The sequence below is a fragment of the Pseudomonas graminis genome (assembly GCF_900111735.1).
GTDB classification, from domain to species: domain Bacteria; phylum Pseudomonadota; class Gammaproteobacteria; order Pseudomonadales; family Pseudomonadaceae; genus Aquipseudomonas; species Aquipseudomonas graminis.
In genome coordinates, this window is sequence record NZ_FOHW01000032.1 from 1 (window position 1) to 57,671 (window position 57,671).

Below are 57,671 nucleotides of genomic sequence, written 5' to 3' on the forward strand. Positions count from 1 at the left end.
TGAGGGTGTATCCACCGGCCTCTTCCCGGCTGAAGCCGGTCCCACTGACACAGCGCACGCCGCTAGTGAAACTGGCTCACGCCCATTGTGGAACCGGTTTGAGCCGGTCTTGTGATTGGCGTTTATTGCTGCGCCAACGGGCCCACTTCACGCATCGGCTTGCCACGTACTGGCGCGTCGCCGGCGACGTAGTAATCGGCGGTGCTGCGCGGCAGCGGGGCGCGGCCACGGATCTTGTCGGCGATTTTCTCGGCCATCATGATCGTCGGCGCGTTGAGGTTGCCGGTGGTGATCAGCGGCATGATCGACGCATCCACCACGCGCAGCCCTTCCATCCCGTGCACACGGCCCTGGCCGTCGACGACTGCCATCTCATCGGTGCCCATCTTGCACGAGCAGGACGGGTGATACGCGGTCTCGGCGTGCTCACGGATGAAGGTGTCCAGTTGCTCGTCGCTCTGCACGTCGATGCCCGGGCTGATTTCGCGGCCACGGTATTTGTCCAGCGCCGGCTGCTGCATGATCTCGCGGGTCAGGCGAATGCCGTCGCGGAATTCCTGCCAGTCCTGCTCGGAAGCCATGTAGTTGAAAAGAATGCTCGGGTACTCGCGGGGGTTCTTCGACTTCAACTGCACGCGGCCACGGCTTGGCGAACGCATCGAGCCGACGTGCGCCTGGAAACCGTGCTCTTGCACGCCCTTGCTGCCGTTGTAGTTAATCGCGACCGGCAAGAAGTGGTACTGAATGTTCGGCCACTCGAATTCCTTGCGCGAACGAATGAAACCGCCCGCCTCGAACTGGTTGCTGGCGCCGATGCCTTTGCCGAGGAACATCCACTCTGCACCGATGGCCGGCTGGTTCCACCACAGCAGCGAAGGGTACAGCGAGACCGGCTCTGTGCAGGCGTACTGCAAATACATTTCCAGGTGGTCTTGCAGGTTCTCGCCAACGCCCGGCAGGTCGTGAACGACCGGGATGTCGAGCTTCTTCAGCAGCGGCGCAGGGCCGACGCCGGAACGCTGCAGGATCTGCGGCGAGGCAATTGCGCCACCACACAGCAGGACTTCCTTGCGAGCGCGCGCTTCGATGCGGGTGTCGCTGTCGCCGACCATGTAGGCCACGCCGACGGCGCGCTTGTTGTCGAACAGAATACGGTCAGTCAGCGCGTGAGTGACGATGGTCAGGGTCGAGCGCTTCTTCGCTTCGTCCAGATAGCCACGGGCGGTGCTGGCGCGACGGCCGAACGGCGTGACGGTGCGGTCCATTGGGCCGAAACCTTCCTGCTGATAACCGTTGAGGTCGTCGGTGCGCGGATAACCGGCTTGCACGCCTGCTTCAACCATCGCGGCGAACAGCGGGTTATTGCCGGCCTTGGGCGTGGTCACGCTGACCGGGCCTTCGCCACCGTGGTAGTCGTTCGGGCCGATGTCGCGGGTTTCGGCCTTGCGGAAGTACGGCAGGCAATCGAGGTAAGACCAGTCTTCCAGCCCCGGGTTTTTCGCCCAGCCGTCGTAGTCCATGGCGTTGCCGCGGATGTAGCACATGCCGTTGATCAGCGACGACCCACCCAAGCCCTTGCCGCGACCGCATTCCATACGGCGGTTGTTCATGTGCGGCTCTGGCTCGGTCTCGTAGGCCCAGTTGTAGCGACGGCCCTGGAGCGGGAACGCGAGCGCGGCCGGCATCTGTGTGCGGAAGTCGGCGCGATAGTCCGGGCCGCCTGCTTCAAGCAACAGCACGGTGACGCCTGCGTCCTCAGTGAGACGGGCTGCCAGGGTGTTACCGGCCGAGCCGGCGCCGATGATGATGTAGTCGTATTCCAAGATAAATCTCCTTGGGAGTTGCAAGCGTCAAGCCTCAAGCTGCAAGAAAAAGCAGCGAGGCGGCGCCTGCGAGATTGATGGGGTGAGCGGCAAACCAGGACTGCAGTTGCTTTGTCTTGAGGCTTGCCGCTTGCCGCTTAAAGCTGCTTTAGAACACCGACGCGTAATCGCCCAGCTCAACCTGCACAGACTTGATGCGTGTGTACTGCGCCAGCGAACTGATGCCGTTTTCACGGCCCACGCCCGACTGCTTGTAGCCACCGACCGGCATCTTCGCGTCGGACTCGCCCCAGGCGTTGATCCAGCAAATACCGGCTTCCAGTTGATGGATCACACGGTGCGCGCGGTTCAGGTCCCTGGTCACGATGCCGGCAGCCAGACCCATTTCGGTGTCATTGGCGCGACGGATCACTTCTTCTTCGGTGTCGTAGCTGAGGATGCTCATGACCGGGCCGAAGATTTCCTCTTTGACGATGGTCATCTCATCGGTGCAGTCGGTGAACACGGTCGGCGCGACGAATGCACCGTCACCCAGCTCACCTTCGGTCAGACGGTCGCCGCCGATCAGCAGGCGGGCGCCTTCTTCCTTGCCCTTGGTGATGTAGCCGAGCACGTTTTCCATGTGCGCGAAGCTCACCAGCGGGCCGAAATTGATGTTGTCGTCTTGCGGATTACCAACGCGGATGCGTTTGACGCGCTCAAGGATTTTCGCTTCGAACGCTGCCTTCAGGGCGCTCGGCACGAACACGCGAGTGCCATTGGTGCAGACCTGACCCGAGCTGTAGAAGTTCGCCATCATCGCGATGTCAGCGGCGCGATCCAGATCGGCGTCGTCGAAAATGATCAGCGGGGACTTGCCGCCCAGCTCCATGGTCACTTCCTTGAGCGACGAGCTCGACGCACTGGCCATGACTTTCTTGCCGGTCTGCACGCCGCCGGTGAACGAGATCTTCTCGATACGCGGGTGCTCGGTCAGCCAGCTGCCCACGTCGCTGCCGGCACCGGTCAGCACGTTGAACACGCCGTCCGGCACGCCGGCTTCGGTGTAGATCTCTGCCAGCTTCAGCGTGGTCAGCGAGGTGACTTCGCTTGGCTTAAAGATCATCGCATTGCCAGCTGCCAACGCAGGGGCGGACTTCCAAAGGGCGATCTGGATCGGGTAGTTCCACGCGCCGATGCCGACGGTGACACCCAGCGGCTCGCGGCGGGTGTAGACGAACGAAGTGTCACGCAGCGGAATCTGCTCGCCTTCGATCGCGGGCACCAGGCCGGCGTAGTACTCCAGCACGTCAGCGCCGGTGACGATGTCGACGTATTTGGTTTCGGAGATCGCCTTGCCGGTGTCCAGGGTTTCCAGTTCGGCCAGCTCATCGTTGCGTTCACGCAGGATGTCGACGGCACGACGCAGGATGCGCGAGCGCTCCATGGCGGTCATGGCGGCCCAGACTTTCTGGCCCTTTTCAGCGCTGACAACGGCGCGTTCGACGTCTTCCTTGGTGGCGCGCTGCACCTGGGCCAGGACTTTGCCATTGGCCGGGTTGATGGCTTCGAAGGTCGCGTTGCTGCTGGCGTCCACGTAGCCGCCGTCGATGTAGAGTTTTTGCAGTTCGAAACGGGCCATAAAATCCTCGCAGTAGTCTGGTTTGGGTGACGACCGAGTGCGCCGTGCGCTGCCTTGGTCGTGATGCCGGCTGCCTCAGCTCGGCGCTTTTGCCAGTTGAAAGTCCATGTACTCGTAGGCGATCCGTTGCGCTTGTTCGGTGTCGAAGGCGTCGCCCGAAAGCGCGCCGCGCAGCCACAAGCCGTCGATCAATGCCGCCAGCCCCCGGGCTGCGCTGCGTGCTTCGTCCAACGGCAATGCGCGACGGAACTGGCAGCACAGGTTGGAATACAAACGGTGATCGTTGATCCGCTGCAGCCTGTGCAGCGAGGGCGAATGCATGCTGGTTGCCCAAAAGGCGAGCCAGGTTTTCATCGCCGGACCGTTGACCTGACTGGAATCGAAGTTGCCCTCGATGATCACTTTCAGGTGAGCCCGCGGGCTATCGTCGTTCAATGCCCGGCGCCGCTCGGCGACGCTGGCGATCAGCGCATTCATCAGGTGGCGCATCGTCGCTGCGATCAGGCCGTTCTTGTCCTGAAAGTAGTGACTGATGATGCCGTTGGAGACCCCCGCCAGTCTGGCGATCAGCGCAATGCTGGCATCGCCCATCCCGACCTGATCGACCGCCGTCAGGGTGGCCTGGATCAACTGCTGACGCCGAATGGGTTGCATACCGACCTTGGGCATCTGTGGGACTCCTTGATGTGCCGGGTGATCGTGAGTGGCTGGAAACGACGTCCACTGTAAAGCTTTTTAATTGAACGTTCAATCAACAAAAAAGCGGGGGCGCAGAAAAGCAGCCACAAGCTTTGAGCTCGAAGCCGCAAGAGTCGAGGCGTGGCGGCCTTTTTCTTGCGGCTTGAAACTTGAAGCTTGCAGCTGCTATCAGCCGTGATTCTTGCCTAGCAATGCGTGGTACAACTCGCTGTCGCCGAGGATGCCGACCAGTTGGTTGTTCTCCTGCAGCACCAGCTTGTTGCCGGTGTGATAGCGGATCTGCAGGGCGTCGCGCATGCCGATGTCGGAGTGGACGACGGTCGGCTTGCGGCCAAGGGTTTCCACCGACTGGCCCGGCTCCCAGCTTTGCAGATCAAGGGTCGCGCCATGCTGGTGGGCGCCGGTGATGGCGTTGCCTTCGGACAGATCAATCCATGTGTCGTCGCTCGGGTCCAGGCAGACCTGAGAACCGTTGATGCGCGTGCACTGGGTGATCGGGCGCATCAGGCTGCGACCGCACAGCACGTTTAGCGGATTGGTGTGGGCAACGAATGTCCGCACGTATTCATCGGCGGGGTTGAGCACGATCTCTTCCGGCACGCTGTACTGAATGATCCGGCCGTCCTTCATGATCGCGATGCGGGTGCCCAGCTTGAGCGCTTCGTCCAGGTCGTGACTCACGAAGACGATGGTCTTGTTCAGCTTCTTCTGCAGCACCAGCAGTTCATCCTGCAGGCCCTGACGGATCAGCGGATCGAGGGCCGAAAACGGCTCGTCCATCAGCAGAATGTCGGCGTCCATCGCCAGCGCACGGGCCAGGCCGACACGCTGCTGCATGCCGCCCGACAGCTCGTCCGGCTTCTTGTTGCGCCACTGGGTCAGGCCTACCAGCTCCAGCTTTTCGTCCACCAGCGCGCGCCGCTCTTTCTCGGGGCGGCCCTGCATTTCCAGACCGAAACTGATGTTCTCACGCACCGTCAGCCACGGCATCAGGGCGAACTTCTGGAACACCATGGCGATGCGCTTGGTGCGCATCATCTTCAGCTCGGCGGGGGTGCAGGCAGCGATATTGATCTGCTGGCCTTCGTGCTCGACGAACAGCGAACCGCGGCTGACCGTGTTCAGGCCGTTGATGCACCGCAGCAAGCTGGATTTGCCGGAGCCCGACAGCCCCATCAGTACGCAGATCTCGCCTTTGTTGATCTCCAGCGTGGCTTTTTCGACGCCGACGATCTGACCGGTTTTCTTGAGGATTTCTGCCCGCGTAAGGCCCTGGTCCAAGAGCTTGAGTGCCTCACGCGGGTCTTTGGAGAAGACGACGTCAACCTGATCGAATTTGATGATGCTCATGCGTCGGCCCTCACTTTGGCGTCCGGTTGTTTGCAGATCCGGTCGAGCATGATCGCCAGCAATACGATCGCCAGGCCCGCTTCGAAGCCCAGAGCGATATCAGCAGTGTTCAGTGCGTTGACCACAGGTTTGCCCAAACCATCCGCGCCCACCAGCGCGGCAATCACCACCATCGACAGCGACAGCATGATGCATTGGGTGATGCCGGCCGCGATGCTCGGCATTGCATGGGGCAGTTCGATACGGGACAGCAACTGACGACGCGAGCAGCCGAAGGCTTTGCCGGCGTCGAGGAGTTCTTGCGGGACATCACAGATGCCCAGATACGTCAGGCGAATTGGTGCAGCGATCGCGAACACCACCGTCGAAATCAGGCCCGGCACCACGCCGAGGCCGAACAGGGTCAGGGTCGGGATCAGGTAAACGAAAGTAGGGACGGTCTGCATCAGGTCGAGCACCGGACGCATGCAGGTGTAGAACATCGGCTTGTGCGCGGCAATGATGCCCAGCGGCACGCCGATCACCACACAGACCGCCGTGGCGAACAGCACCTGCGCCAGGGTCTCCATGGTTTCCTGCCAGTACCCCAGGTTGAGGATCAGCAGGAAGGAAATGATCACAAATGCGGTCAGGCCCCATTTGCGCTGAATGAAGTGAGCGAGCAGGGCAACCAAGCCGATCAGCACGAAGGGGTTGAACCAGGTCAGCCCGCCGGTCAGGCCGTGAATCATGGTTTCCAGTGAGGAAGCGATGGCGTCGAAGGTGCTGGCGCCGTGTTGCGTCAGCCATTCGACAAAGCCGGCGATGTACTCGCCCAGGGGGATTTTATGATCAGTCAGCATGGTATGGGTTGTCCGCGTGCGGGATGAAAAGAGGACAACAGGCGGGCGTACCCGCCTGCCTGTCGCGTTACTTCGTCAGCTCGGCTTTTGCGGCTTCCAGGCCAGGTTTTCCGTCCACGGTGGTGACACCCGCCAGCCAGGTGTCGAGTACTTGAGGGTTGGCTTTCAGCCACGCTTTGGCGGCTACTTCAGGTTTTTTCTTGTCGTCGAGGATGTTGCCCATCAACGCGCTTTCCATCGGCAGCGTGAACGACAGGTTCTTCAACAATTGACCGACGTTGCTGCACTCGGTGGTGTAGCCCTTGCGCACGTTGGTGTAGACGGTGGCTTTGCCGAAGTCGGGGCCGAAGAAGTCATCGCCGCCGGTGAGGTATTTGATTTTGAAGCGGGTGTTCATCGGGTGCGGTTCCCAGCCCAGGAACACGACGTCGGTGTTGCGTCGCGAAGCGCGGTCGACCTGGGACAGCATGCCCGCTTCGCTCGACTCGACGACTTTGAAGCCTGCGTCTTTCAGGCCGAAGGCGTTCTTGTCGATCATGCTCTGGATCAGGCGGTTGCCGTCGTTGCCCGGCTCGATGCCGTAGATTTTGCCATCGAGCTCTTTCTTGAATTTGACGATGTCGGCGAAGTCGTGAAGCCCCTTGTCGTACAGGGCCTGGGGAACGGCGAGGGTGTACTTGGCGTTTTCAAGGTTGGCACGCACCGTCTCTACGGTGCCGGCATCGCGGTAGGCCTTGATGTCGTTTTCCATGGTCGGCATCCAGTTGCCGAGGAAGATGTCCATGTTTTTGCCATCGGCCAGCGACTTGTAGGTCACTGGCACGGAAATCATCGTGGTTTTGGTTTTGTAGCCTAGCGACTGCAGCACGACGCTGGTGACGGCGGTGGTCGCTGTGATGTCGGTCCAGCCCACATCGGAAAAATTGACCATCTGGCAAGCGGCAGGCTCTGCGGCCTGGGCCAGGATCGGGAGACTCAGCGCAACGCCCAGTAACAGCCTTTGTGAACCTTTCATGTTGGACTCCTTTGGTGTTTTTTTCTCGGCATCAACCGCAGTTGATGCGTTTTATGGTGTCGGCGAGTCAAGTTGGGAAAACAGCTCCATCACTGCGTCTGGCGATTGAGTCGACAACGATCATGTAACAGGGAAAAACAAACGCCTACAGGGGGCGTCGTATCCAGTACACAGGGCGTCGTATCCAGTATCAGTGACGTCGCTTACAGGTTTTTTCCCTGCTCGCCGAATGATTCCCGGGACAAAAGCAGAGTGACGATACGGCAAAAAGTGCCCGAATCGGCAGCCGATCGTGCTCAGGCACCGGTTCAAGCAGACGCGACGTTGGTGGGCATGGGTGAGTCGGTGTGAGACGCCGCCCTGCAAAACAAAAGGCTGATGATGCCGCCATCTCGATGGATCGCTGCTTGAGCGTAGCAGCTCCGTCGCCGGCCGCGCGGCGCGCCGGGAGCCCTGTTTACGGAGGTTTGCGGTTAATGGCTATCAGCGTGTTCGACCTGTTCAAGATCGGTATCGGCCCCTCCAGCTCACACACCGTCGGCCCCATGCGCGCGGCAGCATTGTTCGTTCAGGGGCTGCGCGAACGCGATCAAGTGGCGCAGGTGCAACGCCTGGAAGTACGGCTCTACGGCTCGCTGTCGGCAACCGGCGTCGGCCATGGCAGCGACAGCGCGGTGATCATGGGCCTGATGGGCGAGTGGCCCGATGCGATCGATCCTGCGCTGATCGGCCAGCGCATTGCCGAACTGCGTGAAACCGACACCCTAAAGCTCAATGGCGATTGCCCGATCCCTTTCATCTGGCAGCGCGACATGCTGCTCATCGACGAAAACCTGCCGTTCCATCCCAACGCCATGACGCTGGTCGCGTTCAATGAGCAGGGCGAGTTTCATCGCGACACTTATTACTCGGTGGGCGGCGGTTTTGTCGTCGATGAAGCCCAGGCCGCCAGTGGCGTGCTGGATCGCGACGAAACCGTGCTGCCTTATGATTTCTCCAGTGCCGATGAACTGCTGATGCTCTGCGAAACCCACGGTCTGCGAGTGTCGCAGCTGATGATGGAAAACGAGAAGGTCTGGCGCAGCGAAGACGAAATCCGCGCCGGGCTCATGCACCTGTGGCGTGCCATGCAGGCATGTGTCGAGCTGGGCTTGAAGCACGAGGGCATCCTGCCGGGCGGCCTGAACGTGCGTCGTCGTGCGGCGCGTTTGCATCGCAGCCTTCTTGAGCTGAACAAGCCGAACGTGATCGGCTCGACGCTGAGCGCGATGGAGTGGGTCAACCTGTTCGCGCTGGCCGTCAACGAAGAAAACGCCGCAGGAGGGCGCATGGTCACGGCGCCCACCAACGGCGCGGCGGGGATCATTCCGGCGGTACTGCATTACTTCGTCAAATTCAGCGACGAGGTCAGCGAAGCCAACGTGGTCGATTACCTCTTGGGCGCCGCAGCCATCGGCATTCTGTGCAAAAAGAACGCGTCGATCTCAGGCGCAGAAGTCGGCTGTCAGGGCGAGGTCGGTTCGGCGTGCGCCATGGCGGCGGCCGGTCTGGCGGACATCCTGGGTGCCACCCCGGCGCAGCTGTGCAACGCGGCTGAAATCGGTCTGGAACACAACCTCGGCCTGACCTGCGATCCGGTGGGCGGACTGGTTCAGGTGCCATGCATCGAGCGCAACGCCATCGCTGCGGTGAAAGCCATCAATGCCGCGCAAATGGCGCTGCGTGGCGACGGCCAGCACTTCATCTCGCTGGACCGGGTCATCCGCACCATGCGCGACACCGGCGCCGACATGCACGACAAATACAAAGAGACTTCGCGCGGCGGGCTGGCGGTCAGCGCCGTCGAGTGTTGAGTGGGTAACGCCTGTTCATGGGAACTCTCTGGGATAAAAGCAGGGGCGCATTTAGCCGCCTGCTCGCTTTTCGCCCACCGCTCGATGAGGCCGCTACGTTTTGGCGCGTGGTCTCCCTTGAGCTGGCGCGTTGCCATCTGAATCTGCGGCCTGACGCTGGCCACCGATCACCCCGTGCGTCGGGTGACACTCCCCGACCGCCTGCCTATCCGATGGTTCACACATGTGATACGGAATTGCTCATCCCTCCCGCAGCGCCTATGGCTCAGCCGCCACGACGTCGCGATTTGAATCGTGGTGTCGCTCCCGAATAGACGCTTCGCGACGTCGCAATCGGGAGTAGTTGAATGCTCATTCAACTTTAGGCATGGCATTTGCGTTGCAATGACCAAGCTCTCCGCAGATGAGGGCGATACAACGAGAGCCTCTGCTGAGGCCTTCAACCGTTTTACGCGTGAGGAGAAAGTGTGATGACTACGTTCAACTCCGGGGCTCAACCCCAGAACCGTGCGCCCCAATCCATCGGCTTCCTGCTGCTGGACAACTTCACACTGATCTCCCTCGCGTCAGCGGTCGAGCCCCTGCGTATGGCAAACCAGCTGTCAGGCCGCGAGCTGTATCGCTGGACCACACTGACGGCGGATGGCGGCCAGGTCTGGGCCAGCGACGGTCTGCAGATCACCCCGGACGCGGCCATGCACAAAGCGCCGGTACTCGACACCGTGATCGTCTGCGGTGGCGTCGGCATTCAGCGCACCGTGACCCGCGAACACGTCAGCTGGCTGCAGAGTCAGGCGCGCCAGTCCCGTCGTCTGGGCGCCGTGTGCACCGGCAGCTGGGCTCTGGCCTGCGCGGGTTTGCTGGACGGGTTCGACTGCAGCGTGCACTGGGAATGTCTGGCCGCGATGCAGGAAGCTTTCCCGCGCGTTGCCATGAGCACGCGTCTGTTCACCCTCGACCGCAACCGTTTCACCAGCTCCGGCGGCACCGCGCCGCTGGACATGATGCTGCACTTGATCAGCCGTGATCATGGCCGCGAACTGTCCGCCGCGATCTCGGAAATGTTCGTCTATGAGCGGATTCGTAACGAGCAGGATCACCAGCGCGTTCCGCTCAAGCACATGCTCGGCACCAACCAGCCAAAGCTGCAGGAAATCGTTGCGCTGATGGAAGCCAACCTGGAGGAGCCGATCGATCTGGACGAACTCGCGGTGTATGTCGCCGTGTCCCGCCGTCAGCTGGAAAGGCTGTTTCAGAAATACCTGCACTGCTCGCCATCGCGCTATTACCTCAAGCTGCGCCTGATACGCGCCCGCCAGCTGCTCAAGCAAACGCCGATGTCGATCATCGAAGTGGCGTCGGTCTGCGGCTTTGTGTCCACGCCGCACTTCTCCAAGTGCTACCGCGAATATTTCGGCATCCCGCCACGGGACGAGCGCGTCGGTTCCAACACCGCCCAACAGGTGGCAATGCTGCCGATCCCGCCGTCGCTTGTTCTCGCGCCGTTGTCCGGGCCGCTGTCAGCGCTGAGTCAGGCGCGTAATGAATCGACGTTTGCGAGTGTGCGGTTGTAAGGCGACGTTCCCTTGCGTATTACCGCGTAAGGTTAGCTCAGGCCTGCGCTTGGCCCTGTTTGTAAGTGGCCAGCGCAGGCAATAATTGCTGATCAATGGCTTGGCGCACAGCCGGCAGAATGGTTGCACTGCCGGTCAGCAGTTTCTCAACCAGTTGCCGCAATGCCCGCGCGCGATCGTTGTTGAGACCGCACACCGCTTGGCTACACGCCTGTTCTGCACTGATGCCGGAGGGCACGTCTAGACCAATCGCCCTGAGTTGGCTGATCAAGTCGTCCTGGTCGATGAGGTCTGCATGCATCATGACGTGCGCTCCTTTTATTGAGATTGATCCGATTCTGGAGCTGTGCGTGTCGGCTCGGCAAGTGCCGGCTCGGTGGATGTCTGGCATGCGTATAACCGTGTCGTTTACGGCTATGTAACCGTTTAGTTCATTTGGCATAATCGCCCCACTTACATCGCGCAGACTACGGTTTGGTCACCCTCTGGTCCGCGCAAGCGCCTCACCCCGGTTTTGTAACGGCTTAACCGGGGATTTTTTTGCCTGTCGTTTGGGCTCCCTCCGTCGGCAGGGCATGAGCGGTCTGCGCAACTTCGGCTGTTTTGATAAACTCCGCAGCCTTCCAGGAGCCGCCATGAATTACCGTCACGCCTTTCACGCCGGCAACCACGCCGACGTCTTCAAACACATCGTTCTGACTCGCTTGATCGCGCTCATGTCGCGCAAGGAGCAGCCACTCGCTTACCTCGATACCCACGCGGGCATCGGCCTGTATGACTTGCAGGGCGATCAGGCCACGCGCACCGGCGAATGGATCGAAGGCATCGGCCGCCTCTGGGATGCCGACGATGTGCCTGAAATGGCGGCTGGTTACATCGACGCGATCCGCCACATGAACCGCAAGACCGGGGAACTACGTTACTACCCGGGCTCGCCCGAACTGGCCCGCCGCATCACCCGCGAACAGGACCGCGTACTGCTCAACGAAAAGCACCCCGAAGATGGCGCGCTGCTCAAAGACAACATGAAATACGACCGGCGTGTCGCCGTGCACCTGGGCGAAGGCTGGCATGTGCCCCGCGCCTTGTTGCCCGTGCATGAAAAGCGCGCGGTGATGCTGATTGATCCGCCGTTCGAGCAACTGGACGAGATGAAGCGCTGCTCCGTCGCTCTCAAGGAAACCATCGCGCGAATGCGCCAGACCGTCGCCGCCATCTGGTACCCGATCAAGGACCAGCGCGCGCTCAAGCGTTTCTATCAGGACCTGGCCGAAACCGGTGCGCCGAAGCTGCTGCGGGTCGAGTTGTTCGTGCATCCGCTGGACACGCCGAACAGCCTCAACGGCTCCGGCCTGGCAATCGCCAATCCGCCATGGGGACTGGAAGAAGAGTTGCGCGAGTTGATGCCATGGTTGGCCAAGAAGCTCGGCCAGACCCAAGGCGACTGGAAGATGGATTGGTTGATTGCGGAGGCTTGATTCGCGTAGTGATTCGCGAAGGCCAAAGCCTGCCTCGAACCCTTTGATGGTTTGAGGCGGGCTGATGCAGTTGCTAAATGGACACGTCGGCTAGATTTGTGAGTCACCTAGCACTCTTTCCAGTGTGCTGCCCCCAGCGCTTCGTACAGTCCCGAACAAATACTTGCTCCCCTGCAGTGCTCCTGCGTCACACCATTGCGCACCCTCAACCCTCGCCAAGCCGTTTTCATCGCCGAATCCCGCATCAGGCTCACCTGTCTGCGCATCAAAGCGCCCGATCAGGCCATCATTGGGCTCTCCAAGTGGGGTCTGGAAACGTCCACAGACGACAATTTTGCCGTTGGAGTCCAGAAAAGCGTCAGAGATCGGCAGGTTAGGTCCTGTTAAGGGATAGATGATTTTTATTTTTCCCCCATTGAAACTTTTGGGGATTTGCCCTTCCTGGTTCAGGGACGCCAAGAAAATTCCTCCAGCCACGTTACCGACAATAATGAGGTTCTCATCTGCGGGTATCATCCTTTGACAGGGGAAATAGCCGACCTCGGTGCTTATTTTGAAATAGCCATGATCCGCGAACTGGCTGTCAAGGTTACCGCTGCTGTCAATCTTCATGACGAAACTCTCGCTCCCGCGTAATTCAGTGGGCGAGCGTACAGCGCCGCTAACAATAAACGAGTCGCCGCCTGGAGTCAGATAAAGGCCAGTCGGATAAAACTTTTTGCCGGGTTCCAATTGGAGGTAGCCTACGTTGTTGAAGCTCTTATCAAGTTCACCCGATTCTGTAAGTTTTATTAAGTAGCCATGCAGTTTGTAGTTCAAGAAATCTGTACCGGACTGGTAGATTTCGGTTGCTAAAAAACATCCGCCCTCTGGAAGATGAATGAAGCCGCCCCAGTCACTGGTGTTTTGTATGCCGTCATCGTGTGCGGAGCGTTGGCAGTTACCATCCTTAGCACTTTTCAGCTGTTCCGATGTCAGTCCGAGATCGCCCAGCAGCGCGTTTTTAACCTCCGTTTGGGCGTGCGGTTTTTTTTGATTTTTCAATGAGTCAGAGACATCACTCCTCTCTTTTTCTTCCTCAAACGGCAGTACGTAAAATTGCACGCCATCTTTTCCGTAGTCTTGGTCCAGCCTCCCGTCTTCAAATAGACGTGCCGTTGCAGGCATGGTTACTGGATCCATGCTTGTATTTTCATCGGACCTCACCCGGACCAGCAGCCGTATCAACACTTTTCCAGTGCCGGGCAAGCTGTGCAGGCCAGCAGTTAGAAAGGGCGATACCCCACTCGGGAAGGGAAGCGTCAGATAACCATTTGTACCGAAGCTCGTATCAATCTTTCCTTCCGGGTCTGTTTTGCAATAGCGCGTCGGTACTCGGCCACCATCAAGACTCATGATGATGCTTCGGTCTGGCAAGACTAACAACTGAGTAACATAGCCGTCCACGTCAACATCGCTTTCAAAGTCCGGGTCGAGTGCAGCTTGCCGGTTTGAGGAACCACTTTGCTTAGTCATTACATTAATCTCCATGGCAGGTATAAATCAAACATAGCAATGCCATGGACGTAAGGTTAGATTGCTTCGCGATTGGATTGAACGTTCTAATTTCGAATGCGCAGAGGCGTTAAAACTTTCAGTCTGTAGACAGGCGCGATCAATAACATTTGACGCTCTGCCAAGGCAGACTGAAAGTTCGATGCCTTTAGTAGGCTTTCAGCGGTTTAGGGATTTAACGACGCCGGCATGCAGACGCCCGTCCCGCCAATACCGCAGTAGCCTTGGGGATTCTTCGCCAGGTATTGCTGGTGATACGCCTCGGCGAAGTACACGGTGGGCGCCTGGTCGATGTCGGTGGTGATTTCTCCCAGACCGGCCTTGGCCAGTTCGGCTTGATACACCTCGGCGCTGGCCTTGGCCGCCTGCAGTTGCTCAGGTGTCGTCGCGTAGATCACCGAGCGGTATTGCGTGCCGATGTCGTTGCCCTGACGCATGCCCTGTGTCGGGTTGTGCAATTCCCAGAACATCGCCAGCAGTTGCTCATAGCTGACCTTCGCAGGCTCATACACCACGAGTACCACTTCAGCGTGGCCTGTCAGCCCCGAGCAGACTTCTTCGTAGGTCGGGTTCGGCGTGAAACCGCCCGCGTAGCCCACGACGGTGCTGACCACGCCTTCTTGCTGCCAGAAGCGACGTTCTGCCCCCCAGAAGCAACCCAAGCCAAAGATGGCGAACTCGACTTCATCGAAGAATGGTCCGAGCAGGGGGTTGCCATTGACGAAATGGGTTTCAGGCAAGGCCATGGGTGTTTCGCGCCCAGGCAGTGCTTGCTGGGCGGTAGGGAGAGCGTTTTTATTCACAAGAATTTCCGAGCGCAAGACCATGAGGTACATCCTCTCTGGGGCAGGACAACCGACATGCGTTGTCAGTGAAAACGGTATATGGGGTCAGAATCGGCTGATGCAAATGCAGGGCGGCAAGTGTGCCGCACTCAGATGACGCGGGGAAGGGGGTGTCAGGCCAGAGGGCCGCGCGGGTAGCGACGCAACTTCTCGATCAGCTCTTCGCCCGGAATCGGTTTGTCGAACAGATAGCCCTGACCAACGTCGCAGCGGTGGCGACGCAAGAAGGCCAGCTGCGCCGCCGTTTCGATGCCTTCGGCGACCACGGTCAGCTTGAGGTTGTGCGCCATGGCGATGACCGCCGAGGTGATTTCCATGTCGTCCTGATCATCGGGAATGTCCCGAATGAAGCTGCGGTCGATCTTGATCACGTCGATGGGGAATTTCTTCAGGTAACTGAACGACGAATAACCCGTACCGAAGTCATCCATCGCGAGGGTCAAGCCGAGGGTCTTAAGCGACTCGAGTTGCAGGCGCGTGTCTTCGGTCGCTTCCAGCAGCAGGCCCTCAGTCAGCTCCAGTTCCAGCAGCGACGGGTCGAGCTGTTCGTCACGCAGAATACCGGCGAGCGAAGAAACCAGCTCCGGATCGGAAAACTGTTTCGGTGACACGTTGATGGCCACATGCAGCTTGCCGTATCCGGCGGCGGTCAGTTGTTTGCTCATGCGGCAGGACTGGCGCGCGACCCATTTCCCGATCGGGATGATCAGGCCAGTTTCTTCGGCGACGCTGATGAACTGGTCCGGACGGATCATGCCTTTTTCCGGATGATTCCAGCGCAACAGCGCTTCCATGCCCAGCAAACGGCCACTGCGCAGGCACAGCTTGGGCTGGTAGAAGACTTCCAGTTCGTTCTGTGTCAGCGCGCGACGCAGGTTGTTCTCGACGAACAGCTTGTAGCTTGCCTCGGCGTTCAGCGCTTCGGTGAACACCTGCACCTGATGCTTGCCGTTGGCCTTGGCCTTATGCAGCGCCAGGCCTGCGTTTTTCATCAGCGTCTGCGGGTCGCGGCCATGGATCGGCGCGCAGGCCAGCCCCACCGAGCCGGTTACGCTGATCAACTGATTGTCGACGAACATTGGCTTGTCCAGCGTGCTCAGCACCTGGCTGGCGACGCGTTGGCCTTCCTCTGGGGTGGTGTCGTCGAGCAGTACAGCGAATTCGTTACTGGCAAAGCGCGCCAGAATGCCGGTCGGGTTCAGGCTATTGCGCAGGCGACGGGCAAGGCTGATCAGCAGCTTGTCACCGGTCTGGTGGCCAAGGCTGTCGTTGATGCGCTTGAAGTTGTCGATGTCCACCAGCAAAAGACTGATCGGCGTCTCGACGTCCCGGGCAAAGTGCTCGTCCAGGGTTCGGATGAACGCCGGACGGTTGCCCAGACTGGTCAGATTGTCGGTGTACGCCAGGCGCTCGATCCGCTGCTGGGAGAGCTTGGCCTGGGTGATGTCCTCGTAGATGCCGATGTAATGGGTCAGTTCGCGGTTGTCGCCGTAAACCTTGGAAATCGACAGCTGGCCCCAGTACGGTTCCAGATTTTTGCGTCGGCTCTTGAACTCGCCCTGCCAGCTGTTCCCGTTGACCAGGCTGGAATTCGCGTCGAGCAGCAGCGGGCTGAGATTTTCCAGCGCCGGCAGCTCCGAGAGTTGCTGTCCGTGGACCTCATCGGCCGGGTATTGAGTGATCTCGGTGAAGCTTGGGTTGACGTACTCGACCACGCCGTCGCGGTTGACCAGCAGAAACGCATTGGCGCTCTGCTCCACGGCACGCTGAAACAGGTGCAGGGCGCTGGTGGCGGTGCGGCGGTTGTGATTGTTGATGGCGTGGGCAAACTGATCGGCCAGCTCACCGGCAAAAGCAATCTCATCGGACTGCCATTCCCGTGGCGTGCCGGTCTGCTCAAGGCACAGCACGCCCACCACCTGGCCATCAATGCGCACCCCAGCATCGAGAATCGCGGTGATGTCTTGGGTGCGCAGTCGCTGAACCAGCTCGCGCGTACGCGGATCCTGCTCGACATCGTTGACGTCAATGGCGCGGCTGGTGTGCAGCACGTCCAGGTAGCTGGGGAATTCGCTGATGTCGATCGCGCCGGTCTTGGGGAACGTGCTGGTATCCCGGCGGTACTCGGCAATCGGCTCAAGGGTCTTGCCGTTGAGATTCCACAGACTGGCGCAAGAGATGTCGTAAATCTCGCAAGCGCTCTTGGTGATCAGCTCAGCGGCTTCCTGCAGTGAGTTGTTCGAGCTGTAGCGATGGCGCGCCAGACGCAAAATCAGGCTCTGCTGCGCGCGAACTCGCTCAAGGTGCAGCAATTGTTCGTGCTGGGCACGCTGGTTGAGTTCCAGTGCGATCTGCAGGCGGGAGTTCTGCACCTCCAGATCGGGGCCCATGACCAGTTCGCCGGGCTCAGCTTGCTCACCGACCACCATCAGATACCCGCGCAGCAGATGCCGATTGTGCTGCTTGTATCCCTCACCGATCTCCACCAGCCCCAATGGGCCGCGCGTCGTGTGCAGGGTGTAGCGAATGATGTAATGGGCGCTGCCCGCCAGTTGCATCTGCACGGCGTCGTGCAATTGATAGCGCGCTTCGGGCTCCATGAGACTGGCGTAAGGCGTACCCACCAGCGCGCAGAGCTCGACGGCGGGCATGCTGAATTGCTTTTCGCAGTTCGGATCCAGGTAGAGCATGGCCCAGCCGGGTTCGTTCAGCCGCTCGAAACGCAGCATGCCGAGCCGCGAGGGCACCGGTAGTTGCGTCACGACCTCGGCCGCCGGTCTTCCGGCAGCATCGGGTTGGCTTTTCATGGAAAGAACTCGCTTTCAGGGTGCTGTCGCGCACGGGCAAAGAGCCCGTCTTTAAATCGCGTGCCGCAAGGTTGCATCATGGCGCACAGGCTGACAAGTCAGCGCGATGGCTTAGTGCTATAAATCTGTCGGCAGACGGTTGATTTACTGGAGGTAATTGGCCGGATTGTCGGGGTGAGGATCAGGCGGCTGGTGTTTGTGCATCATCAGCTATCGGCAGCTCGGCCGAATACTGTAGGGACTTGTTGTCGTGAATGGATGCCTTTTCAAACGGCAAAAAAAGCCCCGCCAGTGGGCGGGGTTGAGGTACGAGCGTGGCAGCTCGAAAAAGCGAAGGCCCGTTTCGCTTGAAACGGGCCTTGTACGGCTTACAGCAGAATGGTGCGGATGTCCGCGAGCAATTCGCTCAGACGCTTGGTAAAGCGTGCAGCAGCGGCGCCATTGATCACGCGGTGATCGTAGGACAGCGACAACGGCAGCATCAGGCGTGGCTGGAAAGCCTTGCCGTCCCAGACCGGTTGCATGGTGGCCTTGGACACGCCAAGGATCGCCACTTCCGGCGCGTTGACGATCGGCGTGAAGCCGGTGCCGCCAATGTGACCCAGGCTGGAGATAGTGAAGCAGGCGCCTTGCATGTCGTTGGCCGACAGCTTTTTGGAACGCGCTTTTTCAGCCAGCTCGGCTGCTTCGGCCGCCAGTTGCAGCAGGCTCTTCTGATCGACGTTCTTGATGACCGGGACCAGCAGGCCTTCCGGTGTGTCCACCGCGAAACCGATGTTGAAGTATTTCTTGCGAATGATCGCTTTGCCGCTTGGCGCCAGCGAACTGTTGAAGTCCGGCAGTTCCTTGAGCATATGCGCGCTGGCCTTGAGCAGCAGCGGCAGCACGGTCAGCTTCACGCCAGCTTTTTCAGCCACGGCTTTCTGCGCGATACGGAAAGCTTCCAGGTCGGTGATGTCGGCCTGGTCGAATTGCGTGACGTGCGGAATGTTCAGCCAGCTGCGGTGCAGACCGGTTGCGCCCAGCTGCATCAGACGCGTCATCGGCACTTCTTCGGTTTCGCCGAAACGGCTGAAATCGACTTCCGGAATCGGCGGGATGCCCATGCCGCCCGCAGCGCCGCCAGCAGCAGGCGCGTCCTTGGACTTGGTCATGATGGATTTGACGTAGGCCTGTACATCTTCTTTCAGCACGCGACCGTGTGGGCCAGTTGCCGAAACAGCGTTCAGCTCGACGCCAAACTCGCGAGCCAGCTGACGAACAGCCGGGCCAGCGTGAACCTTGGCGCCATTGTTCGCAGGTGCGGCGGCGGGTGCGGCAGCAGGCGCAGTAGAGCTTTCAGCTTTCGCAGCCGGAGCAGCAGCGGCCGCCGGAGCAGCCGCTTCAGCCTTGGCCGGAGCCGGGGCAGCCGCCTGAGCAGGCGCGGCAGCAGGTGCAGCACCCGCCACTTTCAGTTTCAGAATCAGGTCGCCAGTGCCGACTTCGTCTTCGACCTTGACGCTGATGCTTTCGACAACGCCTGCGGCTGGAGACGGGATCTCCATCGAGGCTTTGTCAGATTCCAGGGTGATCAAGGATTGATCAGCTTCGATGCTGTCGCCCACTTTGACCATCAGCTCGATGATACGAGCCTTGCCCGACGAACCGATGTCCGGGACGTGAATGTCCTGGACAGTTTCCGAAGCAGCAGGTGCAGCCGCTGCGGCAGGCGCAGGTTCGGCTTCGGCTGGCTTCTCGGCAGGCTTTTCAGCAGTAGGGGCAGGCGCGGCAGCGGCAGGTGCAGCAGCAGGCTCGGCCGCCGCTTCGCCTTCCACTTCCAGCTCAAACAATTCGTCGCCTTCTTTCAGGCGGTCGCCCAGCTTCACTTTCATCGCCTTGATGACACCGGCTTTAGGCGCAGGGATTTCCATGCTTGCCTTGTCCGACTCCAGCGTCAGCACGCTCTGGTCAGCCTCGATGCGATCACCGACCTTGACCATCAACTCAATGACTTCACCTTCACCGTTGCCGATGTCGGGTACGCGAATTAACTCACTCACAATGTCTCTCCTTAGGAGAACCTGTTCCTCGACTGCGCCGAGTCTTCTGCAACGAAACAGCCTGGATGCTCATTTACCGAGGTAAATTCCGCATCGGCGGCTGTTTCGCGCATGTTTCAGCGCTCTATTCGATCGTTACGCAGACCTTAGCAGTCCAGCGGGTTGCGCTTTTCAGGATCAATGCCGAACTTGGCAATGGCTTCCGCCACGACCTTAGGTTCGATATCGCCGCGATCGGCCAAGGCTTCCAGCGCTGCCAGCACCACGAAGTGACGGTCAACTTCGAAGAAGTTGCGCAGCTTCTTGCGGCTGTCGCTACGGCCGAAACCGTCGGTGCCCAGCACTTTGTATTCCTTGGTCGGAACCCACTGACGGATCTGGTCGGCGAACAGTTTCATGTAGTCGGTCGAAGCGATCACCGGACCTTTACGGCCGTTGAGGCATTCTTCAACGTAGCTCAACTGTGGCTTCTGACCCGGCTTCAGACGGTTGCTGCGCTCTACGGCCAGGCCGTCTCGACGCAATTCGTTGAAGCTGGTGACGCTCCAGACGTCCGCGCCAATGTTGAACTGCTCGCGCAGGATCTTCGCCGCTTCGCGTACTTCACGCAGGATGGTGCCCGAACCCAGCAGCTGCACGTGGTGCGCGGCTTCCTTGGTGTCTTCTTCGAGCAGGTACATGCCCTTGATGATGCCTTCCTCGGAACCGGCCGGCATGGCAGGTTGCGTGTAGGACTCGTTCATCACGGTCAGGTAGTAGAAGACGTCCTGTTGTTCTTCGAACATCTTCTTCATGCCGTCCTGAATGATCACCGCCAGCTCGTAGCCGTAGGTTGGATCGAAGGTGCGGCAGTTCGGGATGGTCGAGGCCAGGATGTGGCTGTGACCGTCTTCGTGCTGCAGACCTTCACCGTTCAGGGTGGTACGGCCGGCAGTGCCGCCGATCAGGAAGCCACGGGTGCGGCTGTCGCCTGCGGCCCATGCCAGGTCGCCGATACGCTGGAAACCGAACATCGAGTAGAAGATGTAGAACGGAATCATCGGCTGGTTGTGGCTGCTGTACGAAGTACCTGCCGCGATGAACGACGACATCGCGCCGGCTTCGTTGATGCCTTCCTCGAGGATCTGACCCTTCTTGTCCTCGCGGTAGAACATCACTTGTTCTTTGTCGACTGGCTCGTACAGCTGGCCTACGGAAGAGTAGATACCCAACTGACGGAACATGCCTTCCATACCGAAAGTACGGGCTTCGTCCGGGATGATCGGGACGATGCGCTGACCCACTTCCTTGTCCTTGACCAGTTGGGTCAGGATGCGCACGAACGCCATAGTGGTGGAAATTTCGCGGTCGCCGGAGCCGTCAAGGATGGCCTTGAGGGTTTCCAGTGGCGGAGTCGGCAGGTTGAAGCTCTGTGCGCGACGCTGTGGTACGAAGCCGCCCAGTGCAGCGCGACGCTCGGCCAGGTAACGCGCCTCGGCGCTGCCTTCTTCCGGCTTGAAGAACGGCAGGGCTTCGAGCTGATCGTCTTTGATCGGGATGTCGAAGCGGTCACGGAAGTGACGCAGGCTGTCGACATCGACCTTCTTGGTGTTGTGCGCGGTGTTTTTCGCTTCACCGGCGCCGGTGCCATAACCCTTAATGGTCTTGGCCAGAACCACGGTCGGCTGACCCTTGTGGTTCACCGCTGCGTGGTACGCCGCGTAGACCTTGTACGGGTCGTGGCCGCCACGGTTCAGCTTCCAGATTTCGTCGTCGGACATATCCGCAACCATCGCCTTGAGTTCTGGCGAGTTGAAGAAGTGTTCGCGCACGAAAGCGCCGTCTTTGGCTTTGTAGTTCTGGTATTCGCCGTCGATGACTTCGTCCATGCGACGTTGCAGGATGCCGTCAACGTCTTTGGCCAGCAGTGGGTCCCAGAAACGGCCCCAGATGACTTTGGTCACGTTCCACTGAGCACCGCGGAACACGCCTTCCAGTTCCTGGATGATCTTGGCGTTGCCGCGAACCGGACCGTCCAGACGCTGCAGGTTGCAGTTCACGACGAAGATCAGGTTGTCGAGCTTCTCGCGACCGGCCAGGGCGATGGCGCCCAGGGATTCCGGCTCGTCGGTCTCGCCGTCGCCCAGGAAGCACCAGACTTTCTGCTTGCCTTCAGGGATGTAACCGCGGTGCTCCAGGTACTTCATGAAGCGCGCCTGGTAGATCGCCTGAATCGGACCCAGACCCATGGAAACGGTCGGGAACTGCCAGAAGTCTTTCATCAGCCACGGGTGCGGATAGGACGACAGACCGTTGCCATCGACTTCCTGACGGAAGTTGTTCATCTGGTCTTCGGTGATGCGGCCTTCCATGAACGCACGGGCGTAGACGCCTGGCGATGCGTGACCCTGGAAGTAGATCAGGTCGCCGCCGTGTTCGTCGGTCGGGGCCTGAAAGAAGTAGTTGAAGCCGATGTCGTACAGGGTTGCGCTGGAGGCGAAGCTGGAGATATGACCGCCCAGATCCGGGTCGCCGATGTTGGTCTTGACCACCATCGCCAAAGCGTTCCAACGTACCAGCGAGCGAATGCGGCGTTCCATGAACAGGTCGCCGGGCATGCGTGCTTCGTGGGTAACGGGGATGGTGTTGCGATACGGCGTGGTGATGGCGTAAGGCAGTTGCGAACCACTTCGTGTGGCCAACTCACCCATACGGGTCATCAGATAATGAGCACGGTCTTCGCCTTCTTTGTCGAGAACCGATTCCAGGGCGTCCAGCCATTCCTGGGTTTCGACGGGATCGAGGTCTTGCATGGCTTGCTCCAGGGCGGAAAGGCTTCCAGAATCGGTTGCCTGAGTTTGTTGCGACTGGCCTTGTGGGCAGACGATATAAAATTCTTGGATGACCGGATGGGTCCCCGGTGTTGTGTAGTTTTACTACAAATCTCGGGCTAATTCAGCTTTTTGACTTGTATATACAGTAGTAAAACTACAGCAGAGCGTGGTTATCGCTCGTAGTGCAGTGTCCGGTAAAGCAGTGTTGTCGGTGCAAAAATCTGACGAGTCGCCTGATTAATAATGCTGGCAGCCAAGAATCGCCAGCCATCAGCAATTTTTAACCTTTGTTCGACAGTCCGTCCGTTGCGTGTACACACCCCGCTGTGGCGGACTGTCATTTGAACGCCGATCAAGGATAGACCATGAGCCTTCCCCTGCTGGCCGAGCTGCCGGCTGTCCTTCTGCCGCTGGTCACTCGCGCCCGTCAATCCTGGCGTACCGCTCTCGATTCCCTGCCAGATGAAGCCGGGCGGTCATTTCAGGCCTGGCCCGAGGCGCGGCTGTTGGCGTTTGATCGTGTCTGCGCGGCCAGTGATTTTGTCGCCGATCAGGTCTCACGCGATCCGCTGATGCTGCTCGACCTCGCTGAATCCGGTGAGCTGGAGCGCAGTTTCGCGCCTGGCGAGATGCTTGAGCACCTTGCCAATGCAGTCATTCAGGCTGCCAGTGACGATGAACTGGGGCGTAATCTACGTCGTCAACGCACGCGCCAGCAAGCGCGAATTATCTGGCGGGACCTCACCCGGCAGGCCGATCTGGTGGAAACCTGCCGCGATCTCTCGGACATGGCAGATGGCTGCATCGATCTGGCTTACAAGTGGCTGTACGAGCGGCATTGCCAGCAATTCGGTACACCGACCGGCCGTCGGACCGGCGAGCCGCAGCAGATGGTCATCCTCGGCATGGGCAAGCTGGGCGCTGTCGAGCTGAACCTGTCCTCCGACATCGATCTCATCTTTGCCTACCCCGAAGGCGGCGAAACCCAGGGCGTCAAGCGCCCGCTGGATAACCAGGAGTTTTTCATCCGCCTGGGTCAGCGATTGATCAAGGCGCTGGACCCGGTCACGGTCGATGGCTTCGTCTTCCGCGTCGACATGCGTCTGCGTCCCTATGGGTCTTCCGGTGCGTTGGTGCTCAGTTTCAATGCGCTGGAGCAGTACTACCAGGATCAGGGCCGCGACTGGGAACGCTACGCCATGATCAAGGCGAGAGTGGTCGGCGGCGATCAGGAGAAGGGCGGCGAGCTGCTCGGCATGCTGCGGCCGTTTGTCTATCGCCGCTATCTGGACTTCTCCGCCATTGAAGCGCTGCGCACCATGAAGCAGCTGATTCAGCAGGAAGTCCGCCGCAAGGGCATGGCCGAGAACATCAAGCTCGGTTCCGGCGGCATCCGCGAAGTGGAGTTCATTGCCCAGGCGTTCCAGCTGATTCACGGCGGTCGCGATTTGAGCCTGCAGCAGCGGCCGTTGCTCAAGGTGTTGAAAACCCTTGAAGGCCAGGGCTATTTGCCCGCAGCGGTCATCGATGAGCTGCGTGAGGGCTATCAGTTTCTGCGCTACACCGAACATGCCATTCAGGCGATTGCCGATCGGCAGACGCAAATGCTCCCCGACGACCCGCAGGATCAGGCGCGCATCGCCTTCATGATGGGCTTTACCGATTGGACGAGCTTTCATGTGCAGCTGATGTACTGGCGTGGGCGCGTCGCGTGGCACTTTCGTCAGGTCATCGCCGACCCGGATGAGGAAGAAGGCCAAGAGGACCACGGCGAAGAAATCGTCGGTGGCGAGTGGCTGCCGCTGTGGGAAGAATCGCAGAACGAAGAAAGTGCGTGCCTCCAGTTGCACGAGGGCGGATTCGCCGATGCGCAAAAGGCGCTGAAAAATCTGAGCAATCTGCGCAACAGTTCGCAACTGCGCTCGATGCAGCGTCTGGGGCGTGAGCGGCTCGATGCCTTTATTCCGCGCCTGCTCGCCCAAGCGGTTGAGCACGACAATCCCGATCTGGTGCTGGAGCGCGTACTGCCGCTGGTGGAAGCCGTGGCCCGTCGCTCGGCGTATCTGGTGTTGCTCACCGAGAATCCCGGTGCACTGCGTCGATTGTTGACCCTGTGCGCGGCCAGCCCGTGGATTGCCGAGCAGATCGCCCGCTTCCCGTTGTTGCTCGATGAGCTGCTTAACGAAGGTCGCCTGTTCAGCCCGCCTCAGGCGCTTGAGCTGGCTGCCGAGCTGCGCGAGCGTCTGACGCGGATTCCCGAGGACGATCTCGAGCAGCAAATGGAAGCGCTGCGGCATTTCAAACTGGCCCACCGTCTGCGTGTGGCTGCGTCGGAAATCACCGGCAGCCTGCCGCTGATGAAAGTCAGTGATTACCTGACCTGGCTGGCCGAGGCGATTCTTGAGCAAGTGCTGGCGCTCGCCTGGCGCCATACCGTCGCCCGCCATGGTGCGCCGCGCCGTCCGGATGGCACGTTGTGTGATCCCGGCTTTGTCATCGTCGGCTATGGCAAGGTCGGCGGGATTGAGCTGGGGCACGGCTCGGATCTTGACCTGGTGTTCATCCACGATGGCGATCCCCAGGCTGAAACCGACGGTGCCAAGCCGATCGATGGCGCGCAGTTTTTCACGCGGCTCGGCCAGCGGATCATCCATTTGATCACCACCCAGACCAACTCGGGCCAGTTGTACGAAGTCGACATGCGCCTGCGCCCCTCTGGTGCGGCGGGTTTGCTGGTGAGTTCGCTCGGGGCGTTTTCCCGCTATCAGGAGAACGAGGCCTGGACGTGGGAGCATCAGGCCCTGGTGCGCGCACGGGTGCTGGTGGGCAGCAACGATGTCGGCCGGCAGTTCGAGGGCGTGCGCGCGTCGGTACTGGGCCGTGAGCGGGATTTGCCGAAGCTGCGCCAGGAGGTCAGCGAGATGCGCGCCAAGATGCGCGACAACCTCGGCACTCGCATAACGGCGGCCGGGAAGGGGGCGAATGCGTTCGAACCGACCGCGCGGTTCGACCTCAAGCAGGACGCCGGAGGTATCGTCGATATTGAATTTATGGTGCAATACGCGGCTCTGGCGTGGTCCAGAGAGCATCCCTCGCTGCTTCGTTACACCGATAACATCCGTATTCTCGAAGGCCTGGAAGAGGCGAGCCTGATGGCCGCCGCCGATGCCGGTCTGCTGCGTGAGGCGTACAAGGCTTACCGCTCGGCCGCTCACCGACAGGCATTGCAGAACGATCCGGGTGTTGTGGCCGGCGACCAGTTCGTCACCGAGCGGCGCGAAGTGATGCGGATCTGGGGGCAGTTGGGGCTGAGTTAATAGATGAAGGATTCTTCATTGAACTCGCTGGCCTCATCGCGGGCAAGCGCGCTCCCACAGTTGAGCGCGGTCTCCTGTAGGAGCGCGCTTGCCCGCGATGGCGTCAGAGGGGGCGCAACCGGATCCGGCGTGTGTTACAGCCATCCGGTTCTATAAAGCTATGACAGGGAGGCGTCAGGCTGCGTGTACAAGCATCACGCAGTTTGATGGGCCTCCCTGCTCGTTTCTGGTCGTTTTTGGATGAGCATGAGAATTCTGATCGTAGGGCCCAGCTGGGTCGGTGACATGGTGATGGCGCAGACGCTGTTCCAGTGCCTGAAGCAGCGTCACCCGCAGTGCGAAATCGATGTGCTGGCGCCCGAATGGAGCCGGCCGATCCTTGAGCGCATGCCGGAAGTGCGCACGGCTTTGAGCTTCCCGCTCGGCCATGGCGCGCTGGAGCTGGCCACGCGCCGGCGCATCGGCAAGTCCCTCAAGGGCCAGTACGATCAGGCGATTCTGCTGCCCAACTCGCTGAAGTCGGCGCTGGTGCCGTTCTTCGCCGGCATTCCCAAGCGCACCGGCTGGCGTGGCGAATTTCGCTATGGCTTGCTCAATGACGTGCGCACCCTCGACAAACAGCGTTACCCGCTGATGATCGAGCGCTTCATGGCGTTGGCCTACGACAAAGGTGCCGAGCTGCCGCGCCCGTATCCCAAACCCAGCCTGCAAATTGAAACGGCCAGTCGTGACGCGGCGTTGACCAAGTTCGGCCTGAGCCTTGATCGGCCTGTGCTCGCGCTGTGCCCGGGCGCCGAGTTCGGTGAATCCAAGCGCTGGCCTTCCGAGCACTACGCCAAAGTCGCCGAAGCGAAGATTCGTGAAGGCTGGCAGGTCTGGCTGTTCGGCTCGAAGAACGACCATGCCGTGGGCGAAAGCATTCGTGAGCGGCTGATTCCCGGCCTGCGCGAAGAATCCATGAACCTCAGCGGCGGCACTTCACTGGCTGAAGCCATTGACCTGCTGTCCTGCGCGGACGCCGTTGTCTCCAACGATTCCGGGCTGATGCACGTTGCCGCCGCACTGAATCGCCCGCTGGTGGCGGTGTACGGCTCCACTTCGCCGGGCTTCACGCCACCGCTGGCCGATGAAGTCGAGATCGTCCGTCTCGGCATCGAGTGCAGCCCGTGCTTCGAACGCACCTGCCGCTTCGGCCATTACAACTGCCTTCGCCTGCTGGAGCCGGACTCGGTGATCCAGGCCCTCGGCCGTATTGGCGCCGCCCCGGTCGAGGTCGCCTGACTTGCGGGTACTGCTGATCAAAACCTCGTCACTGGGTGACGTGATCCACACTTTGCCCGCGCTGACCGACGCCATGAACGCGCTGCCGGGCATCCAGTTCGACTGGGTGGTGGAAGAGGGCTTCGCCGAGATTCCGACCTGGCATCCGGCGGTCGCGAACGTGATTCCGGTGGCGATCCGTCGCTGGCGCAAGAACCTTTGGCAGACCGTCAAAAATGGCGAATGGCGCCGGTTCAAGCAGCGCCTGCGCGACACCCGCTACGATCTGGTGATCGACGCCCAGGGCCTGCTGAAAAGTGCCTGGCTGACCCGCTACGTCAAAGCGCCCGTCGCCGGGCTGGACAAGACTTCTGCGCGCGAGCCCATGGCCGCTCGTTTCTACGATCGTCCCTACGCCGTTGCCCGCGGCCAGCATGCGGTCGAGCGCTTGCGTCAGCTGTTCGCCCAGGCGCTGGGCTATCAGGTGCCTGCAGGGTTGGGCGATTACGGCCTTGATCGCAGCCGCCTGCTCACTGCCACAAACGACGCGCCCTTCGTGCTGTTTCTGCATGGCACTACGTGGGACACCAAACACTGGCCCGAGCTGTACTGGCGACAATTGGCCGAACGCATGATCGGTCAGGGTCTTGAAGTGCGGCTGCCGTGGGGCAATCCGGCCGAGAAGGCACGGGCCGAGCGCATTGCCGTTGGCCTTGATAACGCCGTCGTGTTGCCCAAACTCAATCTGGCAGGCGTTGCTCGCGTGCTGGCGAGCGCCCAGGGTTGCGTGGCGGTGGACACCGGTCTTGGTCATCTGGCTGCAGCGCTGGACGTGCCGACCCTGTCGCTGTTCGGCCCGACCAATCCGGGCCTGACCGGCGCGTACGGCCGGTCGCAGGTTCATCTGGCGGCGGAATATCCCGCCTGCGCGCCGTGCCTGCAAAAGAAATGCACCTATCGACCGACCCCTGAAGATCAGCGCCAAGTCGATACCGAACGCGAGTGGCCCATGTGCTTTACTCGCCTGAATCCCGAGCGGGTAGCGAACCACTTAGGCGCGCTATTGCTGGCAAAGGAACATCCCTGATGCAACTGGCATTCGTGCTTTATAAATACTTCCCCTTCGGTGGCCTGCAGCGCGACTTCATGCGCATCGCCCTGGAGTGTCAGCAGCGCGGCCATCAAATCCGCGTCTACACGCTGATCTGGGAGGGCGATGTACCGCCCGGCTTCGAAGTGCTGGTGGCGCCGGTCAAGGCGATCTTCAATCACCGCCGCAACGAAAAGCTTACCGACTGGATGAATGCCGACCTGGCCAAGCGTCCCGTGGACCGGCTGATCGGGTTCAACAAGATGCCCGGCCTGGACGTGTATTACGCCGCTGACGGCTGCTACGAAGACAAGGCGCAGAACCTGCGCCACGGCCTGTACAAATACTGGGGCCGCTACCGTCACTTCGCCGACTACGAACGTGCAGTGTTCGGCAAAGACGCGAAAACCGAAGTGCTGATGATCTCCGAAGTGCAGCAGCCGCTGTTCATCAAGCACTACAACACGCCGCTTGCGCGCTTTCATCTATTGCCGCCGGGGATCTCTCAGGACCGCCGCGCACCGCCGAATGCCGCCGAAATCCGTGCCGAATTCCGTCGCGAATTCAAGCTGGCCGACGATGACCTGTTGCTCGTGCAGATTGGCTCCGGCTTCAAGACCAAGGGCGTTGATCGCAGCCTCAAGGCGTTGGCGGCGCTGCCTGCTGAACTGAAGAAACGCACGCGGCTGTTTGTAATTGGTCAGGACGACCCCAAGGTATTCCAGCTGCAGAGCACGACGCTGGGCCTGGGCGATCACGTCACCTTCATGAAAGGGCGCAGCGACATCCCGCGTTTTCTGTTGGGCGCCGACCTGTTGATTCATCCGGCGTACAACGAAAACACCGGCACCGTGCTGCTTGAAGCGCTGGTGGCAGGACTTCCGGTGCTGGTCAGCGCGGTGTGCGGCTACGCCCATTACATCGCCGAAGCCGACAGCGGTCTGGTGCTTGATGAGCCGTTCGAACAGAGCCAGCTCAATCAATACCTGACCCGCATCCTCAAGGACGACGCCGCGCGCAGCACCTGGAGCCGCAACGGGCTGACATTCGCCGACACGGCTGATCTTTACAGCATGCCGCAGCACGCTGCGGATGTGATTCTGGCGGAGCACCACGGATGAAACTGATCCTTGCTGAACCCTTCAAGAGCCTCTGGGCCGGGCGCGATGCGTTCGAGGCCGTCGAGGCGCTGGAAGGCCAGGTCTATCGCGAGCTCGAGAACCGGCGCACGTTGCGCACCGAGGTCGACGGACGCGGTTATTTCGTCAAGATCCATCGCGGCATTGGCTGGGGTGAAGTGGCGAAGAACCTGCTGACCGCCAAATTGCCGGTGCTCGGCGCGGGTCAGGAATGGGACGCCGTCAATCGTCTGCATGAAGTCGGCGTGCCGACCATGACCGCCGTGGCGTACGGCGAGCGCGGCAACAACCCGGCCATGCAGCATTCGTTCATCATCACTGAAGAGCTGGCGCCGACCGAGAGCCTGGAGGACGTCAGCCTCAACTGGCGCACCGAACCGCCCGAGCCACGCATGAAGCGCGCATATATCGCCGAAGTGGCGCGGCTGGTCGGGATGATGCACCGCGCCGGAGTCAATCATCGCGACTGCTACATCTGTCATTTTCTGCTGCACACCGACACGCCGGTCACGCCCGACGATTTCAGGCTCTCGGTGATCGACCTGCATCGCGCCCAGACGCGCCCGGCGATTACCCAGCGCTGGCGCAACAAGGACCTGGCGGCGCTGTATTTCTCGGCGATGGACATCGGCCTGACCCGCCGCGACAAACTGCGCTTTCTCAAGGGCTATTTCCAGCAGCCGCTGCGCCAGATCCTGGCCCAGGAATCGGCGCTGCTGAGCTGGCTTGAAGGCAAGGCCGAGAAGCTTTATCAGCGCAAGTTGCGCTACGGGGACGCGCTCTGATGGCGGGTTGGAATCTGGAGCCTGGCTACGCCGCGCTGACGGCCGACTTCGGTACCCTCGATGCCGTGTTCGCCCTCAAAGGCGAGCGGCTGACCCGGGATCCGTTGTCGGAAGTCATCCGCGTCGAGCGCGGTGGCGTGAATTACTACGTCAAGCGCTACGTCGCGGCGGGCAAGGGTTTGCGCCGTTATCTGGGGCGGCCCCGGGTGAAGTCCGAATGGCAAAACCTCAAGCGCTTCGCCAAGTGGGGCATCCCGACGGCAGAAGTCGTGGCCTGGGGCCTTGAGCGCAACGGCGCTGCGTATGATCGTGGCGCGTTGATCACCCGCGAGCTGCCGCGCACCGAGGACTTGTCCGAACTGGCTCGGGCCAATGACACGCGTCTGGACAGTCGTTCATGGGTCAACAGCGTCAGTCAGCAGGTCGCGCGCTACACCCGAACCATGCATGACCATCACTTCACCCATAACGACCTGAAGTGGCGCAACTTGCTGGTGGACGATCAGTCGACGGTGTTCCTGATCGACTGCCCGAACGGCGCGTTCTGGGTCAGCTTCATGCTGCGCTACCGCATCACCAAAGACCTCGCGTGCCTGGACAAGGTCGCGAAATATCACCTGTCGGCCACCCAGCGCCTTCGGTTCTATCTGCAATACCGTGGTCGCGAACGCTTGAATGATTCTGACAAGAAGCGCATCCGCCACATCGTCAGTTTTTTTGAGGGCCGTGAATGAGTGTTTTCATTGCTGACGCCGACCGGGGGCTGCTCGAGCGGCACGGTCTGGCGGACTTCGATGCGTTGTGGAGCGTAGAGCTTGACGCGGTGGATGAGCCCAACACCGGTCGCGGCGGCTGGAGCAGTGTGTTTCGCCTGGAGCTGGAAGGCTCCGGTTATTACCTCAAGCGCCAGAGCAACTACCTGACTTATACCCTGCATCACCCGTTTGGCGAGCCTTCGTTTTCCCGGGAGTTTCGCAACATCAGCCTGTATCAGAAACTGGGCATTCCGGCGCTGCATGCGGTGTTTTACGCGGACAGAAAAGTCGACGGCGAGCGCCGCGCGATTCTCATGACCCGCGCGCTGGATGGCTGGACCGATCTGGACACGTTGTTGCAAGACTGGCACGAGCGGCCTGCCACCGAGCGGCTGGCGATTCTGCAGGCGTGCGGGCAACTGGCGCGCACGCTGCACAAGGCCGGTCAGGTGCATGGATGTTTCTACCCCAAGCATATTTTCATGCGGGCGCGGGGCGGCGAGTATATGGCGCAGCTGATCGACCTTGAGAAAACGCGCAAGTCGATCTTCGGCCAGCGCGACCGGGTCAAGGACATCGAGCCTTTGCTGCGCCGCGCACCGGTATGGAACGATACGGAAATCCGCGAACTGCTCGCGGCTTACCTGCACGCCCCGACCGACAGCGGGCTGGTTGATGCCTGGTGGCAGCGCGTCGCCAAACGGGGTAGTCACAAGCGCCGGGATCGTTGATTTTTGGTTTTTGATGCACACGAGATTCACTGCCTGTCAGGTCTGCGATCTGGACCGGCTTGATCAAAGAGGGCGCCGATGCGTTTGTCTGAACTGAAAAACGCCGGTCGCACCCCGGCGCTGCCGATGAACATTGCGCTGGAGGATGCGGCCGGTCCTGCCGAGCTGCAGCTGCTCAGCCTGCTGCGCGTCCTGCCCGGTCAACGCTACGTTGGCGCCGGCATCTGGCGCGGGCGCACGGTCCTGGCAAAGTTGCTGGTCGGTGCGAAAGCCCCTCGGCATTTCCAGCGTGAACGTGACGGCGTACAGGCGCTGGCCAAGCAAGGCTTGCCAACACCGTTGCTGCTGGCCGAAGGGCTGCAAGAAGGTGAGGGCGGCTGGCTGCTGTTCGAGTTTCTGGATCAGGCCGAAAGTCTGGGCGATGCCTGGCAATCGGTGGAAGAGCTGCCACCCCTGGCCGATGAACAGCAGTCAGTGCTCGGCGATGCACTGGCCGCCGTGGGCCAGATGCACGCCAAAGGCCTGTGGCAGGAGGACCTGCACCTGGACAACCTGCTGCGTCAGGGCTCGACCTTGTACTTGATCGACGGCGCGGGCATTCGCGTCGAAGAAGCGGGCAAACCGTTGTCCCGGCAGAAAGTGCTGGAAAACCTCGGCGTGTTCTTTGCCCAGTTGCCCAAGTCCCTTGAGCCGTTCACCGAAGAATTACTGGTCTATTACCTGCTGAGCAACGGCGAGCACGGTTTGCCGGTCGAGGCGCTGCAAAAGCAGATCGACAAGGTGCGCAGTTGGCGCTTGCGGGACTACCTGATCAAGATCGGCCGTGAATGCAGCCTGTTCAGCGTCGATGATGGGCCGTCTGCCCTGCGCGCGATTCGTCGCGAGGAAGTCGCGGCAATGCAACCGGTGCTGGAAAAAGCCGACGCGCTGGTCGATGGCGGTCATCTGTACAAGACAGGGGGAGCGGCCAGCGTCGCCAAAGCTGACGTCGCTGGCCGTGAGCTGGTGATCAAGCGCTACAACATCAAGAACCTGGCGCACTGGCTCAAGCGTTTCTGGCGCCCGTCCCGCGCCTGGCACTCATGGCGTGAAGGCAATCGGCTGCGTTTCCTCGGCATTGCAACGCCCAAACCGCTGGCGCTGCTGGAAAAACGCTTTTTATGGCTGCGCCGCGAAGCGTACCTGATCACCGAATTTCTGCCGGGCCCCGACATCATCGAGCGCTTTGCGCCCTACGTTGCGTCCGGGGATGCGCCGGAAGCCGAATTGCAGGCGCTGGATCTGTTGTTTGCGCAGTTGATCCGCGAGCGCATCAGCCACGGCGATCTGAAGGGCCACAACGTGTTCTGGCACAACGATCGCTGGTCGCTCATTGATCTGGACGCCATGTGTCAGCATGGATCCCAAGCCTCGTTCGCGACGGCGTTCGCCAAAGACCGCGCGCGTTTCATGCGCAACTGGCCGGCGGACAGCGCGCTGCACCAAGTGCTGGAGCAGCGCCTTCCGACGGTGTCAAAAACGCCGGACTGACCCGTCAGCTCACTTGATTCAGGTTCATCTCCACCAGAGCGTCGATCAGTGCCTGCACGTTGTCGAACGGCTGGCGATGAACCCGCTGCCATGACTCGCGCTCGACGTAGACTTTGCCTGCAGTATTGAACCGTATCGGCGTGTGCTTGAGGGTGCGGTCCCTCGATCGATGCACGATCGTCGGTCTCAAGGGATCGGATTCGTCGAGCAGGAACATGCCCGGACTGTGCAATCCAGCGCTGGCCGGTGCGGCAAGTTGAGGGCGCTTGGGCAATTCGACCTCCACGAGGAAATCGTTCTTCACCAGCACCGCCTCGTGACCCACCCCCGCAGGAACCTGCTCGCCAGGGTCGATCATGATGCCGCGGCTTTTGCCATGCGCCACGTCCATCACCCGTACACCGATCCCCTGTTCAAGCTCCGCGATGCCAGGCACGCTGTTTTTGAAGGTGTTGACATGGGTCTCACCCGCCAGCGCGATCCACTTGTGCGCTCCCATCACCTCCTGATGTTTGCGTATCGTGCGAGACGCAAAATAGCTGAACACCTGCTGGCGCGTGGTGCTGGATTGGTTTGGCAGATGGCGGATGAAGTAGCTGGCAGCGCAATCAATCGCGCGGATTTCAATGCCATGCCGTTTGGCCTGGACCACCAGCCTTTCAAACGAGTACACGCCTGTCGGGTCGGTCCGAAACGTTTTGTCCATGCGCTTGAGGTCATGCAGCAGACGTTTGCTCATCAGCCCGGTTTCGGCGAAGCGGTCCAGGTCGGCCTGATGCAGATCGGTCAACAGGTGCTCCATGTACAGCGTTCTTACGTTCTGGCGCGCCAGATGCTCCATGTTGTCGAGAATGAAGCGCTTGCTGGCGAGCGCCGAGTGGGACTCCCCAATCACGACCCCCGAGGTGTTTTCGTACAATTCCTCGATGAACATGCTCAACGGCGTGTCGGTCTTCACTTCAGGCAAAAGCACGCGCTCGGGTAAGGCGAGCGTGAGCACCGAGCGCGCGTCTTTCTGCAACGTACTCGCCAGTTCAAAGAATCTCTCACGTACCTCCACCAGATGACTTTCCACGAAGAAATAGTCGGGGTTAAGGCCTCGGTGACGGAAGTGGGCAAGGTCATGAAAGGTGGTCTGCATGTCGGCAGGCACTTGATAGCGGTTGTCGATCAGTGACTGCTAAATGGCGCCCAGCGGGTAGTCGTTGCTCCAGCTCGTGGCATCGGCGCGGGTCCAGTAGCCTGCCGGACTCCATTCAAAACCGTGCTCACCGGTATAAGGGTTCAGCTCGTTCCTGCGATGGGAGACGATGGCGCGGCGGTTAGGGTCAAGGCCCCATGCCATGGGTGAGCGCCGTTCAAGCAACCCATACAGAGCATCGTCCAGCGAGGTCTCGGATGGACTCACAGGCGACGATGCGCCGGCCACATTGTCGATGTTCGGGTTGCCGATCTGTGCCTTGAAATCCGCACGCGACGCAGCGCTGCTGATGACGGCATCGCTGTCAACGGATATCTGGATCGGCGTGCCCAACGGCACGTCTTCGACGCGCAGGCTGAGTACCCCCTGCAGCTCACTGATGCCGGGCCGTTGCTGCCAAGTGTTGGCTGTGCGGTGGTCGAGCAGGGCGATCCAGCGTCGGCCAGGGTGCGCCTGAACGTCGCCACTGATGACCTTGTTACCGAAGAAAACCGCCATCTTTTGCGGCGCGAGGGCGTCGCCGGCAGCGGATGCCACTTCGTTGTCGGCATAGTCGTAACTGACCGATGAGCTGAATGGCCGAACCTCAATGCCGTTTCGGTGTGCGGCTTTGATCAGGTGGTAATAGTCGTATTTGTCGCTGCCGTTTTTGAGCGCGCCCTCGTTCACGGTCTCCAGATAATGCTTGAGCGTGTGGGAGCCACTGCGCGTTTTGCTGCCAAGCGCCTTGTATTTCTGAAGCTTGTGCGTGTGCTGGTCGGTCTGCAGATGTTCGATGTACAGCACCTCGACCTTGCGCTCCGCCAGCAACGGCATGTGGTCTATCAGCAGCTGTTTGCTGGCGATGGACGTCGGCGCTTCGCCAATCACCAGACCGCTCGACTGCTCCAGTGCTGCGTCGAAAAAAGCTTGTGGCTTCACGTCATCTGCCAGGACCGGCAAATCGGGTTTACCCGGCAGGGGCGGATGCTCGAAGAATGCCTTCGCATCGCGGTAGAGGTTGTGGCGCAGGGTCTGGTAGGTCGAACGGCCACCCTGGAAAATGTCCTCGAAAAACTCGTGCAGGCCAAAGGGTCCCTCATCAAAGCGCTCAGCCTGCCGCGGGCTCACGATGCCAAAGATGTAAGGTTGCAGCGATTCCGGCATTTCGTAATCGCTCACGTCGCCCACGGCTGTGGCGGGGCCTGCCAGGGTTTCGTCCAGACGGCTGAACGACGGGAAAACGCCGCCGCGCAATCCTGCGGCCTCAAGCATTTGCCACTGCCCATGACTGTTGAGGCGCACCGTTTGCCGGCCGAAGAATGCAAACGGGTTACGCGGGTCAACAATTTGCCAGGCGGCCAGCCGGACGTCGTACTGGACCTGGTATGTCTGGCCCTGCATTGAAATGTAGAAATTGCCGCCAACTACGCTGACACCCTGCCCGTGCGGGCGGCTCAGAGGGACGGCGTCCGCCAGAGATACATCAACGGCGTGAAGCGGATGTGCGAGCGTGTTCGCGCCCCGCACCGGTGCGCTGTCCTGCTGCAGTGCCTTCCATACGCCGGTGACGTCGGTTTGCGCGAAGTGACCCGTGGGCTGAAGCGTTTCGGGGATCAGCGCGTGGGTCCGGTGGAGCGGAACGTGGCGGTTGAGAGATTGCGGCGCGGCCCAGAACAGTTCGTTCTCCACCACGATCGGCTGCAGCGTCTCATCGGTGGTATGGGCAATCGAACGTGCATACCTGCCGGCCGCATTCTGGCCGGTCAGGTCCTTGAGCACATCCCCCAGCCCTTTCATTCCGGAGTGCAGATCGCCCGCAGCGCCCGCCGTGTTCAGCCAGGCGCTGAGCACGTAGAAGCTGGCGGTGGCGTGATCCCGCTCGTCGAGGGCTTTTAATGCGCGATAACCATCCGCGCCCGCGATGATCATGCCGACGGCAAAGCTGGCGGGCGGGAAGGGCAGGGTCACTGCAGTCGCGATCAGCTCCAGGCTGCTCCAGACCTGTCGGCAGAGCATGTCTGCACGACCGGTCTGGGTGTCCGCGACGTCCTGGAGCTTGCGCTCGATCACCTGGTTGAAGCACACGTCATACAGGTTGCTGAAAGGCTCGCTCGGCAGCGCGGGTTTGCGACCACCGCCTTTCTTCAGTTCAGCCAGAGCAAAGGCCAGCGGCATCCCGGCCTTCAAGCGGGCGCGGCTGAGGTAGTAATCGCCCATGCCTGCGCCCAGCAGTGTGTTGCTGAACATGGTGAGTGGACGGAAGAGACGACCGTCCGGCGCCTGCGGCGTGTACAACAGAACCTGTTCCAGCGAGCTCGCGTCAGGCGGCGCGAGCAGGAAGCAGCCGTGAATAATCTCTGCACGGGAAGCGATAACCATCACGTCCACGTTCAACTGCAGCGGATAGACGGGGTAGCGCAGGCGCTCCGCCGGGCTGCTGTGATGCATATTGAGGATGGAAGTGGTGAGCCAGCCCAGTTGCGAGGCGTCGATGTGGCCTTCGAGGAAGCTGCGCAAGGCGTCGGCGCGCATTTGCAGTTGTGTCAGCAGCAGGCTCTGTTGGCGGCGCCAGTCGTAACCCTCGCTTGCAGGTGCCAGCAGCTGTCCACGAATCATCGCGATGTACTGATCGGCGACCCATTGACCGCGAACCGAGCCGGCCACTTTTTCCGGACTCAGCGGCGTGAGGTCGACGCCCTCGGGGCCGGTGAAGGTGGCGGTTGTATCGGCAGCCGGGTTGAGCAGACCAAGTGTGTCGTCGTAACCGTCGCGCAGCATCTGGGTATATGACAGAGTTTCGCGGGGTGTATGAATGATGATGCGGTCAGGGTCCACCGCGTCGGGCGGCAGGCCCATCAGCGCGTTGATCTTGCGGCTGGCAGTCTGATGGACGTAGGTGTTGAAGTCGGTCACCTGGGTGTTCGGGGCGGCTTGGTAGGCTTCACCCGCCGCCACGATCGCCTCTTCCAGTGCCACCATCTTCTGACGCTGCTCGGCGGATGCCCGCAGGAACCAGTCCGGTGTGTGCAGCCGTTGCTCGGAGAGCATCACCTCAACGCGGGCCGACACCAGTGCACGCAAACCGCTGTTGTAATCAGGGAGGGTTGCGTAGCTGATCCAGTCCTGGGCAGGCGCAGGCTTTTCGCTCAAATCCTGCAGCTGGTCTTTCAGGGCGTCCCTTCTGCTCGCGGTGATCTGTTCCAGCAGGAACGGGTTCATGTCGGCGGACCGGCTCCAGCTCACGAGCTCGCCGAGCAACTGGCGCTCGTTGTCGAAGCGTTGGAAATGCCGGCCGCGCGGGCTGTCCGGAGTGAACATCAGCAACCCGTCCAACTGTCCCGATGCATCGAGCTTGCGCAACATCAGCATGTTGCTCAGGGTGTCACGGCCATTGAGCTTGATCTGTTGAACGATAACGGCCGGGTTTGTCGGGGCGACGGTGTCCGGATTCAGTGACTCGATGAGGGCCAGGTCGGAAGGTTGAATGTGGCCTTGCAACTCTGCCCCACGGGCCTGCGCGATGAGCTGATGATGCATCGCTTCGCTCATCAGGCGCTGTGTGGCTGGCGAGCCGAGCGCCTGGCGCTGGGCGGGTCCGAAACGGCTCCGCAGGTCCAGCTCGGTGATGACGTCGACGAGGTACGCCGGGGTCAGTTCACTGTACTCAGGGTCAAGCGGCAGGCGGTTATAGGTGATTTGGCTATGGGTCTGGAAGGCCGAACCTGCCGCTGTGTCACCGGGGTGCAGGCCGTAAAGCGCCAGGTGCGTCAGCGTTCGGCTGACGGTGTAAGTTTCACCGGTGACGGGCTGCGTTCGTTCGGTGCTGATCAGGACCTCGTTCGGATCAAGGTCAATCCCCAGATCATTGGCCAGTCGTGCGCGCAGACGGCTTCGCGCGAACTGTTGCGGGGACGCAGCGCCGTCCATGATGCTCATCAATGCGCTGCGCGCGTGCTCGTAACTCATCAGGCCCGAGGCGTAACGCTCGCGTTGCTCGGAGCTGGCCAGTTCAAGCCAGTCGGGGCGTGCTCGGCGTGCTTCGCGGTGGGCGCGGCGATCCTCGGCAGCCACAATGGCGCCGTCGGGGCCCCAGGATTTCGGCTGGCGGAGCAGTTCTTCAAGTCTGGCCAGCAGGGTCTGAGGCGACAGGCTGTGGGCGGTCTCGAACAGCGCGTCGATGTCTACACGCTGCCTGGCGAGCAGGTGATCAAAGGCGTGATCGTAGGGTGATCCCTTGATGGACGTTAGGTGAAAGTCTGAGGGGAGAGTGGTTTCCAGAAACACATCGCCCCCGGATGAGACCTCGAGCCATGCATCGCGCGTGCTGTCGTGCATCAGGCGCAGGAGAGGCAGGCGCAGGAGTGGGTGATTGATGCGACGGGCGAGTGCTTGCTGCAGTGCCTGGTTCGAGACAAAGCCTTCAACGCCCTGTCCGGGCAACCAGAGCAGGGTCTGCTCCGGTTGGGCGGTCGCAACGATCGCGCCGGCGAATTCGATGCGACGCTGTGCATCGAGCTGGAGTTCGAGGGCGCTGAAAACGACGTGCTCCCCCGCATCCATGCCCGGCAGGCATCGGGAATAGTCGCGGTGCAGTTCGCCTTCTTCGATGTTCAGCAGCAGGTCATCGCGCAGGGTCAGTTCGAGGCAAGTCACGAACAGCTCGCGCCGCGAAATGTCACGCGCACTGGCCTGCGCCCAAAAGCGCTCGCTGGCCGAGTGCAGAAGCGCTGCCTGCTCCAGGGGCGGGAGGCCGGATGATGCGTCAGTGAGATTCTTTGCGTCCGGTAGCTGCTGACATTCGGCGTCGAGAACAGCGGCGAGCGTTGTCAGCCGATCCAGCGCAGGCGGGTTGGTTGAAAATGTATCCATGGCGTTAAGCATTCCTGAGTGAGCTCCGCGCGAAAGGGCAGGCGCGAGCCGGGCGAGAGCCCGATGATTCGTTCAGCCACAAATCAATCAGAACGCCGGTGCGTGTGGTGCTAAATAGTTAACGCACAAGGTGAGGGGTGAAGGTGTAGGACCGGCTTCAGCCGGGAAGACGTCAAGTGCCATGTCACAAAATCAACGGCGTACACCCTGGCCGCCTCCCGGCTAAAGCCGGTCCCGCACGAGCATCGCGCGGCACTTCATTCCCTGCGACCACTTCCAGAGCCATTACGCTATAATCCCGCCCTTTAGCTGTCTGCCGCCGTGGCGCCAGACACACCTTATTTGTCAGGCGCGTGATGCCTGCATGCAGACTTAAGAGGCTAGACCCTAGTGGCATTGACGATTCTTGGCCTGTCCGGCGCCCTTAGCCATGATCCTTCCGCAGCCCTGTACATCGACGGCAAGTTGGTTGCAGCGGCCGAAGAAGAGCGTTTCGTTCGCGACAAGCATGCCAAGAACCGCATGCCCTATGAATCAGCGAAGTTCTGCCTCGAACAAGCAGGCATAAAGCCTTCCGATGTTGACGTCGTCGCCATTCCTTTCGCGCCCATCAGCCTGTTCGGCGAAGCGCGCTGGCACTACGCCAAACGCTACTGGTATGCACCGGACCGCGCACTCGACGCGATTCTGATGGGCAACCGCCGCTACAAGCGCTACCGCAACAAGATCGTCTGGTGCCTGGAACAACTCGGTTTCGATCCGAAAAAAATCAAGATCGAACCGGTTGAGCACCACTTGGCCCACGCCTCCAGCGCCTACCACTGCTCCGGTTTTAAAGAGAAAACCGCGATCCTCGGCATCGACGGCAAGGGTGAGTACGCCACCACGTTCTTCGGCTATGGCGAAAACGGCAAGATCCACAAGATCAAGGAATTCTTCGATCCGGATTCCCTCGGCGGCCTGTATGGCGCGATCACCGAATTCCTCGGTTTCGAGATGCTCGACGGCGAGTTCAAAGTCATGGGCATGGCGCCATACGGCGACGCGACCAAATACGATTTCTCGCGCCTGGCCACGTTCGAAAACGGCGAACTGGTGATCAACACCGAATACGCCAACGTCATCGGCCTGCGTCGCTACAAAGAGAAAGGCAAAGGCTTCTACTTCTCGCCGAAACTGATCGAGTGGCTAGGCCCCAAGCGCGAAGGCGACATCGCCGACGAGCCGTACATCCATTACGCCGCCAGCATGCAGGCGCTGTTCGAGAAGCTGTCGCTGCAGATGATCGACCACTATCTGGGTGACATCCTCAAGGAAACCGGCAAGCTCGCCTTCGCTGGCGGCTGTGCGCTGAACGTCAAGCTGAACCAGAAAATCATCGCGCGCCCCGACGTCAAAGAGCTGTTCGTCCAGCCCGCGTCGGGTGATGCCGGCACAGCCGTTGGTGCCGCTGCCTACGTTTCCCACGCGCGTGGCGTGCCGGTCGAGAAAATGGAACACGTTTACCTCGGCCCGTCCTACAGCAACGAAGACGTGATCGCTGCCTGCGCCCGCCACCCGAGCAAGCCGGCCTGGCGCCAGATCGACAACACCCCCGAGCGCATCGCCAAGATCATGGTCGCGGGCAACCCGGTGGCCTGGTTCCAGGGCCGCATGGAATTTGGCCCGCGCGCTTTGGGTGGTCGTTCGATCATCGGCTGCCCGAGCATTGCCGGCGTCGCCGATCGCATCAACCATCAGATCAAGTTCCGCGAACGCTGGAGACCTTTCTGCCCGTCGATGCTGGACACCGTTGCCCCGCAGATGATCAAGATCGATCACCCGGCGCCGTTCATGACCTTCACCTTTGAAGTGGCGGAAGAGTGGAAAACCCGTGTGCCGGAAGTCGTCCACGAAGACGGTACCTCCCGCGCTCAGGTGCTCAAGCGCGAGTACAACCCGCGTTACTACGACATGATGAAGGCACTCGAGGACCTGACCGGCAACGGCGTCTCGCTCAACACCTCGCTCAACCGTCGCGGCGAGCCCATGATCTGCTCGCCTACCGATGCGCTGAACATGTTCTTTGGCTCCGATCTGGAGTACCTGATCATGGAAGACATTCTGGTAGTCAAAGACGGCGTGGAAGGATCTGGACTTGACTGAAACACTGATCAGCGTCGTGATTCCCGCATACAACTATGCCCATTCCCTGCGTCGCGCAGTGAAATCGGTATTGGCGCAGATTCATGACGCTTCTGCTGATCTGCTGGTGATAGATGACGGTTCCACCGACAACACATCAGAGGTGCTCGCGAGGCTTTCCGCCGAGAACCCTGGGCGCTTTCGAGTGCTGCATAAGCCCAATGGTGGGTTGTCTTCAGTACGCAACCGCGGCATAGAAGAAACCACAGGTCTCTACCTGGTGTTTCTTGACGCAGATGACGAAATGGCCCCGGGTGCACTGGCGGGGCTCGCCAGTCATATCGCACGCCATCCCGACACTCATTTGGTGATCGGCGCGCACTGGTCGATGTTCGCCGATGGCCGACGCAGTTTGCAGGTTGCCAAGCCGCTACCGGCGGCGGCACGACAGAGAGTCAAAGGCTATTTGCTGGACAAGACCTTCTCCATCTCAAACGGTGCCTGTGCCATGCATCGCGACGTGTTTGCGCCGGGTAACTATCCCGAGCATCTGCGCAATGTCGAAGATCTTCCCGTCTTCGCTCAGGTCCTGGCGCGCTTTCCCTGCACGGTGCTGGATCAGCCGCTGGCGTTCATTTACAAACACTCCGACAGCATGCGTCATGACTTGCGCCAGAGCCTGGCGGCGGGCACCGTGCAAGTGGTGTGCGAGGTGTTCTCGGCCCAGCGGATGCCCGTTGAGTTTCATGACCTGCGTCAGGCATTCATGGCGCAGCGTTGCCTCTCATTGTTTCGTGATTGTTATTCCCACGGCGAGTACACACTGGCCAGGAAGTTTTATTTCATGGCGTTGAAGGCGCACTGGCGCACGTTCGCGCGCTGGTCATATACACGCAAAGCCTTGCGTTCGTTGTTTCGATAACCGGTTTCAGTTTTGCGCATGTAGCTGAGGGAAGGTAATGAAAGCGGCAGTTGTTAAAACCGGCGCCCAGGTCTCCGGGTGGGTCCGCGAGCATCCGGTTCGGCTGGCATTCCTGGGCAGCATCCTCCTTTCGCTGATTGCAGTCCTGGGCACCGCAACAGTCGGGCGTGACGCAGCCCTGTACATCGATATCGCGCAACGAGTCGCCGAGCACGGCACGCAAGCTGCCTGGCAATCCTTTGACTGGCCGTGGTTCTCCCTCCTGCTGGCCGGTACCCACCTCGTGCTGCACCTGCCTCTGGAACTGAGCGCCTACCTCTGGTGTGGCCTTTTCTTCGCCGGCGTCAGCGCTTTGATGGTTGATTGTGTTCGTCAGCGTTCGGCAGCGCTCGCCCCTTGGGCCTGCCTGGTGATGCTGGCAATGCCAGCCGTTAACTCGTTTCGCAACGACATCATTCGTGAATGCGGCTTCTGGTTTTTCTGCACGCTGGCGATCTGGCTCGCACTGCGCTGGGATGCCCGTGGCGGCTGGCTGCGCGCAGCTTTTATCCACGTGGCGATCCTCTGCGCCATGTTGTTCCGGCTTGAGGCGCTGCTGCTGATCCCGGCATTGGCGCTCTGGCAATTGCCGGGATTAAGGGATGCTGCCAGCCGCAAGCAGGTTTTTCAGTTTGCACTGCTGCCAGCGCTTGGCTTAATCGCGGTCGTGGTCTCAGGCGCGTTCCTGTCCGGACGCCTGATGATCTATCTGGATATGCTCAATCCCCACACTGTCCTGGCGTCCTTTGATCTGCTGTCGAACCAGTTCGCCAACTCCCTGATCAACAAGTATTCGCAGGACGAAGCCGGACGCATCATTTTCTTCGGCATCCTGGCCTCCATGCTGATCACTTTCGTCAAACTGATGGGCCCCTTCGCGTTGCCGTTCGTGCTGCGCAGGAACTGGGGCGTGTTGGGTGCATACTGGCGCGATTATCGGCCCTTCGCCTGGGCGGCGCTGCTGTACCTGATCGTGCTGGTGCTGTTTTATGTCAAAGAGCAGTTCATGAACAGTCGCTACATGAGCTTTCTGAGTCTGCTTTTTGTGCCGTTAATGGCAATGGGATTGGCATCGTTTGTTGGGCAGTTCCCGCGCCTCGGCAAGGCGCTTGTTGTTGTAGCGCTGCTCGTGATGCTCTCAAACGTGATAACGACCGGTGCCGGGAAGACCCATTACGTGGAGGCAGGCCGCTGGATGTCGACCCACGTCGAGGCGAGCGCTACGGCCTTCGTTGACGACGGGCGCATCAGTTATTACGCCGGCCGAGGTTATGTGATTCCGGGGTTGACTCGGGAGCAAGCGATGTCCCCGCAGCACGCGGACGAGTATCAATACTTCCTTATCGACGCCAAAGAGAACGAGCCATGGCTCATCGAGTGGCTTAAAGCACGCCATCTCAGGGTGTTGGCGCACTTTACCAATCGCAAGGGCGCAACCGTTCTGGCTATCGGTCGATAGGGGCGGTCAGCAGCAGTTGCAGGCGCTCGGTCATTGTCGACTGTCTGTCAGTCGGCATACCTTGGGTATAACCCTGCAAAAACGCCGCGCCCTGATCACTGCCAAGCAGCCACTGTTTGTCCTGTTCGTAACGTAATAAGTGGGCGAAGTTGCGCAGGCGCTTGCTGTCACTCAACGCGAGTTTCTGGCAGCGCAGGTCCGCGATGTCGATCAAGCCGAGTTCATTGGTCGGCGTGAGCACAACGTTCCCCAGGTGCAGCGAGCGAAAGTAAACGCCGCGATCGTGCAGCTGAGCGATAAACGTACCCAGGTCAGCACGCAGTGGCGCTCTTTCACCGTGCTGGCTCAGCACCTGGCGGATGGTCAGGCCGGGCAGTGGCGTATAGCGCACGCCGTCGCGGCTGATGCTGGCAATTCGGTAGGTGGCGATGACATCGGGGCAGGGAATGCCGCGCTTTTTGAGGGCGTCGATGTTGTCGGCGAAGCGTTGCGCATAGGGGAACAACAAGGCCGAGCTGATCAGGCGCTTGCGGCGGAACAGTTTGAGAATGGTGCCGTCCTCAAGCAACAGAACCTTGTCCCCGGATCCGTCCGCTTCGAGCACGGTGGCGTTTTCTCGCAAGGCCAGATAGGCGCTGTGTTCCATTGGGTGCATCGGCATACTTACCTGAACAAATGCGGCATGTTACCCGAGTCCGCCCCGCTTGGGTCGCAGCAGGGGTCGACAAATATGGGTTGTGCTACCATGCCCGCCTAATTTTTTCGTGCGGATTCCCATGAGCAGTCCTGATCCTCAAGCTAAAACGACCCTGGCAATTTACTTCCGCCTGTTGACCTATGTGCGGCCGTATATAGGCCTTTTCTGCTTGAGCATTGTCGGCTTTCTTATCTTCGCGTCTACCCAGCCGATGCTCGCCTATATCCTCAAATACTTCGTCGATGGCCTGTCCAATCCCGAAGCCAGTCTGTTCCCCGGCAACCCCTATATTGGCCACCTGCAATTGCTGCAGGCGGTGCCGCTGATGATCGTTCTGATCGCAGCGTGGCAAGGTGCCGGCTCGTATCTGGGCAACTTCTTTTTGGCCCGCGTCTCCCTCGGGCTGGTGCATGACCTGCGGGTCGTGCTGTTCAACAAATTGCTCACCCTGCCCAACCGCTTTTTCGACAACAGCAACTCCGGGCACCTGATCTCGCGCATCACGTTCAACGTGACCATGGTCACCGGCGCTGCCACCGACGCGATCAAAGTCGTGATTCGTGAAGGTATGACGGTCATCTTCCTGTTCGGCGCGCTGCTGTGGATGAACTGGAGACTGACCCTGGTGATGCTGGCAATACTGCCCCTCATCGCCGTCATGGTGAACAGCACCAGCAAGAAGTTTCGCAAGCAGAGCAAGAAAATTCAGGTGGCCATGGGCGACGTGACCCACGTGGCGTCCGAGACCATTCATGGCTATCGCGTGGTCCGCAGCTTCGGCGGCGAAGACTACGAGAAGGCCCGCTTCGAAAAGGCCAGCCGCAGCAACACCAAAAAGCAGTTGGCGATGACCAAGACTGGCGCCGTTTACACGCCAATGCTGCAACTGGTGACCTACAGCGGCATGGCCATCGTGATGTTCCTTGTCCTTTATCTTCGCGGCGATTCGTCGGCGGGCGATCTGGTGGCCTACATCACCATGGCTGGCCTGCTGCCCAAGCCGATCCGCCAGTTGTCGGAAGTCAGCTCCACTATCCAGAAAGGCGTCGCCGGTGCAGAGAGCATCTTTGAGCAACTGGATGAGCAGACAGAGCAGGACCTGGGCTCCGTAGAGCGCGACAAGGTTTCAGGCCGTCTGGAGGTCAAAAACCTTACGTTTACCTATCCGGGGACGGAAAAGCGCGTGCTGGACGACGTGAGTTTCGTTGCTGAAGCCGGCCAGATGGTCGCGTTGGTGGGCCGCTCCGGCAGCGGCAAATCCACGTTGGCGAGCCTGATCCCGCGTTTCTATGATCACGTGCAGGGCCAGATCCTCCTTGATGGCGTCGAGACCCAGGACTACACCCTGCGCAGCCTGCGCCGTCAGATTGCGCTGGTGAACCAGAACGTCACGCTGTTCAACGACACCATCGCCAACAATATCGCTTATGGCGATCTGGCCGGCGTGCCGCTGGAAGAGATCAAGAAAGCCTCGGCCGATGCCTACTCCGACGAGTTCATCGACAAGTTGCCTCAGCAGTACCAGACCCTCGTCGGCGAGAATGGCGTGCTGCTGTCTGGCGGTCAGCGTCAGCGGCTGGCGATTGCTCGCGCGCTGCTGAAAAATGCGCCGCTGCTGATTCTCGACGAAGCGACTTCGGCGCTGGACACCGAATCCGAGCGTCATATCCAGAAGGCGCTGGAGAAAGTCATGCAGGGCCGTACCACCCTGGTGATCGCCCACCGCCTGACCACCATCGAAAAAGCCGACGTCATTCTGGTGATGGACGAAGGCCGAATTGTCGAGCGCGGCTCCCATGACGAGCTGCTGGCCAAGAACGGTTACTACACGCGCCTGCACGCCAAACAGTTCGAAGAAGACGAGCCTGCCGAAATCGACCGGGCAGTCGATGCATGCTGAGTCACTTGCGCGCATGGCGTGAGCGAGGCTGGACCCCGATCGATGCAACGACCTACGCCACCGCGTGGCAGCAATTCGGCGGCAGCGTAGCCACGCACCCGCAGGTGATCGAGCGTCTGGCCGGGCTTGCGGATATTCCGGTGCGTTATCTGGGGTGGCTGCAAGATGGCAACGTCGTCGCTGCGGTTGCCTGCTGGGGCCGGGATCTGGCGCTGGCGAAGAAGGTACTCAAGCAGCGTGATCGGCGGGTGTTCGATCTGGGCAACGCAGAAATCATTCTGCCGATCGCCCCGGGTGTGACCGTTCCGGTGCGCCAGCGCATGAGCTACGTGTCGGAGCTGAACGCCGGTCAGGTCGACACCCTCAAGCCTCAAGCCGAGAGCCTGGCGATCGCCCGCGCGCCCGAGGACTATTCCAAGAAATTCCGCTACAACCAGCGCCGCGAGCAGCGTTTGCTTGAAGAGGCGGGCGGGGTCGTGCAGTCGATGCTGGATTTCACGTCCGAGGAACAAGCGCGCATTTACTCAAGCCTGTTTCATGCGCGCTGGGGCTTCGACGTGCCGGGCAAGGATCACCTGGCCAAGGTGTTCGAGCTGATGCGCGAGTTCATGACCGGCTCGATGATTCTGCTGGAAGGCAAGCCCATTGCCGCTCAGGTCCTCTACAGAGTCGAGTCGCCACATTGGGTTTCGGTGGAATACATCAACGGCGGTGTCGATCCGGCCCATCAGGCGCTGAGCGCCGGCAGCGTGCTCAGCTTCGTCAACACCCAGAACGCCTGGGCTGACGCGAGGGCGGTGAACAAGCCATTGCGCTATTCCTTCGGCCGCTCCGATCGCGAATACAAAGACCGCTGGTGCCAGACGGTGCCTGTCTACAAGGTTGGATGACATGTCCGGGCGCAAGCAGCAGCTTCTGAAACGACATCGGCGCAACAAGCGTCTGGCGCTGATCATCGGTCTGGTACTGCTGATCGGCATTGGCATCTGGGTCGCGTGGTGGCTGGTGCCTTTGCTGATTGTCGCTGCCTGGGTGGCCCACGAAGCCTGGTTCTCCGACCATCTGTTTTATTCGCCCAAGTGCGATTACCACTATCAGTTTCCCGACGCGGCCCAGGCGCAGGCCGTTTCCGTGGTCAATGGCATGCTGCAACTGAGCGAGCCGTTGGCCGAAGGCGAAACGCTGCTGCTGGAGCTTGATCTGCGCAGCAGCTGGCTCGGTCGCTGGCTGGACCCGTACGTGTTGGCAGGCGACGACCGCCAGGATTTCGAACGAGGGTTTGCCGGGCGTCGCTACGTGAACCTCACCGGTCAGCGAGACGTGGTCGCAGACAGCACGTTGCGCCTCAAAGGCGGGTTCTGCCGCATCGCCGATACGGGCCGTTTGTACGTGCTGAGCAACCCGGACTACCGTCAGCAGCGGTTGATGGTACTCGCACCCCACGCTGACGATGCCGAACTGGCAGCCTTTGGCCTGTACAGCCAGGCCGCTGATTGCAGCATCGTTACGGTGACTCAGGGCGAAATCGAGGCCGAACGCTACGAACAACTGGGGCTGAACCGCGCCGATGCCGCGCGGCTCAAGGGTCGTCTGCGTACGTGGGACAGTCTGGCGACTCCGTTGTGGGGCGGTGTGCCGCAGAGCCAGTGCGTGCAACTGGGCTACTACTGCCTGCAACTGCCGGCCATGGCGCAGTCGCCGGATCAGCCGTTTGGCTCTCGCGATTCGGCAGAGACCGACATCCGCAGCGCGCGGCAGCACAATCCGTTGCCGTTGCCAGGGGATCAGGACGGCGCGCCGACCTGGAACAATCTCGTGGCCGACCTCGCTGCGCTGCTGGACGCCTATCGCCCGGACGTCATTGTCATGCCGCATCCGCAACTCGACCCCCACGCCGACCACATCGCCACGACTCAAGCGTTATATGAAGCGGTGAGCAGAAGCGCGCACACGCCCGAGGTGGCGCTGTTCTACGCCAACCACCTGCACGACAACGACCGCTGGCCCATGGGGCTGGCCGGTAAAGGTGTCGCGCTGCCGCCGTTTGTCGAAGCGCCTTCGGTTGATCAATTCTGGAGTACGTCGCTCAGTTCGGACGTTCAACTCGATAAGGCCATGGCCCTGGCGATGCAGCATGACCTGCAGGGGTCGCCACCCCTGAAGAGGCGCCTGCGCCGGCAGATTCAACGCTGGCTGGCCGGTCGCGAATGGCCGCTGACGGGAGACGACGAATTCTTCCGCAAGGCCGTACGGCGGCATGAGGTGTTTTGGGTCCGGCGCTTTCCGCGCCCGTAACTGCAACAGTCGATGCACCATTTAAAGCGCCATTTGAAGCGCTGTTTGAAGCACTAAGGGATTCGAGGCCAACCGGCCAGCCAGCGCTGATCGCTGTGCTAAGATTCCGTCCTTGTCCATTTCTGCCACGGGTTGTTCGATGAAGTTGTCCATGCCGCGTTTTGATCAGGCTCAAGTGTTAGTTGTCGGCGACGTCATGCTCGACCGCTACTGGCACGGTGGCACTTCCAGAATCTCCCCTGAAGCGCCGGTTCCGGTGGTCAAAGTCGACCAGATCGAAGACCGTCCGGGTGGCGCGGCCAACGTGGCGTTGAACATTGCAGCGCTGGGCGCCAAGGCGTCACTGGTCGGCGTCACCGGCACCGACGAAGCCGCCGACAGCCTGGGCAACAGCCTCAAGGCCGCTGGTGTGATCGCCAGTTTCCAGCGCATCGCTCATCAGCCCACCATCGTCAAATTGCGCGTGATGAGTCGGCACCAGCAGCTGCTGCGTATCGACTTCGAAGAACCCTTTGCCACTGATCCCGAGGCCCTGAGCCGGGACGTTGATGCCTTGCTCGATGGCATCAAAGTTCTGGTCCTGTCCGACTACGGCAAAGGCGCGCTGAAGAATCACCAAGTCCTGATCAAGGCGGCCCGGGACCGGGGCATTCCCGTTCTGGCCGATCCGAAGGGCAAAGACTTCGCGATCTATCGCGGTGCCAGCCTGATCACGCCCAACCTCAGTGAATTCGAGTCCATCGTCGGCCATTGCGTCGACGAGGCAGAGCTGGTCGCCAAAGGCGGGGCGCTGATGAAGGACCTCGATCTGGGTGCGTTGCTGGTCACCCGTGGCGAACACGGCATGACCCTGCTGCGTCCGGATCAGCCGACCCTGCATCTTCCGGCCCGCGCGCGTGAAGTCTTCGACGTGACCGGCGCTGGCGATACGGTTATTTCCACGCTGGCAGCGGCCATTGCAGCGGGCGAGGAGCTGCCTCATGCAGTCGCCTTGGCGAACCTTGCGGCGGGCATCGTCGTAGGCAAACTGGGCACCGCCGCGATCAGCGCACCCGAGTTGCGTCGCGCCATCCAGCGCGCCGAAGGTTCCGAGCGCGGCGTGCTGACCCTCGATCAGTTGCTGCTGGCGATTGACGATGCCCGTGCCCACAACGAAACCATCGTGTTCACCAACGGCTGCTTCGACATTCTGCACGCCGGCCACGTCACCTACCTGGAACAGGCCCGCGCGCAGGGGGACCGGCTGATCGTGGCCGTCAACGACGACGCGTCGGTCAGCCGCCTGAAAGGCCCGGGACGCCCGATCAACAGCGTGGATCGACGCATGGCGGTGCTGGCAGGTCTGGGCGCGGTGGATTGGGTGATCAGCTTCCCCGAAGGCACCCCGGAAAACCTCTTGGCCCACGTGCGTCCGGACGTGCTGGTAAAGGGCGGGGACTACTCGGTGGATCAGGTCGTCGGCGCTGACATCGTCGCCTCCTATGGCGGCACCGTGAAAGTGCTGGGTCTGGTCGCCAACAGTTCAACGACAGCCATCGTCGACAAGATCCGCAGTCAGGACTGATCCGATGCTCACAGTGAAGAGTGGCAGTCTGTTGCCGCTGCCATTTATGTATTCGCAGTTCGGTATATGAACAAATGAAAGTCATGTTACTGGTGATGGATGAGCAGCGCGTCATCCTGGACGGGTTGTACGACACCGTGCGGCAGCATTGCGACGACTGCGTCATCTTTCGCCTGAGCAAGCAACAGCAACTGAATCTCGGGACATTTCTGGCCTCGGTCGACTATCAGAACTACGACCGGGTAGTGATCTTCTCCCGGGTCAAACGGCTTGCTCGCCAGCGCGCGGTGCTCAAGTGCATTCCGGGGCTGATTTTTCTTGAGCACGATGCTTATCAGAATTACATGAGCGCCAGCAAATACCACGGCATGTATTCGCGCCTGTACCGGCAGCTGCCGTGGAGTCGCGCGTTGCTGTCGGGCGCGGTGGTGGCGCGGCGCATGCGCGGCGAAGGCCTCGATGCGGTGTTCGTGTCCAAAGGCTACGACCAGGAAATGCTGCGCAACCTCGGCAAGCCTCGGGACATCCCGGTGGGCTTTCTGGGCAGTCTGAAAAGCCGTGAGTATTCACAGCGCAAGCAGTTGGTGGAGAACCTCGCGCAGCGCGCCGGCGTGCTGGTGACGCGCACGGCCTCTGGTGCCGAGTACCTTGAAACCCTCAATCGCATCAAGATTTTCGTCAGTGCCGACATCGGCATGGGCGAGTTCATGATCAAGAATTTTGAAGCCATGGCCTGCGGTTGCGTGCTGCTCGCGTGGAGTCAGGGCGAAGAGGACGATCTGCTGGGTTTCGAGGAGGGGCGCAACGTCATGTTCTACCGCTCCGAAGACGAAGCCGTCGAGAAGATCCGGCTGCTGCAGAGCGACCCCGATCTTGCTGAGCGCATCGCTGGCGAAGGGCAAAGATTCGCCGAAGAACGGTATGCCTTTGCCCGCGTTGGGCGCGATCTGGCCGATGAAATTCAGCGGCCAATGCGCCCGTGGCAGCGTCCATCGGCGCTGATCCGTGGCTGGGTCAAATTGCGCCATGGCATGCAGGTGCCGGCCTGATGCCGCCGCCGTCCAACCACGACAGCGCCGCCCCCAGTGAACCCCTTGTATTGCCGGGCGCCGACCAAGACGTGTTCGGCGCGCTTCCCCCTGCGCTGCGCCAGTGCCTGGCGAAGGCTGCACGGGTCATTCTCATTGCCAACAACCCTGCCATCTCCCAGGCCGATTTCGATGCCTTGGGCGTGGGCGCCGACGATGTCGTGATCAGCTTTAATCTGTGCATCAAGGCCGCGCTCCTGAAGCCTGAAAGCGTCAACCTGTTCGTCCACGGTTTTAACGCGCCGGACTGCTACTTCTTCGGACTGCCTGCCTCGACGGGCGTCACGCAGCTCGCCGCCCAGCCTGGTGCGCGCTGCTTCACGCTGCTGGTGGGCTGCGCCGTGCCGCTGTGTCCGCTGCCTGACGTTGCGCTGTATTGGGACCGCATTCCTTTGCCGGCACTGGCCGAGCACTATCCGGTCGATCGCCCCAACGGCAAGCGCTTCGTCGGGCCCTCCACAGGGTTCAACGTGCTGGTGCTGCTCGACTGGCTGCGCGCTCATGCCGGTTACCCTTACAGGCTCATGACGCTGGGTTTTTCCAACGAAGCCGGCAAACTCTGGGGTGGGCACGCCTGGGACTATGAGCGCAACTGGCTGCTGGGCGCGGACGTCGAAGTGATCGCGCTCAAGCCCCGCAGTTGGTGGCGCAAGCTGCTATTTAGTAAATGAACAAGCCCGTTCGCCGCTTGAGCGCGCGTGTCCAGGCGCATCGCCATTGATCCCGGAGAGTTTGTCAGTGCTGAACATTGCGGTCGCGTTTTTTGGTATCCCGCGAAACTCGGAGATCTGTTTTCCTTCCATTGAGGAAAACGTCCTCGGCCAGTTGCCGAAGGGCAGCAACGTCAAATGCTTTTACCACCTCTACAAGATCGACGAAGTGCACAACCAGCGCTCGGCGGAGAAGGGTGAGCTGAAGGCTCAGAACTACGACGTTTTCCAACCGATGACAGGGTTTCTGGAGTCCACCGACGGCGTGCTGGATCGCTGGGATTTCGAGCGGGTCAAGGCGATGGGCGATACCTGGGGCGACGAGCACGTTTCCCTGCGCAATCTGATCTATCAGCTCAACTCACTGCACACCGTTACGGGCATGATGGAGTCGTTCGATCCCGACTTTGTGGTGTTCGTGCGCCCGGACAACTTCTTCCATTCGCCGCTGCCGGACTATATTTTTCATTCGCCCCACGCACGACGGCTGAACGCCTACATTCCGGACTGGCAGTGGTGGGGCGGGCTGAATGATCGTTTCGCCATTTGCGGCCGTGACGTCTATCGCGCCTATGGCAAACGGATCGAGCGCATCTTTGAGTTCTGCGAAGCAACAGGGCGCAAGCTGCACTCGGAGCGCTTGCTCAAGTACGTGTTGCTCAAGGCGGATGCCCGGGTGTGTACGCTGCCGACCACTGCCTCCCGTGTGCGCATTACCGGCGCCTTTGCCGAAGAGTCGTTCTCGCCCAAGCGCGGGATGGGCAAACGCGAAAACCGCTATTTTCACTTATTCGCCACGCTGCGCACCTGGCGTGACAAACGCCTCGCCGAGAAGCGCTAAGCGCGGCTTACTTGTGCAGGCCGCTGCGAACCAGTCTGACCAGCCGTCGCGCTTTGATCCGCAGCTTGGTCAGCCCTGACTTGGGCTTCTTCTTGGGCGTCATGCCCTGCTGCACCAGCCAGTCCTTCCAGCGAATCCGCTCCTCGCGCACCACCCAGCCCTCCTGGGGCGCGAAGCTCTCGGCCAGATAAAGCCCACGTGTACCGGCAGGCGAGAGCTTGTCGTTCTTCAGGGTGTACAGCTCGGGCAGGGGCGAGCCGTTTTCAAGCGGCATCAGATACAGATCCGGCTTGCTGCGATTGAGGCGCGCCACCAGCTCGTTGTTCTCCAGGCTCTCATCGACGTGGAAAAGGCTCAACGGACGAGCCTCTTTCGGCACCTCCAGGCGCATGTCGTAGATCAACTGCAGTGAAGCGGTCGGCAAATGCACGTAAGCGCGTGGCCGCTCGATCAGCGTCAGGCTGCCGCAGCGTACCGGGAGTGCCGCGCCGGAAAGCGGCGTGAGACGAAAGGGCATCGCTTCGCGGTAATGCAGCGCTGCCGCATAGGGCGCTGGCAGCCAGGTTTCATTGAAGCGCCCGCCGAGCCAGCCTTGGGGCGTCTCGATCAGGCATTCCTCGGCCACTTCCTGCACCGCCGTGTGGAGGGGCAGGTTGAGCTCGTGGGCAGGGACGTAGCCGGAGATCAGCTTGAGCACCACATCGCCACGGTCCTGACGGCGCTGGCGAACCAGCACCCAGTAATCGCGGTTCTGCCACCGCAACGTCAGGCGTACCGAGACACCGAGATTGGCCAACTCGGTGGAAAACCGTTCGCTGTCTTCTACGTCGATCTTGCGACGCCGGGCCAGGGTCTGGGTGAAATTCAGCGGCATCCCGACGCTCTGATAGGTCAGGCCTTCAGGGGTGGCTTCGACAAATAACGGCAGGGTCTTGAAGTTGCTGGGGTTTTTCCGAATCAGGGTTCGCGGCATATCGGCTCCTTCTTGCGTTGGGGTCGGCCGTGCGTCTCAGGGCTGACGACGGATCACGGCAGCGGCGGTTGCCACGTTATGGGCCAGATGCAGCGGGTTGATGGTGCCGACGATAGCACCGGTCACGCCGGGGTGTTCAAACAGTAGCTCGAAACTGGCACGCACAGGATCGACACCGGGACTCAGGCAAACGTGCCCGCTGGCCAGTGCTTTTTTGACCAGCACCCCTTTGCCGTGTGCAGCAGCGTAGTCGAGGACCGGCTTCTCGCCCTGTTCGTTGAGGTTGTACGTGACCATCGCACAGTCGCCGTCCTGCAAGGCCAGCAACCCGCCCTCGACGGTCTTGCCGGAGAAGCCGAACCCGCGAATCTTGCCCTCGCGCTTGAGCGCGTCCAGCGTTTGATAGACGGCGCAATCGTTGAGCACGTGCAGGTCGTTGCCGTCGGAATGCACCAGCACCAGATCGATGAAGTCGGTTTCCAGGCGCTGCAGGCTGCGCTCCACCGACAGGCGCGTGTGGGCGGCGCTGAAGTCGTGCCGTGACCGGCCTGCTTCAAATTCCTCGCCGACCTTGCTGACGATCACCCAGTCCTTGCGCTGCCCACGCAGCAGCGGGCCGAGGCGCTCTTCGCTGCGCCCGTACGCCGGGGCGGTGTCGATCAGGTTGATGCCCAGATCCCGGGCCAGCTTCAGCAGCATCCGCGCCTCGACGTCGTCGGGAATCGTGAAGCCATTGGGGTACTTCACGCCCTGATCGCGGCCCAGCTTCACCGTGCCCAGGCCCAAAGGGGAAACGTTGATGCCGAGGGTGCCGAGCGGCCGATGCAGATCGTGCAAGGTCTTCATGGCAGCAGTTGATCCCAGACAGGAATGGCGAGGGGCGGCGTGGGGAAGTCGGTGTGCGGCGGTTGCGGGGTGGGGTGAATGTCATCCCGGGACAACGAGGCCAGCACGCGGTCGGCGAAGTCGGGGGCCAGCGCCAGCTTGGTAGGCCAGCCGACCAGTAATCGTCCCTGCTCGTCGACAAAGGCGTTATCCGGGCGTACCAGACCGCTTTGCTGCGGTTCGGCGCGGTCCACGCGCAAGGTGGCGAACTGCGCCTCGCTGAGGTCAACCCAGGGCAGCAGATTCGCGAGCTCTTTCTTTGCGGCGGCGATCTGCTCGGCGGGGTTGCGGGCGACGCCTTCGGCTTCGGCAATGTCGCCGCCCAGATACCAGACCCACTGGCCGTCTGCCGCCGGGTGCGTCGTTACCGTGATCCGTGGCTTCGGCCCGCCACCCAGGCAGTGGGCGTAGAGCGGCTTAAGCGTCGGTCCCTTGACCAGCACCATATGCAACGGCCGGCGTTGCATGGCCGGCTGGCTCACGTTCAGCGCCTTGAGCAAATCAGCCATGCCTTCACCGGCGCTTAGCACCACCCGCTGGGCGTGGATGTCGCGGCCGTCGACGCGCAAGCCGACCAGTTCGCCATCAACGCGCAGCGGCTCAATGTCTTGGCCCGCAAGCAGGCTGTCGCCCGCCAGCTCCGCCAGTTTTTTCACCAGGCTGGGGATGTCGATGACCAGCTCGGCCAGGCGGTACACCTTGCCTTTGAAGCGCGGATCCTGAAGCGCAGGCGGCAGGTCGCTGCCCTTGACCTGATCAACGCGGCCGCGCACGGCCTTGCTGGCGAAGAAACTGGTGAGATTGCCGGCGATGGTGCCGGGCGACCACAGGTAGTGAGCTTCCGAAAGCAGGCGTACGCCCGACAGGTTCAGCTCGCCTTTGCCTGCAAGCGCTTCGCGCCACCGACGCGGCATATCGGCGATCGCTTCGGATGCGCCAGAGAGCGCGCCGTGCAGCGCGTATTTGGCGCCGCCGTGGATGATCCCTTGGGATTTGAGTGTCTGGCCGCCACCCAGGCTGGCCTTTTCCACCACCACCGTCGAAAAGCCCTGATGCCGCAGTCGCGCGTTGAGCCAGAGACCGGCAACGCCCGCGCCTACAATCAGGACGTCAGTGGAAATAGCAGATGACATGGGCACCTCAAATGGCGAAACGAATGGCGGCATTATAGGGGAAGGGACTTTTCAGTAACCCCCTTAATGACCCGCCGTCTTCGAGAACAGCTGGATGACCACCACGCCTGCGACGATCAGCCCCATGCCGGCGATGGCTGGCAAATCCAGTTTCTGGCCGTAGATAAACAGTGCGGCGACGCTGACCATGACGATGCCCATGCCCGCCCACACCGCGTATGCCACGCCAACCGGAATGGTGCGCACCACCAGCGTGAGCATCCAGAACGCAATGCCGTAACCGACGATCACCAGCAGCAGCGGGATCGGCGTGCTCAGGCCTTTGACGGCTTTCATGGACACGGTGCCGATGACCTCGGCACAGATGGCGATGGCCAGCAGGTAGTACGCAGACATGGTGGAGCTCCTTTTCAATGGCCGTCATTAAAGCGGCTTACCCGGCACGGAACAACCGGCGCCTTTCGGGCTGGCGGGGTGGCGTCTGGCCAAATGCGCCGGGCATGATATGTGCGAAGCTCGATGGAAATCTGACAGCAATTGGCTGATAAACTCCGCGCCCATGAATAGAACCCTCTACAGCATCCTGTTTCACCTCGGTCTCCCCTTGATCGCCCTGCGCCTGTGGCTGCGTTCGCGCAAGGCCCCGGCCTACGCGCAACGGGTCGGCGAGCGCTTCGCTTTCGGCTTGCCCGCCATGCAGCGCGGGGGGATATGGGTGCATGCCGTGTCGGTGGGCGAGAGCATCGCCGCCGCGCCGATGATACGCGCCTTGCTGGCCCGCTATCCGCAACTGCCGGTCACCATCACCTGCATGACGCCGACCGGCTCGGAGCGCATTCAGTCGCTGTTCTCCAGCGAGCCGCGCGTCCAGCATTGCTACCTGCCCTATGACTTTCCGTGGGCCGCCGGGCGCTTTCTCGATCACATCCAGCCGAAGATCGGCGTGATCATGGAAACCGAACTGTGGCCCAATCACATTCATCAGTGTGCGAAACGCGGGATTCCAACGGTGCTGGCGAATGCGCGGTTGTCAGAGCGTTCCGCCCGTGGCTACGGACGATTCGCCCGCCTGACTCGGCCGATGCTCGCCGAGATGAGCCTGATTGCCGTGCAGACCGAAGCCGAGGCCCAACGCTTCCGTGACCTGGGCGCTAGGCCCGAGTGCGTCACCGTGACGGGCTCGATCAAGTTCGACCTGACCATAGATCCGCAACTGCTTGAGCGTGCCGTTCAGCAGCGCGAGCAATGGCAGACCCTGCATCGGCCCGTGTGGATTGCAGCCAGCACCCATGCGGGCGAAGACGAGGTGGTGCTGGCCGCCCATCGCACGCTGATGCAAGCCTATCCCGACGCCCTGTTGATCCTCGTGCCCCGTCACCCCGAGCGGTTCACCAGCGTGTTTGAGCTGAGCCAGCAGCAGGGATTCACCAGCGTTCGTCGTTCGACGACCGAGCCGGTGACGCCGGAAACCTCGGTTCTGGTGGGCGACACGATGGGCGAGTTGCTTTTTCTGTATGCGCTCGCCGATATCGCCTTCGTCGGCGGCAGCCTGGTGCCCAACGGCGGTCACAACCTGCTGGAACCTGCGGCACTGGAAAAGCCCGTTTTAAGCGGCCCGCACCTGTTCAACTTCCTCGAAATCGCCGCGATGCTGCGTCATGCCGGCGCGCTGGAGGAGGCCAGTGACGCGGCTGCATTGGCCGCGACGGTGCGTGACTTGATCGACCATCCCGAGAAAGCAAAGGCGATGGCCGATGCCGGGCTGGCCGTGATGAAGGCCAATCAGGGGGCGTTGCAGAGGTTGCTGGACGGGATTGGACGGTTGTTGGGCTGATGTTGGCAAGCAAGCGGTCATCTGCAGGACTTGCGCTTAACGACGGTCGTGCGTTCCGCGCAAATCCAATGCATGAGCGCGCTTGCCCTGGTCCTGGCGGTAAGCGGTAGCAGAGTTGTTGAGCGGGTCATGAAGGTGCTACCGGTAAACCTCCCGACGAGTGCCCAGTTCGATGACCAAAATGGTTAGCTCGCCGTTTTGGATATCGCAGATCACTCGTAGATCCCCAATTCGA

At 60.8% G+C, this 57,671-nt stretch carries 42 protein-coding genes (1 of these 42 running past the window's edge); 22 read left to right on the forward strand and 20 right to left on the reverse strand.

What is annotated here, in order from left to right; all coding sequences use genetic code 11:
- Window positions 1–122 precede the first annotated feature (122 nt).
- The 6 genes from betA to BMY98_RS20380 form a co-directional block, all read right to left on the reverse strand.
- Entirely contained in the window at window positions 123–1,823 is a 1,701-nt protein-coding gene (gene betA, locus BMY98_RS20355; protein ID WP_245760098.1) for a choline dehydrogenase, read from the reverse strand.
- A 148-nt stretch (window positions 1,824–1,971) separates the two neighbouring features.
- Window positions 1,972–3,444 (reverse strand): betaine-aldehyde dehydrogenase, encoded by a 1,473-nt coding sequence (gene betB, locus BMY98_RS20360; RefSeq protein ID WP_074892153.1) that lies wholly within the window; start codon window positions 3,442–3,444, stop codon window positions 1,972–1,974.
- A gap of 75 nt (window positions 3,445–3,519) precedes the next feature.
- Entirely contained in the window at window positions 3,520–4,113 is a 594-nt protein-coding gene (betI, locus tag BMY98_RS20365; RefSeq protein WP_074892155.1) for a transcriptional regulator BetI, read from the reverse strand.
- A gap of 198 nt (window positions 4,114–4,311) precedes the next feature.
- Window positions 4,312–5,493: a choline ABC transporter ATP-binding protein gene (gene choV / locus BMY98_RS20370; RefSeq protein WP_074892157.1), complete on the reverse strand. Its 1,182-nt coding sequence runs from the start codon at window positions 5,491–5,493 to the stop codon at window positions 4,312–4,314.
- Window positions 5,490–6,335: a choline ABC transporter permease subunit gene (gene choW, locus BMY98_RS20375; RefSeq protein WP_074892159.1), complete on the reverse strand. Its 846-nt coding sequence runs from the start codon at window positions 6,333–6,335 to the stop codon at window positions 5,490–5,492. The genes choV and choW overlap by 4 nt, the downstream gene beginning before the upstream one ends.
- A 67-nt stretch (window positions 6,336–6,402) precedes the next feature.
- Window positions 6,403–7,350, reverse strand: a complete 948-nt coding sequence (locus BMY98_RS20380; RefSeq protein ID WP_074892161.1) for a choline ABC transporter substrate-binding protein — start codon at window positions 7,348–7,350, stop codon at window positions 6,403–6,405.
- A gap of 476 nt (window positions 7,351–7,826) precedes the next feature.
- On the opposite strand from BMY98_RS20380, the gene BMY98_RS20385 reads away from it, so the two are divergent.
- Entirely contained in the window at window positions 7,827–9,203 is a 1,377-nt protein-coding gene (locus BMY98_RS20385; RefSeq protein WP_074892163.1) for an L-serine ammonia-lyase, read from the forward strand.
- Window positions 9,204–9,673: 470 nt separating this feature from the next.
- Complete coding sequence (gene gbdR / locus BMY98_RS20390; protein ID WP_074892165.1) at window positions 9,674–10,777, forward strand: choline metabolism transcriptional regulator GbdR; 1,104 nt, start codon at window positions 9,674–9,676, stop codon at window positions 10,775–10,777.
- A 37-nt stretch (window positions 10,778–10,814) separates the two neighbouring features.
- On the opposite strand, the gene BMY98_RS20395 is transcribed toward gbdR, so the two are convergent.
- The gene (locus tag BMY98_RS20395) at window positions 10,815–11,081 is read right to left on the reverse strand and encodes a hypothetical protein (RefSeq protein ID WP_074892167.1); all 267 of its coding nucleotides are present in this window, start codon (window positions 11,079–11,081) and stop codon (window positions 10,815–10,817) included.
- A 331-nt stretch (window positions 11,082–11,412) separates the two neighbouring features.
- Between BMY98_RS20395 and BMY98_RS20400 the strand changes: the two genes are divergently transcribed.
- Window positions 11,413–12,255 carry a 23S rRNA (adenine(2030)-N(6))-methyltransferase RlmJ gene (locus tag BMY98_RS20400; RefSeq protein WP_074892169.1) on the forward strand — a complete coding sequence of 281 codons (843 nt, stop codon included), beginning with the start codon at window positions 11,413–11,415 and terminating at the stop codon, window positions 12,253–12,255.
- 90 nt (window positions 12,256–12,345) lie between these two features.
- On the opposite strand, the gene BMY98_RS20405 is transcribed toward BMY98_RS20400, so the two are convergent.
- The 5 genes from BMY98_RS20405 to aceE all read right to left on the reverse strand — a co-directional run bounded on the left by BMY98_RS20405 (window position 12,346) and on the right by aceE (window position 22,292).
- Window positions 12,346–13,770: a hypothetical protein gene (locus BMY98_RS20405; protein ID WP_074892171.1), complete on the reverse strand. Its 1,425-nt coding sequence runs from the start codon at window positions 13,768–13,770 to the stop codon at window positions 12,346–12,348.
- A gap of 206 nt (window positions 13,771–13,976) precedes the next feature.
- Entirely contained in the window at window positions 13,977–14,636 is a 660-nt protein-coding gene (gene msrA, locus BMY98_RS20410; protein WP_074892173.1) for a peptide-methionine (S)-S-oxide reductase MsrA, read from the reverse strand.
- Between the two features lie 131 nt (window positions 14,637–14,767).
- Window positions 14,768–17,461 carry a putative bifunctional diguanylate cyclase/phosphodiesterase gene (locus tag BMY98_RS20415; protein ID WP_074892175.1) on the reverse strand — a complete coding sequence of 898 codons (2,694 nt, stop codon included), beginning with the start codon at window positions 17,459–17,461 and terminating at the stop codon, window positions 14,768–14,770.
- Window positions 17,462–17,829: 368 nt separating this feature from the next.
- Window positions 17,830–19,500, reverse strand: a complete 1,671-nt coding sequence (gene aceF / locus BMY98_RS20420) for a dihydrolipoyllysine-residue acetyltransferase (RefSeq protein ID WP_074892177.1) — start codon at window positions 19,498–19,500, stop codon at window positions 17,830–17,832.
- Between the two features lie 146 nt (window positions 19,501–19,646).
- On the reverse strand, window positions 19,647–22,292 hold the full coding sequence (gene aceE, locus BMY98_RS20425; protein ID WP_074892179.1) for a pyruvate dehydrogenase (acetyl-transferring), homodimeric type: 2,646 nt from the start codon (window positions 22,290–22,292) through the stop codon (window positions 19,647–19,649).
- Window positions 22,293–22,678: 386 nt separating this feature from the next.
- Here aceE and glnE point away from each other — a divergent pair, with 386 nt between their 5' ends.
- The 8 genes from glnE (at window position 22,679) to BMY98_RS20465 (ending at window position 32,920) form a co-directional block, all read left to right on the forward strand.
- The gene (gene glnE, locus BMY98_RS20430) at window positions 22,679–25,630 is read left to right on the forward strand and encodes a bifunctional [glutamate--ammonia ligase]-adenylyl-L-tyrosine phosphorylase/[glutamate--ammonia-ligase] adenylyltransferase (protein WP_074892181.1); all 2,952 of its coding nucleotides are present in this window, start codon (window positions 22,679–22,681) and stop codon (window positions 25,628–25,630) included.
- A gap of 246 nt (window positions 25,631–25,876) precedes the next feature.
- Entirely contained in the window at window positions 25,877–26,911 is a 1,035-nt protein-coding gene (gene waaF / locus BMY98_RS20435) for a lipopolysaccharide heptosyltransferase II (protein WP_074892183.1), read from the forward strand.
- Window position 26,912: 1 nt separating this feature from the next.
- The gene (gene waaC / locus BMY98_RS20440) at window positions 26,913–27,977 is read left to right on the forward strand and encodes a lipopolysaccharide heptosyltransferase I (protein WP_074892185.1); all 1,065 of its coding nucleotides are present in this window, start codon (window positions 26,913–26,915) and stop codon (window positions 27,975–27,977) included.
- Complete coding sequence (locus BMY98_RS20445) at window positions 27,977–29,101, forward strand: glycosyltransferase family 4 protein (RefSeq protein WP_074892187.1); 1,125 nt, start codon at window positions 27,977–27,979, stop codon at window positions 29,099–29,101. The genes waaC and BMY98_RS20445 overlap by 1 nt, the downstream gene beginning before the upstream one ends.
- Window positions 29,098–29,904, forward strand: coding sequence for a lipopolysaccharide core heptose(I) kinase RfaP (gene rfaP / locus BMY98_RS20450; protein WP_074892189.1), 807 nt, complete (start codon window positions 29,098–29,100; stop codon window positions 29,902–29,904). Before BMY98_RS20445 ends, rfaP begins: the two co-directional genes overlap by 4 nt.
- Entirely contained in the window at window positions 29,904–30,638 is a 735-nt protein-coding gene (locus BMY98_RS20455) for a lipopolysaccharide kinase InaA family protein (RefSeq protein ID WP_074892191.1), read from the forward strand. Before rfaP ends, BMY98_RS20455 begins: the two co-directional genes overlap by 1 nt.
- Window positions 30,635–31,390, forward strand: coding sequence for a lipopolysaccharide kinase InaA family protein (locus BMY98_RS20460; protein ID WP_074892193.1), 756 nt, complete (start codon window positions 30,635–30,637; stop codon window positions 31,388–31,390). The genes BMY98_RS20455 and BMY98_RS20460 overlap by 4 nt, the downstream gene beginning before the upstream one ends.
- A gap of 78 nt (window positions 31,391–31,468) precedes the next feature.
- Complete coding sequence (locus BMY98_RS20465) at window positions 31,469–32,920, forward strand: lipopolysaccharide kinase InaA family protein (protein ID WP_074892195.1); 1,452 nt, start codon at window positions 31,469–31,471, stop codon at window positions 32,918–32,920.
- Between the two features lie 4 nt (window positions 32,921–32,924).
- Here BMY98_RS20465 and BMY98_RS20470 read toward each other — a convergent pair whose 3' ends face one another.
- Both BMY98_RS20470 and BMY98_RS20475 read right to left on the reverse strand, forming a co-directional pair.
- The gene (locus BMY98_RS20470; RefSeq protein ID WP_074892196.1) at window positions 32,925–34,061 is read right to left on the reverse strand and encodes a membrane-targeted effector domain-containing toxin; all 1,137 of its coding nucleotides are present in this window, start codon (window positions 34,059–34,061) and stop codon (window positions 32,925–32,927) included.
- A gap of 39 nt (window positions 34,062–34,100) precedes the next feature.
- The gene (locus BMY98_RS20475; RefSeq protein ID WP_074892198.1) at window positions 34,101–38,972 is read right to left on the reverse strand and encodes a membrane-targeted effector domain-containing toxin; all 4,872 of its coding nucleotides are present in this window, start codon (window positions 38,970–38,972) and stop codon (window positions 34,101–34,103) included.
- 390 nt (window positions 38,973–39,362) lie between these two features.
- Here BMY98_RS20475 and BMY98_RS20480 point away from each other — a divergent pair, with 390 nt between their 5' ends.
- The 3 genes from BMY98_RS20480 to BMY98_RS20490 are packed head-to-tail and all read left to right on the forward strand — an operon-like array spanning window position 39,363 to window position 43,516.
- Window positions 39,363–41,117 carry a carbamoyltransferase family protein gene (locus BMY98_RS20480; protein WP_074892200.1) on the forward strand — a complete coding sequence of 585 codons (1,755 nt, stop codon included), beginning with the start codon at window positions 39,363–39,365 and terminating at the stop codon, window positions 41,115–41,117.
- Entirely contained in the window at window positions 41,110–42,018 is a 909-nt protein-coding gene (locus BMY98_RS20485) for a glycosyltransferase family 2 protein (protein ID WP_074892201.1), read from the forward strand. The genes BMY98_RS20480 and BMY98_RS20485 overlap by 8 nt, the downstream gene beginning before the upstream one ends.
- A 37-nt stretch (window positions 42,019–42,055) precedes the next feature.
- The gene (locus BMY98_RS20490) at window positions 42,056–43,516 is read left to right on the forward strand and encodes a hypothetical protein (RefSeq protein WP_074892203.1); all 1,461 of its coding nucleotides are present in this window, start codon (window positions 42,056–42,058) and stop codon (window positions 43,514–43,516) included.
- Here the strand turns inward: BMY98_RS20490 and BMY98_RS20495 are convergent.
- Window positions 43,503–44,171, reverse strand: coding sequence for a lipopolysaccharide kinase InaA family protein (locus BMY98_RS20495; RefSeq protein ID WP_074892205.1), 669 nt, complete (start codon window positions 44,169–44,171; stop codon window positions 43,503–43,505). The two genes, BMY98_RS20490 and BMY98_RS20495, sit on opposite strands and share 14 nt — an antisense overlap.
- A 121-nt stretch (window positions 44,172–44,292) precedes the next feature.
- Here BMY98_RS20495 and msbA point away from each other — a divergent pair, with 121 nt between their 5' ends.
- From msbA to BMY98_RS20530, 7 genes are all read left to right on the forward strand, one after another.
- Complete coding sequence (gene msbA / locus BMY98_RS20500; RefSeq protein WP_074892207.1) at window positions 44,293–46,113, forward strand: lipid A export permease/ATP-binding protein MsbA; 1,821 nt, start codon at window positions 44,293–44,295, stop codon at window positions 46,111–46,113.
- Complete coding sequence (locus BMY98_RS20505; RefSeq protein WP_074892209.1) at window positions 46,107–47,003, forward strand: GNAT family N-acetyltransferase; 897 nt, start codon at window positions 46,107–46,109, stop codon at window positions 47,001–47,003. Before msbA ends, BMY98_RS20505 begins: the two co-directional genes overlap by 7 nt.
- Before the next feature lies 1 nt (window position 47,004).
- The gene (locus BMY98_RS20510; RefSeq protein WP_074892211.1) at window positions 47,005–48,408 is read left to right on the forward strand and encodes a PIG-L deacetylase family protein; all 1,404 of its coding nucleotides are present in this window, start codon (window positions 47,005–47,007) and stop codon (window positions 48,406–48,408) included.
- 139 nt (window positions 48,409–48,547) lie between these two features.
- Window positions 48,548–49,972, forward strand: coding sequence for a bifunctional D-glycero-beta-D-manno-heptose-7-phosphate kinase/D-glycero-beta-D-manno-heptose 1-phosphate adenylyltransferase HldE (hldE, locus tag BMY98_RS20515; protein ID WP_074892213.1), 1,425 nt, complete (start codon window positions 48,548–48,550; stop codon window positions 49,970–49,972).
- Window positions 49,973–50,046: 74 nt separating this feature from the next.
- Entirely contained in the window at window positions 50,047–51,021 is a 975-nt protein-coding gene (locus BMY98_RS20520; RefSeq protein ID WP_074892214.1) for a glycosyltransferase family protein, read from the forward strand.
- The gene (locus BMY98_RS20525) at window positions 51,021–51,731 is read left to right on the forward strand and encodes a protein kinase family protein (protein WP_074892216.1); all 711 of its coding nucleotides are present in this window, start codon (window positions 51,021–51,023) and stop codon (window positions 51,729–51,731) included. Before BMY98_RS20520 ends, BMY98_RS20525 begins: the two co-directional genes overlap by 1 nt.
- 67 nt (window positions 51,732–51,798) lie before the next feature.
- Window positions 51,799–52,611, forward strand: a complete 813-nt coding sequence (locus BMY98_RS20530; protein WP_074892218.1) for a hypothetical protein — start codon at window positions 51,799–51,801, stop codon at window positions 52,609–52,611.
- A 7-nt stretch (window positions 52,612–52,618) separates the two neighbouring features.
- Here BMY98_RS20530 and BMY98_RS20535 read toward each other — a convergent pair whose 3' ends face one another.
- The 4 genes from BMY98_RS20535 to BMY98_RS20550 all read right to left on the reverse strand — a co-directional run bounded on the left by BMY98_RS20535 (window position 52,619) and on the right by BMY98_RS20550 (window position 55,998).
- Window positions 52,619–53,584, reverse strand: coding sequence for a metal ABC transporter ATPase (locus BMY98_RS20535; protein ID WP_074892219.1), 966 nt, complete (start codon window positions 53,582–53,584; stop codon window positions 52,619–52,621).
- A gap of 36 nt (window positions 53,585–53,620) precedes the next feature.
- The gene (locus BMY98_RS20540) at window positions 53,621–54,430 is read right to left on the reverse strand and encodes an aldo/keto reductase (RefSeq protein ID WP_074892221.1); all 810 of its coding nucleotides are present in this window, start codon (window positions 54,428–54,430) and stop codon (window positions 53,621–53,623) included.
- Complete coding sequence (locus BMY98_RS20545) at window positions 54,427–55,602, reverse strand: NAD(P)/FAD-dependent oxidoreductase (protein WP_074892223.1); 1,176 nt, start codon at window positions 55,600–55,602, stop codon at window positions 54,427–54,429. The genes BMY98_RS20540 and BMY98_RS20545 overlap by 4 nt, the downstream gene beginning before the upstream one ends.
- A gap of 63 nt (window positions 55,603–55,665) precedes the next feature.
- Window positions 55,666–55,998, reverse strand: coding sequence for a DMT family transporter (locus BMY98_RS20550; protein WP_074892225.1), 333 nt, complete (start codon window positions 55,996–55,998; stop codon window positions 55,666–55,668).
- 163 nt (window positions 55,999–56,161) lie between these two features.
- Here BMY98_RS20550 and waaA point away from each other — a divergent pair, with 163 nt between their 5' ends.
- Window positions 56,162–57,436, forward strand: a complete 1,275-nt coding sequence (gene waaA / locus BMY98_RS20555) for a lipid IV(A) 3-deoxy-D-manno-octulosonic acid transferase (protein ID WP_074892227.1) — start codon at window positions 56,162–56,164, stop codon at window positions 57,434–57,436.
- Window positions 57,437–57,574: 138 nt separating this feature from the next.
- On the opposite strand, the gene BMY98_RS20560 is transcribed toward waaA, so the two are convergent.
- Window positions 57,575–57,671, reverse strand: partial view of a type II toxin-antitoxin system RelE family toxin gene (locus BMY98_RS20560; protein ID WP_074892229.1) — the final stretch only. The gene runs 170 nt beyond the window's last position; only the last 97 of its 267 coding nucleotides appear in the window; the start codon falls outside the window, past its right edge; the stop codon is at window positions 57,575–57,577.

Bases quoted from the DNA above. Each gene is read 5' to 3' on its own strand.
- choW (WP_074892159.1), bottom strand. From the start codon at position 6,335: ATGCTGACTGATCATAAAATCCCCCTGGGCGAGTACATCGCCGGCTTT.
- gbdR (WP_074892165.1), top strand. From the start codon at position 9,674: ATGACTACGTTCAACTCCGGGGCTCAACCCCAGAACCGTGCGCCCCAA.
- BMY98_RS20395 (WP_074892167.1), bottom strand. From the start codon at position 11,081: ATGATGCATGCAGACCTCATCGACCAGGACGACTTGATCAGCCAACTC.
- BMY98_RS20380 (WP_074892161.1), bottom strand. From the start codon at position 7,350: ATGAAAGGTTCACAAAGGCTGTTACTGGGCGTTGCGCTGAGTCTCCCG.
- BMY98_RS20475 (WP_074892198.1), bottom strand. From the start codon at position 38,972: ATGGATACATTTTCAACCAACCCGCCTGCGCTGGATCGGCTGACAACG.
- BMY98_RS20490 (WP_074892203.1), top strand. From the start codon at position 42,056: ATGAAAGCGGCAGTTGTTAAAACCGGCGCCCAGGTCTCCGGGTGGGTC.
- BMY98_RS20535 (WP_074892219.1), bottom strand. From the start codon at position 53,584: ATGCCGCGAACCCTGATTCGGAAAAACCCCAGCAACTTCAAGACCCTG.
- hldE (WP_074892213.1), top strand. From the start codon at position 48,548: ATGAAGTTGTCCATGCCGCGTTTTGATCAGGCTCAAGTGTTAGTTGTC.
- msbA (WP_074892207.1), top strand. From the start codon at position 44,293: ATGAGCAGTCCTGATCCTCAAGCTAAAACGACCCTGGCAATTTACTTC.
- BMY98_RS20505 (WP_074892209.1), top strand. From the start codon at position 46,107: ATGCTGAGTCACTTGCGCGCATGGCGTGAGCGAGGCTGGACCCCGATC.
- aceE (WP_074892179.1), bottom strand. From the start codon at position 22,292: ATGCAAGACCTCGATCCCGTCGAAACCCAGGAATGGCTGGACGCCCTG.
- BMY98_RS20415 (WP_074892175.1), bottom strand. From the start codon at position 17,461: ATGAAAAGCCAACCCGATGCTGCCGGAAGACCGGCGGCCGAGGTCGTG.
- BMY98_RS20405 (WP_074892171.1), bottom strand. From the start codon at position 13,770: ATGACTAAGCAAAGTGGTTCCTCAAACCGGCAAGCTGCACTCGACCCG.
- BMY98_RS20445 (WP_074892187.1), top strand. From the start codon at position 27,977: ATGCAACTGGCATTCGTGCTTTATAAATACTTCCCCTTCGGTGGCCTG.
- BMY98_RS20520 (WP_074892214.1), top strand. From the start codon at position 50,047: ATGAAAGTCATGTTACTGGTGATGGATGAGCAGCGCGTCATCCTGGAC.
- BMY98_RS20385 (WP_074892163.1), top strand. From the start codon at position 7,827: ATGGCTATCAGCGTGTTCGACCTGTTCAAGATCGGTATCGGCCCCTCC.
- rfaP (WP_074892189.1), top strand. From the start codon at position 29,098: ATGAAACTGATCCTTGCTGAACCCTTCAAGAGCCTCTGGGCCGGGCGC.
- BMY98_RS20495 (WP_074892205.1), bottom strand. From the start codon at position 44,171: ATGCACCCAATGGAACACAGCGCCTATCTGGCCTTGCGAGAAAACGCC.
- waaA (WP_074892227.1), top strand. From the start codon at position 56,162: ATGAATAGAACCCTCTACAGCATCCTGTTTCACCTCGGTCTCCCCTTG.
- BMY98_RS20465 (WP_074892195.1), top strand. From the start codon at position 31,469: ATGCGTTTGTCTGAACTGAAAAACGCCGGTCGCACCCCGGCGCTGCCG.
- BMY98_RS20455 (WP_074892191.1), top strand. From the start codon at position 29,904: ATGGCGGGTTGGAATCTGGAGCCTGGCTACGCCGCGCTGACGGCCGAC.
- BMY98_RS20545 (WP_074892223.1), bottom strand. From the start codon at position 55,602: ATGTCATCTGCTATTTCCACTGACGTCCTGATTGTAGGCGCGGGCGTT.
- BMY98_RS20550 (WP_074892225.1), bottom strand. From the start codon at position 55,998: ATGTCTGCGTACTACCTGCTGGCCATCGCCATCTGTGCCGAGGTCATC.
- BMY98_RS20470 (WP_074892196.1), bottom strand. From the start codon at position 34,061: ATGCAGACCACCTTTCATGACCTTGCCCACTTCCGTCACCGAGGCCTT.
- BMY98_RS20400 (WP_074892169.1), top strand. From the start codon at position 11,413: ATGAATTACCGTCACGCCTTTCACGCCGGCAACCACGCCGACGTCTTC.
- betB (WP_074892153.1), bottom strand. From the start codon at position 3,444: ATGGCCCGTTTCGAACTGCAAAAACTCTACATCGACGGCGGCTACGTG.
- choV (WP_074892157.1), bottom strand. From the start codon at position 5,493: ATGAGCATCATCAAATTCGATCAGGTTGACGTCGTCTTCTCCAAAGAC.
- msrA (WP_074892173.1), bottom strand. From the start codon at position 14,636: ATGGTCTTGCGCTCGGAAATTCTTGTGAATAAAAACGCTCTCCCTACC.
- betI (WP_074892155.1), bottom strand. From the start codon at position 4,113: ATGCCCAAGGTCGGTATGCAACCCATTCGGCGTCAGCAGTTGATCCAG.
- glnE (WP_074892181.1), top strand. From the start codon at position 22,679: ATGAGCCTTCCCCTGCTGGCCGAGCTGCCGGCTGTCCTTCTGCCGCTG.
- BMY98_RS20460 (WP_074892193.1), top strand. From the start codon at position 30,635: ATGAGTGTTTTCATTGCTGACGCCGACCGGGGGCTGCTCGAGCGGCAC.
- BMY98_RS20525 (WP_074892216.1), top strand. From the start codon at position 51,021: ATGCCGCCGCCGTCCAACCACGACAGCGCCGCCCCCAGTGAACCCCTT.
- waaF (WP_074892183.1), top strand. From the start codon at position 25,877: ATGAGAATTCTGATCGTAGGGCCCAGCTGGGTCGGTGACATGGTGATG.
- BMY98_RS20540 (WP_074892221.1), bottom strand. From the start codon at position 54,430: ATGAAGACCTTGCACGATCTGCATCGGCCGCTCGGCACCCTCGGCATC.
- BMY98_RS20510 (WP_074892211.1), top strand. From the start codon at position 47,005: ATGTCCGGGCGCAAGCAGCAGCTTCTGAAACGACATCGGCGCAACAAG.